Below are 50,338 nucleotides of genomic sequence, written 5' to 3'. Positions count from 1 at the left end.
CCATCCGCCGCCACTCCCACCTCGGACAGCAATCCCCGATCAACTACGAAAACAACATTCAAACCACGCCAGCTACGCTGGCGACAGCCGCATAAACCCGTGTCCAAGAACAGGGGTCAAGGCCCGGCGTTTCGGCCCGGATACCGCCCAGTCCCACCACTGCGTGCTGGTCCTACCGCTCGCGGCCGCTCCTACCACGGACCGCACCCAGCCACGACCGCGAGCGGCCGCAGCGAGGGTGAGCGGGCACCCGGACGCCTGGCAACCCGCCGAAACCCCCGCCACGCACAAGCGGCGGCAGCAAGCGTGAGTAGGCACCCGAACGCCTGGCAACCCGCCGAAACCCCCGCCACGCACAAGCGGCGGCAGCAAACGTGAGTGGACGCAGTGGTAGGTCCTGACGGAATTCGGCGCGCGGATACCGTCAGGACCTACCACTGCTGCTTTTACTCGCCGCGCAGGTCGACCGCGCTGGCGTGGGACGCTCCGATCGCGGCCGCCGCGGCGGAGAGGATCTCGGCGTCCATCGAGGAGTCGACGGTCAGCGTCATCAGCGCCTCGCCGCCGGCCTCCCGCCGGGCCACCTGCATGGCCCCGATGTTGACGCCGTGCTCGCCGAGCAGCGTTCCGATCGCGCCGACCACGCCCGGGCGGTCCGCGTACCGGAAGAAGAGCAGGACCCCGTCGACGCCGAGCTCGACGTCGAAGCCGTCCACCGCGGTGAGCCGGCGGATCTCCCGCGTGCCGGCCACGGTCACCGTGCCGGACACGCAGACCCGGCGGCCGTCCGGCAGCGCGCCACGGATGCTGACCAGGTTCTCGTGCTCGATGACCTCATCGGGCGTCGTGAGCTGCACCTCGACGCCTCGGTCGGCCGCGAGCTGGAGCGCGTTGACGTAGGTGACCCGCTCCTCGACGACCGACGCGAAGATGCCCTTGGCGGCGGCCAGCCGCAGCACCGAGACGTCGTGCGAGGCGATCTCGCCGCGTACCTCGACGGTGATCTCGGCCGCGACCCCGCCAGCCACCGCGGTGAACACCCGGCCCAGCTTCTCGGACAGCGCCAGCAGTGGGCGTACGTCCTCGTCGACGATGCCACCGGCCCGCACGTTGACCGCGTCGGGCACGAACTCGCCCTGCAACGCCAGCGCGACGCTGCGGGCCACCGACAGACCGGCCTTGTCCTGCGCCTCCACCGTCGAGGCGCCCAGATGCGGGGTGGCCACCACGTTGTCGAAGGCGAACAGCGGCGACGCGGTCGTCGGCTCCTTCACGTAGACGTCCACGCCGGCGCCCGCCACCCGGCCCTCGGCCAGCGCGTCGGCCAGCGCCTGCTCGTCGATCAGGCCGCCGCGGGCTGCGTTCACGATGCGTACGCCCGGCTTGACGGTGGCGAGCTCGCGCTCGCCGATCAGGCCGACCGTCTCCGGGGTCCGCGGCAGGTGCACCGAGATGAAATCGCTCTCCCGGAGGAGTTCGTCCAACCCGACCAGGCGTACGCCCAGCTGGGCGGCGCGGGCCGGCTGCACGTACGGGTCGTAGGCGATCAGCCGGGTGCCGAACGCCGCCATGCGCTGCGCGAACAGCACACCGATCCGGCCCAGCCCGACCACGCCGACGGTTTTGCCCTGTACCTCGACACCGGTGTATTTGGAGCGTTTCCACTCGCCCGCCTTCAGCGACGCGCTGGCGCTCGCGGTGTGCCGGGCGACCGCCAGCAGCAGGGCTACCGCCTGTTCGGCGGCGGAGACGATGTTCGAGGTCGGGGCGTTCACCACCATGACGCCCCGGGCGGTGGCCGCCGGTACGTCCACGTTGTCCAATCCGACGCCGGCCCGGGCCACGACCTTGAGCCCGGGGGCGGCCGCGATCGCCTCCGCGTCGATCTGGGTGGCGCTCCGCACGATCACCGCGTCCGCCCCGGCCAGGGCGGCCAGCAGGGCGGGACGGTCGGTGCCGTCGACATGGCGTACGTCGAAGTCCTGGGCGAGCACGTCGAGGGCGGCCGGGGCCAGCTCCTCGGCGATCAGTACGACCGGAGTAACCAAGGCGTCTCCATCCGTAATCGCCAGCATTTCCGGATGGTACGCATGACGGCGGTCACACCGATCGCCCAAATCGGAGTGACCGCCGTCACATAGCCGTAATCTGCGAGAAACGCAGGACACGCCCCACTCAGACGGGGATGCGTTCCCGCTGGATGGGAGGCTCCGCGGGGAGCCCGGCCGAGGCGAGCCCGTCGAGCTGACGGAAGGACTGCGCCTCGGCGTCCAGGGCGTCGTAGAGCAGGTCCAGTGCCAGGGTGTCGACCGGCGGGTAGGAACGCTCGCGCGGCGGCTCCTGCCCGACCTCCAGCGCGCCCTGCGAGACCATGAACTCCAGGATCGCCTGGCGTACCGACGGCGGCGTGATCTGCGAGTGGTAGAGCACGTTGAGCGCCTGCATGCGCATGCCCTGGACGTGCTCCTCGCCCTTGTTGTCGTGGAAGTGCGGGTTGCGCGTCTCGATCTGCAGCACCGGCACGGAACTCGCCATCACCTCCGGGTGGGCGCTCTCCAGGATGCCGCCGAACTGCTCGAACAGGTCGAGATACTCGTACGGCTCGACCGCGAACCCGCCGGCCAGCCGCAGCTTCATCCCGAGTTCCAGGCTCATCGCGTGCTCGCCGGCGTTGCCGGTGGCGATCACCTCGGTGCCGAAGTTGGAGAACTCGGCGACGAAGCGGTTGAGCCACTCGTTGGTGACCTCCGAGCTGCGGCCGCGGCGGCTGAAGAAGAGCCGGCCGTCGCGCAGCTTGGGCTTGGAGTGCCAGGAGATCCGGACCATCGCGTACGGCGAGCCGGCCAGATGCAGACCCGCGGCGTACGCCTTGCAGTACTCGTGGACCGACCCGGGCACGTAGTTGTCGGCGTCCACGTAGCCGACGTACTTACGACCGGTCATCGCCGCGAGGGCCATGCCGACCAGCATCGCCTCGCCCTTGCCGGCCCGGACCAGCCCGGAGTCGTCGATCAGCTCGTCCATGCCGGCCGCCTTGAACGCGGCCGCCACGCCGGGATCCCGCTGATGCACGGTGATCGCCGACCGACCGGCCAGCCGGCAGAACTGCTCGACCGTCTGCGCCTCGATCTCGTAGCGGTCGACCGGCCCGCGATCGCTGTTCGAGACGAGCACGATCAGGCAATCGTGCGGGATGCCGGAAAGCACCCCTTCGATGACGCTCCGGCTCTCGTTCATGCACGGGACGACGATCACCAATTGGGTCTCGACGGCGCGTAACGCGTCCGGCCCGACGATGCGGGAACCCGCCGAGATCCCGGGCCGACCGGCATCGGCCAGGGCGCCCGAGTCGAGCTCGATCACCCGTTGCAGCTCATGAATCCGGACCGCGCCGAAGCGCTCACTCCGGAAAGAATCAGCCAGTCGCATGTCGCGAGGCTAACTGACCAAAGCCACTCCGAAGAGCCTGATCAATCCACAATTTGGCAACACTGCTGAACAGGTAAGCAGCACGTAACAACGACGTTTCAGGTAATCGCTCGGTAACGCAAAGCGCCCGATCGGAGTGGGTCAGAAACCCCGATCGGGCGCTTTTACAACGTGAAGGTTCAGGCGGTTTCGGTGATCGGCCGGTCGACCCACGACATCATGTCGCGGAGCTTCTTTCCGGTCACCTCGATCGGGTGCTCGGCGCCTTCCTTGCGGAACTGCTGCAGGCGCGTGCCACCCGCCTCGTCGTCCGCGATGAGCGCCTTGGTGAACTCACCCGACTGGATCTCGGCGAGGATCTTCTTCATCTCCTGCTTGACCCCGGCGTTGATCACCCGCGGGCCGCTGACGTAGTCGCCGAACTCGGCGGTGTCCGACACGCTGTAGCGCATCCGGGAGATGCCGCCCTCGTACATCAGGTCCACGATCAGCTTGAGCTCGTGCAGGCACTCGAAGTACGCGATCTCCGGGGCGTACCCGGCCTCGGTCAGCACCTCGAAGCCGGTCTGCACCAGCGCCGCCGTGCCGCCGCAGAGCACTGCCTGCTCACCGAACAGGTCGGTCTCCGTCTCCTCCTTGAAGGTGGTCCGGATGACGCCCGCCCGGGCGCCACCGATCGCCTTCGCGTAGGACAGCGCGAGCGCCAGGCCCTCGCCGGTCGGGTCCTGCTCGACCGCGACCAGACACGGCACGCCCTTGCCGTCCACGTACTGACGGCGGACCAGGTGACCCGGGCCCTTCGGGGCGACCATCGCGACGGTCACGTCGGCCGGGGGCTTGATGAGCTCGAACCGGATGTTCAGGCCGTGCCCGAAGAACAGCGCCTTGCCGGCGGTCAGGTTCGGGGCGATCGACTCGGTGTAGATCTTGCGCTGCGCGGTGTCCGGCGCCAGCACCATGATCACGTCGGCCCACGCCGACGCCTCGGCCGGCGTCTGCACCTTGAGGCCCTGCTCCTCGGCCTTGGCCCGGCTCTTCGAGCCCTCCTTCAGGCCGACCACCACGTCGACGCCCGAGTCGCGCAGCGACAGCGAATGCGCGTGCCCCTGGCTGCCGTACCCGATCACGGCGACCTTACGGCCCTGGATGATCGACAGGTCGGCGTCGTCGTCGTAGAAAACTTCCGCGGTCATGGGAATCACTCTCGTCTTAGTCCGATTAAGGGCGGTGGCGGGGCAGGGACGGGCTTCCTGGCAGCTCTTACTAGGCGGCGCGGAGCGCCGGGCCGGTCGTGATGGAACGGGAACCGCGGCCGATGGCCACGAGGCCCGACTGGACCATCTCCTTGATGCCGTACGGCTCGAGGTCGCGCAGCAACGCGTCCAGCTTGTCGGGGTTCCCGGTGGCCTCGATCGTGAGGGTGTCCGGTGCGACGTCGATCACCTTCGCGCGGAAGAGCTCGACGGTTTCCAGCACCTGGGCCCGCTGCGCACGATCGGCGCGCACCTTGACCAGCAGGAGCTCGCGCTGGACCGACTGCTGCGGGTCCAGCTCGACGATCTTCAGGACGTTCACCAGCTTGTTGAGCTGCTTGGTCACCTGCTCCAGGGGTGAGGAGTCGGCGTTGACCACGATGGTGATGCGGCTGACTTCCGGGTTCTCCGTCTCGCCGACCGCCAGCGAATCGATGTTGAAGCCGCGCCGGGAGAACAGTCCGCTGACCCGGGCCAGCACACTCGGCTTGTTCTCCACCAGCACGGACAAGGTATGCATCGTCATGATCAGAGGTCGTCCTCTTCGAAGGTGGGGCGCACGTCCCGGGCGAACATGATCTCGTCGTTGCTGGTCCCGGCCGCGACCATCGGCCACACCATCGCGTCCTTGCCGACCGTGAAGTCGATGACCACCGGGGCGTCGTTGATCTCCATCGCCGCCTTGATGGTCTTGTCCACGTCGTCCTTGGACTCGCAGCGCAGCCCGATGCAGCCGAGCGCCTCGGCCAGCTTCACGAAGTCCGGGATGCGGTGCTTGTGGGTGCCCAGCTCGGTGTTGGAGTAGCGGCCCTGGTAGAACAGGGTCTGCCACTGCCGGACCATGCCCAGGTTGCCGTTGTTGATGACGGCGATCTTGACCGGGATGCCCTCCAGCGCACAGGTGGCGAGCTCCTGGTTGGTCATCTGGAAACAGCCGTCGCCGTCGATCGCCCAGACCGCGACGTCCGGCCGGCCGACCTTCGCGCCCATCGCCGCGGGCACCGCGTAACCCATGGTCCCGGCGCCGCCGGAGTTGAGCCAGGTGCCCGGGTTCTCGAACGAGATGAACTGCGAGGCCCACATCTGGTGCTGCCCGACGCCCGCGGTGTAGATGGCGTCCGGGCCGACCAGCTTGCCGATCCGTTCGATCACGTACTGCGGCGAGAGCGTGCCGTCGGTCGGCTCGTCGTACCCCAGGGGGTAGCGCTCCTGAAGGTCGTTCAGCGTCTTCCACCAGGCCGGGTAGGAGCCCGCGCCGGTGGCGTTGCCGGAGACCGCGGCGATCAGCTCATCGATCACGTGCCGGGCGTCGCCGACGATCGGGACGTCCGCGTGCCGGTTCTTGCCGATCTCGGCCGGGTCGATGTCGGCGTGCACGATCTTGGCGTCCGGCGCGAACGAGTCGAGCTTGCCGGTGACCCGGTCGTCGAAGCGGGCGCCCAGCACGACCAGAAGGTCGGACTTCTGCAGGGCGTACACCGCGGGGACCGTGCCGTGCATGCCGGGCATGCCCAGGTGTTGCGGGTGCGAGTCGGGGAACGAGCCCAGCGCCATCAGCGTGGTCACCACCGGCATGCCGGTCATCTCGGCCAGCTTGCGCAGCCCCTCGGTGGCGCCGGCCTTGAGCACGCCGCCGCCCACGTACAGGACGGGCCGCTTGGCGCCCGCGATCAGCCGGGCCGCCTCACGGATCTGCTTGCCGTGCGGGTGCAGCGTGGGGCGGTAGCCGGGCAGGTCCAGGGTAGGCGGCCAGGCGAACGTGGTCGGCGCCTGCTGCACGTCCTTGGGGATGTCCACCAGGACCGGGCCGGGCCGGCCGGTGGCCGCCAGGTGGAAGGCCTCGGCGACGATCCGCGGGATGTCGTCCGGCGACTGGATCAGGAAATTGTGCTTCGTGATCGGCAGCGTGATGCCCTGGATGTCCGCCTCCTGGAAGGCGTCCGTGCCGATCGCCGGGCGGGACACCTGGCCGGTGATCGCCACGATCGGCACCGAATCCATGTAGGCGTCCGCGATCGGCGTCACCAGGTTGGTCGCGCCCGGGCCGGAGGTGGCGATGCAGACGCCGACCCGGCCGGTGGCCTGCGCGTACCCGGTCGCCGCGTGGCCCGCGCCCTGCTCGTGCCGGACCAGGATGTGCCGGACCTTGGAGTCGTAGAGCGGGTCGTACGCGGGCAGGATCGTCCCGCCCGGAATGCCGAAGGCCACCTCGACGCCGAGGGCCTCCAGCGACCGGACGAGCGAGCCGGCGCCGGTGGTCGCAACCGGGCCGGTCACTACTGCGCCATGCTGTCCCGCGGCGGCTGCCACGGTCGCGGGGCTGGGTCGGTGGGCCAAGGTCTCGGGAGTGGGTGGTCTCGTCATCGCACAGGCCTTCGATTCGAAGTAGGTGATAGTGAGGTTCGTTCACGACGGTGGAGACCGCGTGCCTCAACTGGACCAACGTCTAACTCAAGGTAGGTCGTGAACGAACCTCATAGATCTGGGCAACAAAAAAGGCCCTGTGCAATCGCTGCACGGGACCTAGCGCACTGTCACCCATCAAGGGGGCGGGACAGTGCGCTCAACTAAGTACTCGGGACGACAAGCACATGCGGCTAACCCTGCCCCATCTCACGCGGTGAGTCAACTGATCCCACATTCTGATCACTCGATGGTGAATCGGGGCTCTGCTCGGTCGGCAGAAGCGCTCTGAGCTGCCGCATTCCCGGCCCGAGCATGATCACCTGGCTGCGTGCAGTCGCGCCGGGCGGGGGCCCGGTGCGGGGTGCGGGAGCCGGTTTCGGCGCTATGGGCGTACGCAGGGAGCGAAGTTGAGCCTCGAGATGCTCGGCGGGCACACCCCAGCCGAACAGCGAGCCCTGACCCAGCCGGCACCCGGCCTCCTCGACCAGAACCCGCTGCGCCGGCGTCTGGATGCCCTCGGCGAGCACCTCCAGCCCGAGCCGATGCCCCAGCCGCACCACCACGTCCACCAGAGGCGCGGCGGTCCCGGTGCGTGACTCCGGCTCGTTCACCAGCCGCTGGTCGATCTTCAGGATGTCCACCGGCAGCGTGCGCAGCTGACCCAGCGACGAATATCCGGCGCCGAAGTCGTCCAGCGCGATCCGCACCCCGGTCGCCCGCAGCTCGCCCAGGCGGCGGACCAGCTCCTCCACGTCGGTGGCCACCGCGTGCTCGGTCACCTCCAGCACCAGCCGCTGCGCCGGCACACCCAGCTCACCCAGCACGTCCGCCACCTGCGCCGGATAGTCCGCCGCGTGCAGCTCCTTGGGCGACAGGTTGACCGACACCCAGACGTCGTGCCCCTTGACCAGCCACTCCGCGAGCTGGATGCACGCCTGCCGCAGCACCCACTGGCCGAGGCGGTTGATCAGGCCGGACTCCTCGGCCACCGGGATGAACTCGTCCGGGCGGACGTTGCCGAGCGTCGGGTGGTGCCAGCGCAGCAGGGCCTCGGCGCCCACCGGCCGCATCGACGGCAGCGCCACCACCGGCTGGAAAACCAGGCGCAGCTGGTCCCGGTCGATCGCGTGGCGCAGCTCGTTCTCCAGCGTGCTCCGGCGGCGCAGCAGCTCGTCGTAGCGGACCTCGTACCGCTCCACCCTGTTCTTGCCGCGCTGCTTCGCATAGCGCAGGGCCAGGTCGGCGTCGCGCATCAGCTCGTTGACGTCGTCCGGCGCCGGATGTCCCGCCACGCCCACACTCGCCGACAGGAAGACCGAGCCGCTGTCCACCTCGTACGGCTCGCCCAGCACCGCCAGCAGCCGCTTCGCCGCCAGCATCGCCTCGTCGGCGGTGGCGTGCATCAGCACCGCGAACTCGTCGCCGCCCAGCCTCGCCGGCACGTCCCCGGCCAGCAGGTTGCGCCGCAGCCGCTCGCCCACCTCGACCAGCACCGCGTCGCCGACGTCGTGGCCGCGCATGTCGTTGACGTTCTTGAAGCCGTCCATGTCGATGCCGACCAGGAACTTGGACCGGCCCGCCGGGTCCGGCTCGCGCAGCGCCCGGACCAGCCCGCGGCGGTTGGCCAGCCCGGTCAGCGGATCGGTGTGCGCGAGCTCGCGGTAGTGCTCCTCGCTCTCCTTCAGCCGCAGCGTCCAGCGGCGGACGTCGGTGAGCGCGAGATATTGCCGGGTGACCAGCAGCAGGGTCATGACGCTGGCGGAGGTGAGGCCGGCCAGATCGATCGAACCGCCCCGGGCCACGTGGTAGAAGCAGGCAACCACGGTGCCCACCACCGGGACGAACGCGAACGCGGTGCCGCGCTGGGTCACGTCGCCGACGACCTGTACCGGGCGGTTCACCAGCAGCACCGCGCGAGCCACCACGATCAGGCCGAGCGGCAGCAGCAGGGCACCGCTCAACATCGCCGTGTTCCCGTGCGTGCAGATGCCGCTGGACAACAGCAGCGCGGCCACCGCCACCAGGCCGACACCCGCCGAGACGCGTACGGTGCCGACCCGCGGCCGATGCGCGTGCAGCGCGAGAACCACCGTGAGCCCGACGGCGAGCGCACCCACCGCCGCCGGGAGCAGCAGCGCGAGGCAGGCGGTCGGGGTGTGCTCGCCGAGCAGGCGCGTCGGGTGGGCGAGCAGGACCCAGCCGACGAACCACAGCGCGGCGGCGGCGATCCCGGCGTCGGCGAGGTTGCGCAGCAGGGTGCCACGGCGCTGGGCCGAGCCGGGCAGCAGCAGCGTGCCCGCCAACAGGGTGACCGTGCCGAGCGCCATGGCGACCGCGATCCCGGACGCGAGCCCCACCCGGTTGCCCTCGGCCGGGTCGTGCGGCGCGAGAATCGCGGTCAGCAGGCCGGCCAGCGCGGCGGCGGACACCACCGTGCCGCCGGCCGCCAGCACCACGTGGGCCCGCCGGGCGGCGCCGGTGTGCTTGCGCCCGGACCTTGCCAGCAGGGCGACAGCCGGGACCGCGACCAGGAGGCCGGCCAGCCCGGCCAGCTCCACGCCGGACGGTGAGTGCACGGGAACACTGTGCCGGATCATCGACCGTTTGGGGAGTCTGGGGTTTTTACGAACTCGCGTCCCGTGCTGTGGACCACACCTCCGTACGAGGGTGGCCGGTGGCAGACTGTAGGAATGCCTGAACTGCGCTCCCGGACCTCGACCCACGGTCGGACCATGGCCGGCGCGCGCGCTCTGTGGCGCGCCACCGGCATGACGGACGACGACTTCGGTAAGCCGATCGTGGCCATCGCCAACAGCTTCACCCAGTTCGTACCCGGGCATGTCCATCTCAAGGACATGGGCGGCCTGGTCGCCGACTCGATCGCCGCGGCCGGTGGGGTCGGGCGCGAGTTCAACACCATCGCGGTCGACGACGGCATCGCGATGGGCCACGGCGGCATGCTCTACTCGCTGCCCAGCCGCGAGCTGATCGCCGACGCGGTGGAGTACATGGTCAACGCGCACTGCGCCGACGCCCTGGTCTGCATCTCGAACTGCGACAAGATCACCCCCGGCATGCTGATCGCCGCCCTGCGGCTCAACATCCCGACGGTCTTCGTCTCCGGCGGCCCGATGGAGGCCGGCAAGACGATCGCCATCGAGGGCGTCGTGCACGAGAAACTCGACCTGGTCGACGCGATGAGCGCCAGCGCCAACGAGAGCGTCACCGACGCCCAGCTCGACACGATCGAGCGCTCGGCCTGCCCGACCTGCGGCTCCTGCTCCGGCATGTTCACCGCCAACTCGATGAACTGCCTCACCGAGGCGATCGGCCTGGCCCTGCCCGGCAACGGCTCGACGCTGGCCACGCACGCCGCCCGCAAGGCGCTGTTCGAGCGGGCCGGCTCGCTGATCGTGGACATCGCCAAGCAGTATTACGAGAACGACGACGAGTCGGTGCTGCCCCGCGCGATCGCCTCCCGCGACGCGTTCGAGAACGCCGTCGCCCTCGACGTGGCCATGGGCGGCTCCACCAACACGGTCCTGCACCTGCTGGCCGCCGCCCGCGAGGCGGAGCTCGACTTCAATGTCTCCGACATCGACGAGGTCTCGCGCCGGGTGCCCTGTTTGGCCAAGGTTGCGCCGAACAGCCCGAAGTACCACATGGAGGACGTGCACCGGGCCGGCGGCATCCCGGCGCTGCTCGGCGAACTCAACCGCGGCGGCGCGCTGCGCACCGACGTCCGCTCCGTGCACTCCCCCGACCTCGGCAGCTGGCTCGACGCGTGGGACATCCGCAGCGGCAAGGCCACCGACGAGGCGCTCGAGCTCTTCCACGCGGCCCCCGGCGGCGTCCGCACCACCCAGCCGTTCTCCACGCAGAACCGCTGGGCCTCGCTCGACACCGACGCGGTCGAGGGCTGCATCCGATCCGTCGACCACGCGTACACCGCGGACGGCGGCCTGGCCATCCTCTTCGGCAACCTGGCGCCCGAGGGCTGCGTCGTGAAGACCGCCGGGGTGGCCGAGGAACTGTGGAAGTTCTCCGGCCCGGCCCGCGTCTTCGAAAGCCAGGACGCGGCCGTCGACGGCATCCTCGGCAAGCAGGTTGTCGAGGGCGACGTGGTGGTCATCCGCTACGAGGGCCCGCGCGGCGGCCCCGGCATGCAGGAGATGCTCTACCCCACGTCGTTCCTGAAGGGCCGGGGCCTCGGCAAGGCATGCGCCCTGATCACCGACGGCCGTTTCTCCGGCGGCACGTCCGGCCTGTCGATCGGCCACGTGTCGCCCGAGGCGGCGTCCGGCGGCCTGATCGCCCTGGTCGAGACCGGCGACGAGATCACCATCGACATCCCCGGCCGCGGCATCACGCTCAACGTCTCCGACGACGACCTGGCCACCCGCCGGGCGGCGCAGGAGGCGCGGCCGCGGCCGTACAGCCCGGTCGACCGCCAGCGATCGGTGTCGGCGGCCCTGCGCGCCTACGCCTCGATGGCGACCAGCGCGAGCGACGGCGCCTACCGCAAGGTCCCGGAGTAACCGCAACCGTTCGGACGGCCCGGGCGCGCTATCAGCTGCCCGGGCCTTCCCATGCCCGCCCCAGAGCCGCGTCCACCGCAGCCCCCAGGGAAGGCACCACGGCTGCGTCGATATCGGTGAAGTGGGCGCGGGAATGCAGCGCCTCGTCGCCGCAGTGGTAGACCAGGCAGCGCATGCCGCACTCCCGGGCTGCTCGGGCGTCGTCGACGCTGTCGCCCACGAGCAGGACGCCGGCCGGCTCCAGACTCAGGCCCTCGAGGTGGCGGGCCAGGTGCGGCGCCTTGTGCGCCACATCCGGTCCGACGCTGCCGTCGACGCGGGCGAAGAACGGCGCGATGCCGGCGGCGGTCACCAGCGGCACCAGTTCCTCGTGCGGGCACATCGAGAGCAGCGACTGGGTTCCGCCGGCCGCCGCCCAGCGTTCCAGGGCGACCGCCGCGTCGGTCGTGAGGGTCACGGCCTCGCGGTGCCGGGCGTAGGCGACCCGGAAACACTCCCCGAGCCGGGCCTGTTCGGCAGGGCTCAGCGGTCGGCCCGCCAGCCGCTCATAGAACGGCGGGATCGGCTGGACGTGGTGGAGCTGGTAGTCGGCACGGGTGATCGGCGGCAGCCCGCACGTGTCGAACGCGTCGATGGTCGCCGCGATGAGGGCCCGGGAATCGCCGAGGATCGTGCCGTTCCAGTCCCAGACGATGTGCCGCACGGTCATCGGGGAGCCTCCGCCGGGGTGTGGTTCCGGGACACCGTGGTCATGGCCAGGACCGCCAGGAGGCCGGCCGCGGGTGCCAGCAGGAATCCGTACCGGAGATGTGTCTCGGTCAACGGGCCGGTCAGCGCCGCACCCAGCGCGCTGCCCACCGTGAACGCGGTCATGATCCAGGCGAAGGCCTCCACCGCCGTGCCCGTGGGCGCCAGCCGGTCCGCCGCGAGGAAGACGGCCGTGAGCAGCGGCGGCAGCGCCAGGCCGCTGATCGCCACCAGCACCGCGATCAGCGCCGGGCCGGGCGTGGTCAGCAGCGGCAGATACAGCACCGCGAACACGGCCGCCAGCATCGGCAGGCGGCGCACGTCGCCGGGCGAGGCGCGGGTGTAGAGCAGGCCGCCGACCAGGGCGCCGCCGGCCTGGGCGGCGAGCAGCCAGCCGGTCAGCGAGCGGTTGCCGGCGGCCTCCGCGTACCCGGTGAGTGCGACCGGCAGGCTGCCGACCGCCGCGCCCATGCACACGACACCGAGCACCATGATCGCGAACTGCCGGATCCGCAGCGGGCCGGCCCAGTGCCGGTGCGTCGCCACGCCGTGCCAGTCGCGGACGGCGGGCGCCGTGACGAACGCGGCCACGCCGGCGAGCTGGAGCGCGGCCGCGGCGAGCAGTCCCGCCGCCGGGCCGGCCAGCCCGACCGCCGCCAGGGTGATCAGTGGGCCGACCACGAAGATGACCTCCTGGACCGCGATGTCCAGGGTGTACGCCGCCGGGACCAGAGAGGGCGGGACCAACGCCGGCCACAGGGCTCGGAGGCAGGCCTCCAGCGGCGGGATGCCCAGACCGGCGATGGCCGCGCCCAGCAGGGTGACGGGGAGGCGGTGGCCGCCGTACGCGACAAGGACGAAGCCGAACGCGGAGAACAAGGCCGACGCCCACAGCACCGGCGGCTGCCTGCGGCGGTCGACCAGCCGGGCGAGCAACGGCGCGCCGACGGCTATCCCGGCGGTGAAGACGGCGACGACCAACCCGGCGAGCGCGAGGCTGTGTTGCTGGCGGGCGAAGATCAGCAGGGCCAGCGGCGCGGAGGCCAGCGGCAGGCGGCCGACCTGGCTGGCAGCGAGGACGAGGGGCACGTGCGGGGCGCGCAGAACAGCACGGATCCCGGAATCGGGCATGACAGAGCTCCCTGAGCGACAACGACAAAAGGCGGACCCGGGAGAGGGGGTCAGGGAGCGAAATCGCCGCGGTTGTGATCGTTGCCGTAGAGCGGCAGATCAGGGGTGACCCACTGGGCGTACGCGGCGGCGACGGCCTCGAGCGTAATCACGCCAACGACCATAGACCACATGACCCGCCGCCGGCGCCCCTTGGGCGCGCCCCCCAGCTCGCCCGTGCCCCCACAGACACACGGGACGCCCGGCGGCGGACCTCTGGCCCCGGCATCAGCTGCCCGGGGTGACTTACTGAACCGCGTAAGTAGATAGGACCGTAGGGTTCGGTTCGCCAAGTGTCAACCGCAGCCGCGTGTCACCTGTCTGCCAGGTTTTCCACGCGTAGTCGCTACGCTGCACGGAGTGGCTTAACCGGTAAAGTGATCATGACCTGTTACCGTCACGGCTGTCGAAGGGAGCAGGGTGAAACGGCCGACAATCGCGGACATCGCCTTGCGGGCGGGCGTCTCCAAAGGCGCGGTCTCGTACGCGCTCAACGGCCAGCCAGGAGTGTCCGAGGCCACCCGCGAACGGATCATCGCGATCGCCCGGGAGATCGGCTTCAACCCGAACAGCGCCGCGCGCGCCCTCTCCGGCGCCAAGGCGGCAGCTGTCGGGCTCACCCTCAGCCGGCCCGCCCGGATCCTCAGCGTCGAGCCGTTCTTCATGGGCCTGATCAGCGGGTTCGAGGCGGAGCTGGCGTCCCGGTCCTACGCGCTCACCCTCCAGTTGGTGGACTCGCCGGAGCAGGAGGTCGAGGTCTACCGGCGGTGGTGGGGCGAGCGGCGGGTCGACGGCGTGTTCGTCAGCGACCTGCGCGACGGTGACGTGCGCATCCCCGTACTCCAGGAATTGCAGTTGCCCGCGGTCGTGATCGGCGGGCCGGGCGAGACCGGCTCCATCACCCAGGTCTGGTCGGACGACGCCGGGGCGGTCGCCGAGGCGGTGCGCTACCTGTCGGCGCTCGGGCACCGGCGGATCGCCCGGGTCAGCGGCATGGCCGAGCTGCTGCACACCCGGGCGCGCGGGCAGGCGTTCGACGAGGTGTGCCGGACGCTCGGCTTCGAGTCGGCGGTCACCGTGGCGGCGGACTACACGGGCGAGGAAGGCGGGCGGGCCACCCGGCAGCTCCTGATGTCGGCGTCGCGGCCCACCGCGGTGATCTACGACAACGACGTCATGGCGGTGGCGGGGCTGTCGGTCGCCCAGGAGATGGGGCTTCGGGTGCCGGCCGACCTGTCGATCGTGGCCTGGGACGACTCGCCGTTGTGCCGGCTGGTGCACCCGCCGCTCACCGCCTTGAGCCGGGACATCGCGGATTACGGCGCCCAGGCCGCCCGGCAGTTGCTCGACGCGATCGCGGAGAAGCCGGTCGACGACATCGAGGCGGCGCCCGCTCGGCTGACACCGCGTGGGAGCACGGCGCCGCCGCCCGGTTGACGGTCGCTTCGCAAGATCAAAATCGTTTCGGCGCGGCCCCCGCCGCCACCCCCACCCCTGTGGGTGGGCCGGGAATGTAGCGCACGAATTCGACCTCCGGCCCAATTGTCCACAGGCGGCGCTCAGTGTGGAAGACGGACCGTGAAGGTGCTGCCCTCGCCCGCGACGCTGGTGGCGGTCAGGTCGCCGGCGTGCGCCTGGGCCAGGTTCCGGGCGATGGCCAGCCCGAGCCCACTCCCCCCGGTGGCGCGGCTGCGCGCCTTGTCGGCCCGCCAGAACCGGTCGAACACGTGCGGCAGGTCCTCCGGCGGGATCCCGGCGCCGGTGTCGGCCACCGAGATCACCAGCGCGCCGGGAACGACACCGGACGTCAGGGTGACCGTGCCCCCGGGTGGGGTGTGGCGTACGGCGTTGGAGACCAGGTTGCCCACCAGCTGGCGCAGGCGCACCGGATCCAGCACGGCCCGCGGGTCGGTTCCGGAGAGGGTCAGCCGCACACCCCCGCGCTCGGCGGCGCCCCGGTGGGCCTCGACCACCTGGCGCAGCAGGTCGTCCACGTAGACGTCGGAGAGGTTCAGCCGAAGGTCGCCGGCTTCCGCGGCGGCCAGGTCGCGCAGATCGTCGATGACGTGCTGGAGCAGGACCGCCTCCTCGGTCAGCAGGTCGAGCAGCTCGGGGTCGAGCGGGGCCAGGCCGTCCTGGGCGGCCTCCAGCCAGATCCGCATGTTGGTCAGCGGCGTCCGCAGCTCGTGGGCGACGTCGCTGACCATGGCGCGGCGCTGGCGTTCGCCGGCCTGGCGGCGGGCGGCCAGGTCGTTGAAAGCGGCGGCCAGGCGGCCGATCTCGTCGTCGCGGGCCACCGGCACCGGCGAGTCCAGGTCGAGCGGGCGCTGGGCGGCGGCGGTGAGCTCGCGCAGGGGGCGGACCAGCCGGCGTCCGGCAGCGACCGTGACCACGATGACGAGCAGCAGCACCAGGCCGGTGGCGCCGGCGACGTAGCCGAGGTTGCGGCCGGACAGGTCGAACGGGCCGCCGTCGACGGAGGCCGCGGGGCCGTCGAGGTAGAGGCGGGCGGCGGGCGCCACGTACGGCCGTAGTTGCTCGCGGCGGGCGGCGTCCACGCAGTCGCCTACCCGAGGGGCGTCGCCCTTGACCCGGTAGGTGAAGTCGAGGCCGAGATAGACGACCGCCCGGCCGCCCGGCCGGTTCACGCATTCGTTGACCGCCTTCTCGAGCTGCTCCAGTGCCCGTCTCTCGGTGGGCATCGGCCCGTCCTCCGGCTTGGTCAGGCACAGGTACCGGTAACCGCCGTCGACGTCGCCGGTGGCGGTCACCACGGTCCGGCCGGTCGGCGTGACCGTGAGCAGGGCGGCGATGCCGTAGTCCTCGAGGCAGCTCGCCCGGTCGCTGGCGATCTTGCGGGAGGCCTGCCGCTCGGTGGAGGAGAGCCGGTACGGCCCGGCGATGCGCGGGTCGATCTTGTCGTGGAGCGGATCCACCACCGCCGCCGGCCGCTCGGTCGGTATCCCGGCGTCTCCGGCGATCCGGCGCCCGGTCAGGTCAGTCAGCGTCGCCCGGCGGCCGGTCCCGGCGACCAGCGAGGCGAGCGTCTGCTCGACGCCGGTCCAGTCCTTGTGCGTCGCCGCGTACGCCAGCAGCCCGTCGTAGATCCGGCTCCCGTCGGCGAGCGACTGCCCCTGCTCCTGCCGGATGGCCTGGCTGGTGGTGCGTACGGCCAGCCAGGCGGTCGCGGCCACGGCGCCCAGCGCGATCAGCAGTGACGTGGCGAGCAGCCGCGTGACCAGGCTGTGCCGCAGCGACACCCTCATCGGTCGGTGGCCAGCTTGTATCCGACGCCGTGCACGGTGATCAGGTGCTGCGGCCGGGCGGGGTCGGCCTCGATCTTGCGGCGCAGGTTGAGCACGTGCATGTCGATGGTCCGGTCGGTCGGGTAGCTCTCCCAGCCCCGGGTGCGCTGCAGCAGCTGGCGGCGGGTGAAGACGCGTCCCGGCTCGGCGGCGAGCGTGGCGATGACCTCGAACTCGCCGCGCGTACACGAAATGGGCTGGTCGTGGAGACGCACCTCGCGCCGCACCGGGTCGACCGTCAGGTCACCGACCGTGAACGTGTCGTCGTGCGAGACCCGGACGGTTCGGCGCAGCAGGGCACGCACCCGGGCCATCAGCTCGCGTGGGCTGTACGGCTTGGTCAGGTAGTCGTCCGCGCCGAGGTCGAGCCCGAGCAGCAGGTCGTCCTCGCCGGAGCGGGCGGTCAGCATGAGGATCGGCAGGTCGTGCTCGGCGCGCAGCACGCGGCACACGTCGAGGCCGTCGACCTTCGGCATCATCAGGTCGAGGATCAGCAGGTCGGGGCGGTCGCGGCGGACCGCGTCGATGGCCGCGCGACCGTCCGGCACCACGCCCGCCTCGTAGCCCTCGGCCACCAGGTAGCGGCGTACGCCCTCGGCTTGGCGGGCGTCGTCCTCGGCGATCAGCACCCGGGTTCGCACCGCCCGACTATAGGCAGCTCACGCGCGTGCGCCGGAAATTCTGACAACGTCGATACATTCGCCTGACGGCGGTTTGAAGGCGGCGCTCCAGACTCTCCGGCCATGCCCATTCCGGTACGGATGACCGCCCTGCTCGCCTCCGTCGCGTGCGCCCTGACCGCTTGCGCGTCCACCGCCGAGAAGGAGCCGCCGAAGGTGGCGTCCTTCAAGAGCGAGGCGGCGGCCCCGTCACCATCGGCGGCGAACGGCCCGCCGGTGATCCGCGTCGACATGACCAACGCGGAGGAGGAGGCGCTGTTCAGCGTCTACCTGAAGTGCCTGCACGACAACGGCGTGCCGATGACGCAGCAGGCCGACGGCACCTGGATGTGGGCCGGCGCGGAGAGCAAGATCCAGTCCGACACGCCCAAGATCAAAAAGGCGTGCGACAACATGCTGCCGCAGCAGGCGCCGGAGAAGGCGGCGGCGACGAACCCATATTACGAGGAGGACAACGACAAGTTCTGGCAGTGCCTCAAGGACCACGGTGACGACGTGAACAAGGGCGCGGACGGCTGGTCGCCCGGCCCGAAGTGGGGCGAGTTCCCGAACGCCGAGGCGGTCACCGAGCAGTGCGAGGTGCGGTCGTTCAATGGCAAGAAGGGCTAGCCTGCTCGCCGTCGTCGTCCTGGTGCTGGCCGGGCTGGCCGTGGCGGGCTGGCGGTTCCTGCCGCCCCGGGTCACGGCGAAGGCCGAGCCGGAGGGACCGCCCGCCGCCACGGTGACGGTCGAGCGCGGCGACCTGTCCGACGTCCGCACGGTCTCCGGCGACCTCGGCTACGGCAGCAGCGCGACGATCAAGGGCGCTGGTACGGGAACGGTGACCTGGCTGCCCTCGCCCGGCGCGGTGGTGAAGCGCGGTCAGCCGCTGTACCGCCGCGACGACCGCCCGGTGCCGCTGTTCTACGGCACGACCCCGCTGTTCCGGCCACTGGACCGGGCGGACCTGACCGGCCGGGACGTGCGCGTCATCGTGGACAACCTCCGCGCCCTGGGCTACCGGACCGGCGACCAGCCGTACGCGGGAGACGGCGCGGGCGTCCTGACCGCGTCTTTGATCGACGCCGTCAAACGCTGGCAGCGCACGGCCGGTCTGACACCGACCGGAAAGCTCGCGCCCGGCGACGTCGCGATCCAGCGCGGGAAGGTCCGCGTGGCCGCACTGGCCGCCGCGGTGGGCGCCGAGGTCTCCGCCGACCTGATGTCGGTCACCGGCACCGCCAAGGTGGTGACCGTCCAGCTCGACGCGGCCAACACGGGGTCGGTGAAGCGCGGCGACCGGGTCACGGTGACCCTGCCGGACGGCGCCCGGGCGCCCGCGAAGGTCACCCGGGTCGGCACCGTCGCCCAGACACCCGACGACGGCGACGGCCCGCCCCGGACCGCGGTCACCGTGACCCTCGACGACGCGAAGAAGGCGGAGCGCCTGGACGCCGCGCCGGTGCAGGTCGACCTGGCCGGGCAGACCCGGGCGGACGTCCTGATCGTGCCGGTCGGCGCGCTGCTCGCGGTGCTGGAGGGCGGGTATGCCGTGCAACGCCCGGACGGCGGCCTGGTCCCGGTCGAGACCGGCCTCTTCGCCGACGGCCGGGTCGAGGTCAGCGGCGACGGCCTCGACGAGGGCATGACCGTGGTGACGACCTCATGACCGCGGTGCTGGCGGTCCGGGACGTGAGCATGCGGTACGCCGGCGGCGTCACCGCGCTGGACCGGGTGTCGCTGCGCATCGAACCGGGCGAACTGCTCGCCATCGTCGGCCCGTCCGGTTCCGGCAAGTCGACGCTGCTGCACGTGATGGGCACCCTGGACCGGCCCACCGAGGGAACGGTCGAGCTGGCCGGCGAGGACGTGGCTCGCCTCCGCGACCGCCGCCTGTCCCGGCTCCGCGGCCGCCGGCTGGGCTTCGTCTTCCAGCAGTTCCACCTGATCGACGGGCTGACCGCGGTGGAGAACGTGGCGACCGGCCTGTTCTACGCGGGCGTCGCGCGACGGCACCGGCGGGCCCGAGCCGTCGAGGCGCTCGGCCGGGTCGGCCTCGGTCATCGGCTCGCCCACCTGCCGCGGCAGCTGTCCGGCGGCGAGAAACAGCGGGTCGCGATCGCCCGCGCGCTGGTCAACGGCCCGGCGCTGGTGCTGGCCGACGAGCCGACCGGTGCGCTGGACAGCCGTACCGGGCAGGCCGTGATGGAGCTGCTGACGACGCTGAACCATGAGGGGGCCACGATCGCGGTGATCACGCACGACCGGGAGATCGCCGCCGCCCTGCCGCGCCGGGTCGAGCTGCACGACGGGCGCATCGTGCGGGACACCGCGTCGTGAGCCCGCTCGATCTGCTGTCGGTGGGACTGGTCGGGCTGCGTACCCGGAAGGCGCGCGCGGCGCTCTCGGCCCTGGGCATCGCGATCGGCGTCGCCACAATGGTCGTCGTCACCGGCGTGCCCGCGTCGAGCCGGGCCGCGCTGCTGGCCGAGATGGACAAGCTGGGCACCGGTCTGTTGCAGGCCACCGCGATGCCCGACCAGCAGCCGCCGGTGCTGCTCCCGGCGGAGTCGGTCGCGATGGTCCGGCGGATCGGCCCGGTCAGCGCCGCCACCGCGGTCGCCAACACCCACCAGCCGATCAGCCGCACCACCCGCAGCGGCGCATCGCCCGGCACCGCGGTCCTGGCCGCGCGGCCGGACCTGCTGGACGTGCTGGGCGGACGCGTCGGCTCGGGCCGGTTCCTCGACCGCGCCACGGAGAAGTTCCCCACCGTCGTGCTGGGCGCCGAGGCGGCGAGCCGGCTGGGGATCACGACGGTCTCCCACCATGAGCTGGTGGTGATCGCGGGGCGGCGGTTCGCGGTGATCGGCGTGCTCCGGCCGATCCCGCTGGCGCCGGAGATCGACCGCGCGGCGCTGGTCGGCTGGGACGCCGCCCGGGACCTGCTGCGCTTCGACGGCCACCCGACCGTCCTCTATGTCCAGGCGGACGACCAGGCGGTGGAGGACGTCCGCGCGGTGCTGGCGGCGACGATCCATCCGCGTACGCCGGGCCTGGTCCGGGTGAGCCGCCCGTCCGACGCGCTGGCGGCGAAACGGGCCACCGAGACGACGTTCTCCGCGCTGTTCCTCGGACTGGCCGGGGTGGCGCTGCTGGTCGGCGCGATCGGGGTGGCGAACACGATGGTGATCTCGGTGCTCGAACGACGCCGGGAGATCGGTCTGCGGCGGGCCCTGGGCGCGCACCGCGGGCAGATCCGCGCCCAGTTCCTCGCCGAGTCGGTGGCGCTGTCGATGCTCGGCGCGGTGGCGGGCACGGCACTGGGTGCGGCGGCCACCGTCGCGTACGCGGTACACCAGGCCTGGCCGCCGATCGTGCCACTGACCATGATGGGCGCCGCGATCGCCGGTTCCGTGGTGGTCGGTGTCCTCGCGGGCGGCTACCCGGCGATGCGCGCCGCCGGCCTCCCGCCCACCGAAGCCCTAGGTTTGTGAGGCCCGGTGTGATTCCAGGTACGCCTCGATGCGCTCCGCGGGCGCCGGGCGGGCCAGGGCGAACCCCTGGCCGTACAGGCATCCGGCCTCCCGGGCGCGGGTGATCTCCTCGTCGGACTCCAGTCCCTTGGCGACGATCTCCAGGCCGAGCCGCTTGCCCAGACTGACCACGACGCCCAGGACCGCCGCGCTGTTCGCCTCGGTCGGCGTGTTGACCAGGACACGGTCCAGTTTCAGCACGTCGACCGGGAGGCGCCGGAGGTGGGACAACGACGCGTGACCGGCGCCGAAGTCGTCCAGCGCCGCGCGTACGCCCAGCTTGCGAAGCCCGGCCAGAGCCGCCACGATCGCCGGGACGTCCTCGGCGATCCACGTCTCCGCCACCTCGACCACCAGCCGCTCCGGCGGCAGCTTGTGGCGGCGCAGGATCGTCTCGACCCGCCCGGTGAAACCGGTGAGCAGTTCCTTGGGCGAGACGTTGATCGACAGCCAGAAGTCGGTGTCCCCGGTCGACCAGGTGTCCAGCTGGTGACAGGCGGTGTCCAGCACCCACTCGTCGAGGTCGGCGGAGATGCCCACGGCCCGCGCGATCGGCAGCAGCTCGGCCGGCATGATCGTGCCCAGCTTCGGGTGCCGCCAGCGCAGCAGCGCCTCGACGCCCACCGGCAGCCGGTCCTTGAGGCTGACCACCGGCTGGTAGACGAGGTCGAGCTCGCCGTTGTCGGCGGCGTCGAGCAGCTGCTGTTCCAGGTCCATCCGCCGGTGCAGCTGGTCCTCGACGTCGGTGTCGTACCACTCGACCCGGTCCCGGCCCAGCTGGCGTGCGCGGCTGCGGGCCAGGTCGGCGTGCCGCATCACCTCGTCGGAGTCCTTGCCGCCGGTCAGTTCGGCCAGGCCGACGCTGGTGTGCAGGTCGACGATCGCGCCAGGCAGCTGGTAGGGCTCCACCAGCAGGGTCACGATGCGGGTGGCCAGGGCGTACGCCAGAACCGCGCCGTCCGCGGTCAGCACCGCGAACTCGTCGCCGCCCAGCCGCGCGGCCATGTCCTCGTCGCCGAGCAGGCCGCGGATCCGGCGGCCCACCTCGATCAGCACCGCGTCGCCGGTCGCCCGGCCCTTCGAGTCGTTGATCTCGGCCAGTCCGTGCAGGTCGATCACCAGCAGGGTGCCCTGCTGGCCCGGGCGGCGGCGGTACTCGAGCAGGTCACGCATCAGAGCGCGGCGGTTGGCCAGGCCGGTGAGCTGGTCGGTGTACGACATCCGGTGCAGCTTGCGCTCCAGCTGCCGCCGCTCGCCGACGTCCCGGACGTGCACCACCAGCGCGGCCACCTCGGGCACGGACCGCTGATCGGACACCGTGGACTCGGTGTCCCGCCAGATCTGGTGGCCGTCCTTGAGCCGCGCGGCGATCAGGGCGGGCGGCCCGTCCGCATGCTCGCCCTCCAGCACCGAACGGATCACCGACTGCGCCTCGGCCACGTCGTCGGGGTGGATCAGCGCCCGGAAGTTGCGGCCCACCACCTCGTGCTCGGCCAGCCCGAACAGCCGGGCGGCGGCCGGCGACTGCCAGGTCACCAACAGGTCCTCGTCGAGCACCAGGGTCAGGTCGGTGGCGCCGGCGACCAGCGAACGGAAGTGCGCCTCCTTCGTCTTGAGCTGGCCCGCGTACCGCCGGATGTCGCGGACCACGAGCAGCTCACGGAGGCTCAGGATGCCGACCATGGTGAGGCCGAGCCCGATCGCCACCGGGTCGAAGGTGCCGACGGTCAGCAGGTGGACGATCGCGGCCACCACGCCGATCGCGGCGGGCACGGCCAGCAGCGGGTAGCCGGTCAGGTACTGGTCGGGCTCGCGGGAGTCGCCGTACGCCGGCGGGGTCGTGCTGCGCCCGGAGCCGCCGTAGGCGACCAGCCCCAGCCCGCCGATCACCGGCAGCGCGAACAGCGGCACCAGCGGCCCGAGGTGTCCGAAGGAGAGCAGGTTGGCGACGACACACATGCCGATCTGCGCGACGACCGCCCCCGAGCCACAGATCAAGATCGCTTTCCGGTACGGCTTCGCCCGCACCACCGACACCGCGACGATCGCGACACCGGCCGCCGAGCACAGCGTCGACCCGAGCTCGGTCGGTGTCGAGTCGTGCATCGGGGTGATCAGCCAGGCCGCGAAGGCCAGGCTGATGCCCAGGCCCAGCCCGTCGAAGGCGCGCCGCAACCGGACCGGCATCGAGGCCGACTCGCCGGGCAGCAGCATCGACCCGAGGATGAAGAACAGCGCGCTCAGACCCTGACCGACCGTGACGAAGATCGTGACGCGCCCGCTGATCACCAGGGGCGCGGCGGCGGTGAGCCCGGCGCAGACCGCACCCAGCGCGACGAACCCGGCGCCCCGGCACTCGGCGAAGACCCCGCCGGCCGCCCGGTGCATCTGGAACGAGGTCCAGCCCAGGAGGCCGAACGCCCACAGTGCGGTGACGCCGACGCCGAGAGCCAGCGCGGGCAGCGGGGCGATCAGCCCGGCGACGCCGGCCAGCAGCACAAACGCGGAGGCGCCCGGCACGACGACGAAACGGGTCGATGGCACGGCGGTGGGTCTCCAGCACTGGGTCGAGTCAGGGGAGGGTGGCGCGAGAGGCGAGGTCAATCCACCCGCATCGGCTAACGCGCATCCCCCGATCAGGTTACGGGTCGGTCATCACCCCTTGCATGTTCGGATCGTCGGGTATGGACGGGCGCGGGTCAAACGCGAGACCCGGGTCTTGACCCTGTCGGGGGCAAATCCTGACCGAAACGGCGGGGGTGGGAGGATGAGTTCTGTGAGCCGCAAGCCTGTGCTGCGCGTACGCAGATCCGGCGCCCTGCTGGTCGCGAGCGTGATCGCACTGGTGGGCACGCTGCCGATCGCGGGCGCGCGCTGGGCGCTGTCGCCCATCCTGCTGATTCCCCTGGCCGTGTTCGTGTGGGCACTGCGTGCGGGCACCGACGTCTACCCCGACCGGCTGCGGGTCCGAGCCCTCTTCGGCTCGACCACGGTGAGCTGGGACGAGGTGGCCGAGCTGGCCCCCGACGAGCAGGGCCGGGTGTCCGCCCTGCTCGTCACCGGCAACGTCCTGCGCCTGAGTGGCGTGACCACGGCCAACCTGCCGGCCGTGCTGGCCGCGGCCGGCCAGGAGGTCAGTAATCCCCCGACACCTGATTGATCAGGTCCGCACCGGCGGCGTACCGGCGTAACTGGTCGCCGGCCAGCGCGTATCCCCGCGGCAGCATCCCGCGCACCGAACCGCCGACGTGCGGGGTGATGAAGACGTTCGGCAGCCGCCACAACGGGTGGTCGGGTGGCAGCGGCTCCGGGTCGGTCACGTCCAGGGCCGCCGAGATCCGGCCGGGCGTCACCTCGGTGAGCAGCGCGGCGGTGTCCACCACCGGGCCACGGGCGCCGTTGATCAGCACGGCGCCGTCCGGCATGGCGGCCAGGAACGCCGCATCGACCATGCCCCTCGTCTGCTCGGTGAGCGGCACGATCAGAACCACCACATCGGCGTCCGGGAGCAGCCGCGGCAGGTCCTCGACGCCGTGCACACGCTGGTCGCGGCGGGCGGTGCGGGCCACCCTGGTGATCGTCACGTCGAACGGGGCGAGGTGACGCTCGATCGCCGCGCCGATCGACCCGGCGCCGACGATCAGCACACGCGACCCGGTCAGCTCACGGGTCGGGGTCAGCCCGGCGTACGACCAGTCGCCGCGCTCCTGCGCGCGGGCGAACGCGGGGAACTCGCGCATCATGGCGATCGCCGCACCCACCACCCACTCGGCCATCGGCGAATCGTGCACACCCCGCCCGTCGCAGAGCGTGACCTGCGACGGCACCCGGCCGATCCACGCGTCGGCGCCCGCGGACAGCAACTGGATCACGCGCAGCCCGCCGAGCTTGGCCAGCAGGGCGGCGGCGTCCGGGCCGGCCAGGAACGGCGGCACCCAGAACTCCACGTCCGCCGGATCGGACGGCAGCGACTCGGCGTCCGTACACACCTCGACGACGGCGCCGGCCGGAAGCTCGCCGAGCAGGCCGCGCCCCTTCTCATGAGCGATCCACACCTTCACGGCCCCAACCCTACGGGTCACCGGCGGTAACCGCTCAGGCGCGCGGCTACGCTGGACCCCATGTCGCCTCGCGTCCGCAGCGTCGCCGTCGTGCTCGCCGCCACCATGGCCGTCACGTCGGCATGCGCGTTCGGGCCGCCCGACCCAGATGTCGCGGGCGAACCGCCCAACCTGCCCACGCCGTCGGCGCCGTCCGGTTCCGCCTCGCCCGGCTCCCCCGGCGGCGACGAGCAGGAGGTCGCCGTCACCGTGCTGGCCAAAGGTCTGGACGTGCCATGGGGCATGGCCTTCCTGCCGGACGGCGGCGCCCTGGTCACCGAGCGTGACACCCACCGGATCCTCCAGGTGGGCCCGGAGTCGGACGCCGACGGCCTCAAGGTGGCCGAGGTGCAGCGGCTGACCGAGCCGGTGAGCACCGGCGACGGCGGCCTGCTCGGCATCGCGGTGTCGCCGAAGTACGCCCAGGACAAGACGGTGTACGTCTACTACACCACCGCCAAGGACAACCGGGTCGGCAAGCTCCAGCTCGGCGGCAAGGTCACGCCCGTCCTCACCGGCCTCCCCCGCTCCGAGACGGCCAACGGCGGCCAGATCGCCTTCGGCCCCGACGGCTACCTCTACGTCGGCACGGCGGACGCCACCGAGGCCGGCACGCTGGCACAGAACCCGAAAAGCACCGGCGGCAAGATCCTCCGCATGACCGTGGCGGGCAAGCCCGCCCCCGGCAACCCGGTGAAGACGTCGCTGGTCTGGTCGTCCGGCCACCACAACGTGCTCGGCATGGCGTGGGACAGCGCCAAGCGGATGTACGCGAGCGAGACCGGCCAGATCACCAGCGGCGAGCTGAACGTGATCACCAAGGGCAAGAACTACGGCTGGCCCGCCGCGGACGGCGACTCGCCGAACGCCAAGTTCACCAACCCCCTGGTCACCTGGCCGGTCACTGACTCGTCCTGCGCCGGGGTCGCGGTGCTGGAACGCACCATCGCCACCGCCTGCCTGCTCGGCCAGCGGATCTGGATGGTCAGCACCACCGGCAACGGCACCCTGATCGGGCAGCCGCGGGACCTCCTCAAAGGCGAGTACGGCCGGCTGCGTGGCCTGGTCGCCGGCCCCGACGGCTCGCTCTGGGTGGCCACGTCGAACCAGGAACGCGGCGGCGAGCCGAAACCCGGTGACGACCGCATCATCCGGCTCGTCTTCACCGACGGCGGGGCCGGCCGCAGCTAGGGTCTTGGTTCTGATGCGCTCACTCTTGAACAGGTACGTGCGGCCTGCGCTGCGAAGCCGCTGGGCACACCGCATCCGTCTCGGCGCGACGATCACCCTGGTCAGCGTGGTGGGCACCGTGGTCGGCACGCTCCTGCTCGCACACTCCGAGGTGGGCGTCGGCCCGTTCCGCGCCGAGATGTCGGTGAGCCCGTCGTTCTCCGGCGGCACCGAGGTGGACATCCCACCGCTCGGGTCGCTGCACCTGGACAGCCATAAGGGTCCCATCCACCTCAAGGTCAACCTGGGCTCGCTCGACCAGGGACGCACCGAGGCGCTGATCGACGACCCGACGGCGATCAGCGCGGCCGGTCAGAGCGCGGTCGACGACGTCACCCAGGGCGTGATCAAGCTGGTGCTGCGCGCGCTCGGCGCGTCCGTGCTCACGTCGATGCTGCTGGCCGCCCTGGTTTTCCGCAGCACCCGGCGGATGGCCTGGTCCGGGGGGCTCGCCCTGGCGGTGACCGCGGGCAGCATGGGCCTGGCGGCGGGCACACTGCGGCCCGACTCGATCAGCGAACCGCGTTACGAGGGTCTGCTGGTCAACGCCCCCGCGGTGGTCGGTGACGCGCGGCGGATCGCGGACAACTACGGCCGGTACGCCGACCAGCTGGCCCAGATCGTCAGCAACGTGAGCCGCATCTACGCCACGGTGTCCAGCCTGCCGGTCTACGAGCCGGACGCCAACTCCACCCGCATTCTGCACGTCTCCGACCTGCACCTGAACCCGGCCTCGTGGGACATCATCCGCACCGTGGTGAAGCAGTTCGACATCGATGCCGTGGTGGACACCGGCGACATCGTCGACTGGGGTTCGACCACCGAGGACACGTACGTTTCGGAGATCGCCTCGATCGGCGCGCCGTACATCTACGTCCGCGGCAACCACGACTCGATCGCCACCGAGGCCGCGGTCCGCCGCCAGTCCAACGTGCGCGTCCTCGACGACACCGTCACCTCGGTCGGCGGCCTGACCATCGCGGGCATCGCCGACCCCGAGTTCACCCCCGACAAGAGCAACGACCCCGCGCCCGTCGTGGGCAACGCCGACGGCCCGTCGTCGTCCCCGCTGGTCCGCGCCGGCGAGCAGCTGGCCGCCACGATCGAGTCCCAGCCCGGCGGCGTCGACGTGGCCCTGGTCCACGATCCGGCGATGGCGCCGCCGCTGTCCGGCACGGTTCCCCTCGTCCTGGCCGGCCATCTGCACCGCCGCCAGGTGAGCATCCTGCCCAGGCCGGTCGTCCTGCCGCCCGGATCCGCCGCGCCCTCCGCACCGGCCACGCCCTCGGAGATCCAGGAGACCCGCCTGATGGTCGAGGGTTCAACGGGCGGCGCGGGCCTGCGCGGCCTGGAGGCGGAGGAGCCGACCCCGATCCAGATGTCCGTCCTGTACTTCGACGAACTGCACGAACTCAAGGCCTACGACGACATCCAGCTCGGCGGCACCGGCAAGTCCCAGGTGACCTTGGAGCGCAAGGTGATCGGCCAGGAGCCCGAGCCCACCACCAACCCGAGCGTCCACTCCGGCGTCACGCCGATCACCCCGTCCCGCTCCGGCCCCTGAAAACCCTTACGGCAAACCCTTTTCGGATACGCACGACGTTTGAACCCGGCGTGGCACACACGCCGGCCAGGCGATGGGTCACCGCCTCTGCCCACCCGCCGGGTGGGCCCGGTGGGTGGGCCCGGTGGGTCACCCACTGGCCGGGCCCGGTGGGTCACCGCCTCCGCCCACCCACCGGCCGGGCCGGGTAATTCCGCCGGTAGAGCGAGACCACCACCGTCACGCCCCATAACCCCGAACCGCCGAAGAACACGCACGTCAGCGCGCCCAGCACGCGCGGGAAGACATTGCCGCCGACGGTCAGCGCGGTCCACGGACCCAGCACGGTCAAGGCGAGCCCGACGACCGCCAGAGCGGACCCGGCCGCGATCACCACGGCCCACGCCCGCCGTTCGGCCAGGTCACCGTCCTCCAGCAGCCACAACGCGGGCAGCCCGATGGCGTTCACCGCCAGGACGAGACCGATCAGCGCCCACCACGGATGCCCGGTGAGCGCGGCGACCGGGGCGCCGATCAGGAAAAGGCCGCCGAGCACGAACCCGCCGGCCGACGATGCCGCAGGGAAGTCACCGGCCACCTCGATCAACAAGCCGAAGCCCTGGAACACCCCGGCGACGACCGCCAGACCGGCCCAGGCCACCACGTACCAGAGGACCGCGGGAACCGACAGCACCGCCGTCGCGATCCCGCCGAGCACGAACGCGCCTGCGATCCACCACAGCCAGCCGAAGTCGCCGTCGCGCGACTGGTCGCCCATGATCGGCCCGATGACGAGCGCCGCGAGAGCGAGCAGCAGCAGAACGACGAACACAGTGACGCGCACCGGGCCGTGGCCCGCACCCTGCTCCGCCGCCGCGACCACCCGAACCGCCCTTACTCGACGGGCGTCAATATAGGCGGTCCGGGCAAGTGGCCCACCTAACCGGAGGACCAGGCCGAAGCAGGCGCGGCCACGCAGCGGACGCGGTCACACGGCGGACGCGGTCACACGGCGGACGCGGTCACACGGCGGGCGCCGACAGTTAGGCGACGAAGATGCAGAACGGGTGGCCGGCCAGGTCCGCGAAGACGTAGAGCGGCTCGTCCTCGTCGCCGGTGCGGTCGAGCAGGATCGTCGCGCCCAGGGACTCGGCTCGGGCCCGCTGGCGCTGCAACTCCTCGACGGACGGCACCGTGAAGTCGACGTGCAACTGCATGGGGACGTCGGGCTTGGGCCAGGTCGGCGGCTTCATCTCTCTGTTGCGCTGGAAGGCGAGCTTGCGGGCGCCCACGTCGTCGACCAGGACCAGCCAGTCGGGGTCGTCGGAGGCGGCGGCGTCCGCGGGCGGCTCGTCACCCGGCCGGTATTGCAAGCCCAGCAGGTGGCGGTAGAACTCGGCCAGCTCACGGGCGTTCGGGGTGTCGAAGACGGTGTGCAGCATCTGCGGGTAGTCGACCACGATCGGTCATGTTTCCCGGCAGCCCGGGCCGGAAACCACCCGGGACAACCCGGAGGTGGGGCACCGGGGGTGACCCACCGCTCGGCCGGCGTGTGTGCCACGCCGGCCGTTCAGTCGCGCGTAGTCAAAGAACGGTTTCAGGAAAGACGCGCCAAGATCAGCTCGCGGACGGTCTTGGCATCCGCCTGGCCGCGCGTGGTCTTCATGACCGCGCCCACCAGCGCACCCGCCGCGGCGACCTTGCCGTCGCGGATCTTGGCGGCGACGTCGGGGTTGGCGGCGATGGCCTCGTCGACGGCGGCCTGCAGCGCGCCCGTGTCGGAGACCACGCCGAGGCCGCGGGCCGCCATCACGTCGGCCGGGTCACCCTCGCCGGCCACCACGCCCTCGAGCACCGCGCGGGCCAGCTTGTCGTTGAGCTTGCCCTCGTCGACCAGCGCCTGGAGCTGCGCGACCTGCGCCGGGGTCGCCCCGAGCGCGGACAGCTCGGTGCCGGTCTCGTTGGCGCGGCGGGCCAGCTCGCCCATCCACCACTTGCGCGCGCCCGCCGGTGAGGCGCCGGCGGCGATGGTCTCCTCGATCAGCTCGACCGCGCCGGCGTTGGCGATCGACTGCATGTCGAGCGCGCTGATGCCCCAGTCCTCGCCGAGCCGGGCCCGCTTGACGCTGGGTCGCTCCGGCAGGGCCGCCCGCAGCTCCTCGACCCACGCCGGGTCGGGCGCGATCGGCACCAGGTCGGGCTCGGGGAAGTAGCGGTAGTCGGTCGCCTCCTCCTTGGAACGACCGGTGCGGGTATCGCCGGTGTCCTCCTGGAAGTGCCGGGTCTCCTGGATGATGCGGACGCCGTTGTCGAGCAGGCCGGCCTGCCGGATGATCTCCGAGCGGACCGCGCGCTCCACCGACCGCAGCGAGTTGACGTTCTTGGTCTCGGTGCGGGTGCCCCACTCCGCGCCGGGCAGGTTGAGCGAGGTGTTCACGTCGCAGCGCAGCGAACCCTGCTCCATCCGGACGTCGGAGACGCCCAGCGAGCGGATGATGTCGCGCAGCTCGGTCACGTAGGCCCGGGCCACCTCGGGCGCCCGCGCGCCGATGCCCGGGACCGGCTTGGTGACGATCTCGACCAGCGGGATGCCGGCGCGGTTGTAGTCGACCAGCGACTCGGTGGCACCGTGGATCCGGCCGGTGGCGCCGCCGACGTGCAGCGTCTTGCCGGTGTCCTCCTCCAGGTGCACGCGCTCGATGCCGATCCGCACGGTCTCGCCGTCGATCTCGACGTCGACGTATCCGTCGGTGCACAGCGGCTCGTCGTACTGCGACGTCTGGAAGTTCTTGGGCATGTCCGGGTAGAAGTAGTTCTTCCGCGCCATCCGGCACCAGGCCGCGATGTCGCAGTTGAGCGCCAGGCCGATCCGGATGGTCGCCTCGATGCCGGCCCGGTTGGCGACCGGCAGCGCGCCGGGCAGGGCCAGGCAGACCGGGCACACCTGCGTGTTCGGCTCGGCGCCGAACTCGGTCGGGCAGCCGCAGAACATCTTCGTCCTGGTCCCCAGCTCGACGTGCGTCTCGAGGCCGATGACAGGCTCGTAACGGCTGATCGCGTCGTCGTAGGACGGCAGGGTCGTGGCGGTCATGGGGCAAGCCTAGTAGGCGGCACCGACAGTTTTTCCGCGGGTGGAAACTGCCCCCACAATTCAAGATCGTTTGGGTACGGTCTCCGCCATGCGCCGCGCCCCTCTCGTCCTGACTCTCGTGCTGACCGGTTGCACCACCCCAGCCCCCAGCTCGCCGGTCACCGTCACGCCCTCGTCCGCGCCGCCGGCGGTGGCCGCGGCCGACTACGCCACCTGGGACGCCGGGAGGTCGACGCCGGTGGCCGACAAGCTCTACCCCGAGCGCGGCAACCCGGTGCTCGACGTGCTGCACTACGACCTGGCACTGGCGTGGGCGCCCGCCACCAGGACCCTGACCGGCACCGCCACGCTGCGCATCCGCCCGACCACGGCGGCGCCCGAGATCATCCTGGACTTCACCGGCCTGACCGTCGACAAGATCACCATCGACGGCGCCGCCGCGCAGGGTTCGGTCGCCAAGGAGAAACTCATCGTCCCGGCCACGCTGGTCGCCGACCAGCCGGTCACGCTGGTCGTCGGCTACCACGGCACGCCCAGGACGGTGCCGATGCCGTCCCGTCGAGGCGACTCGAACGAGGGCCTGGGCATGCACGTCACCAAGGACGGCTCGCTCTGGACCATGCAGGAGCCGTGGGGCGCGCTCACCTGGTACCCGGCCAACGAGCACCCGTCCGACGAGGCGCTCTACGACATCGCGGTGACGGTGCCGAAGGGCTGGACCGGGGTGGCCAGCGGCACGCCGGGAAAGGTGACCGGCAACACGTTCACCTACTCCAGCGCCGACCCGGTCGCCAGCTACCTGGTGACGATGGCCGCCGGGAAGTACCGGAAGACCACGGCCAAGGGCCCGGACGGCGTCCCGCTCACCTACTGGACCCGGCCCGGGACCGACGACGACATGCTCACCGTGCTCAAGAAGTCGCCCGCCGCGCTGTCCTGGCTGGAGAAGCGGTTCGGTAAGTATCCGTTCCCGACCGGCGGTGTGCTGATGGTCGACTCGGTGTCCGGCATGGAGACCCAGCAGATGATCACCCTGGGCGGCAAGGTGTCCGGCAAGTGGACCGAGGAGCAGGCCACCGGGTACGAGAGCGTGCTGGTCCACGAGTACGCCCACCAGTGGTTCGGCGATTCGATCACCCCCACGACCTGGACGGATCTGTGGCTCAACGAGGGCTGGGCGACGTACGCCGAATATCTCTGGCAGCAGAGCCAGGAGGGTTTCAGCGACGCCGACCTCGAGCGTTTCCTCCGCGAGTCCGACGCCAAGCTGCGCAAGAAGGCCGGCCCGCCCGGCAAGCCGAACCCCGCCTACTTCGCCGAAAGCAACGTCTACATCTGCCCGGCGACGATGCTCAAGGAGTTGCACGACAAGCTCGGCGACAAGGCGTTCTTCGCCCTCGGCCGCGACTGGGTGCAGACCCAGCGCAACTCCCACCAGGACCGCGCCTCGTTCATCGCCTTCGTGAACTCCAAGACCGGCAAGGACTTCACCGGCCTCATCAACACCTGGCTCGACTCGAAGACCACACCCCGATGAAGTTCCTGTTCTTCTGGGGCCACCAGCCGGAACGCGACGGCAGCGCGGGCGCCGGTTGCCTGAGCCAATGGTGGCCGGCACCGTTCCCGGTCGAGGGCCGGGAGTTCGCCACCGCCGAGCACTACATGATGTGGCGCAAGGCGATGCTCTTCGATGATGCGTCGTCGGCCGCCCGGATCCTCGAGTCGCCGCATCCGCACGCCGCGAAGAAGCTCGGCGGCCGCGTGGCCGGCTTCGACGAGGAAGTCTGGAAAGAGCATCGCTTCGCCATCGTGGTGGCCGGCAACCTGGCGAAGTTCGGCGCCCACGAGGATCTCCGCGCGTTCCTGCTCGGCACCGGCGACCGCATCCTCGTCGAGGCCAGCCCGCTGGACCGGATCTGGGGCATCGGCATGTCGCGTGACGACCCGGACGCCACCGACCCGTCCCGGTGGCGCGGGCTCAACCTGCTGGGCGAGGCGTTGATGCGAGTGCGGGCAGAGCTGTCAAGCGGTGGCCGGTCAGCTCGGTTCCACGGGTAGCCCTCTGTTCCACGGGTAGCCACAGCTCGGTGGTCGCCGCGCTGAGGTCGGCGGCGCGGTCGAGCACCGCGACGAGAACATCACGGGGCCTCCCTTCGACGTCGACCCTGGCCGATGACGCCTTGGTCGCGCCCGACCGCTGGCGTCCGATGCGATCATCCGCACGCTGCCGGCCGGCGCGGCGGGCAGAATGGCGGTGTGGTCGTCTACATCCGGCACTGGCAGCGTGACCAACTCGGCGGGCTGTTCGCCTTCCATCTGGTGCGGCGCGACGAGGACGGCATCCTGTTGTGGGCGCCGGCCGGGACGCGCGGGTGGCTGTTCGACATGCCGGACGGGCGGAAACTGGCGGAGACGTCGCTGCGGGAGTGGTCGTCGGTGCCGCGGATGCCCGTCGCGACGAGCCTCGGGCACGGCGTGCTCAGCTGGCATCCGACCGGTCGCGACTATTCGATCCGCTGGTTCTTCCGTCCGGACGGGACGTTCTACGGCTGGTACGGCAACCTGGAGGCCCCCGCGGTGCTGGCCGGTGACTTCCTCGACACGGTCGACTGGGATCTCGACGTGGTGATCCGGCCGGACCGCGGCTGGTCGTGGAAGGACGAGGACGTGTTCGCCGCGCGTCTCGCCGAGCCGCCGGGCGCCTACTGGGTCGACGACGAGCAGCGGGTGCGCAAGGCCGGGCTGGAGGTCATCGCGCTCGCCGAGTCCGGGGGGTTCCCCTTCGACGGGACGTGGTGCGACTTCCGCCCGGACCCGGCGTGGCCTCCGCTTCCCCGGGACTTCCCGAGTGCGCAAGCGCCCCCGGAGGGTTCCCCGAGCGCGCACCCGCCGGAGGGTTTCCCGAGCGTGTGAGACAGGCCAGCAGGGCCACGAGGGCGGTGGCCGCGGCCGCGATCAGCAGGCCGTTGCGGGCGCCGCCACCGTCGATCGCCCAGCCCGCCGCGGACGTCGCGGCCGAGGAACCCGCGACGCTGGGCGTGTCGGTCCAGGCGTATGCCTGCGTCAGCACCGAACGGTCCACGAGCACCGACACGAGCACGTCGCTGACCGCGATGATCGCCGGGACGACGAGACCGGTCACCACCAGCCCGGCGCCGAGCAGCAGCGGTCCACCGGCGACGGCCACGAGCACGCCGCCGGAACACAGGATCACCGCCGGGACCCGGAGGCCGCCGCGCGGGCGCTGACGGCCGTACAGCCATCCGCCGGCCAGGCTCGCGCCGTTCGGCACCGCGAACAGGATCGCCGCGGCGTACGCGATGTGCCTCTCGGTCGTGAACGCGGTGACCGCGACCGTGATCGAACCGAAGAACACCCCGAGGGCGGCGTTGACCCCGGCCAGCGCCAGGAATCCGGGGCGGAGCAGCGCCGCGCCCGCCCGGCTCCCGGCGGCGGCGCGCACCGGCAACCGCCTCGGCCGTGTCCCCTCCATCAGCCGGAGAGGCGTGTCACCCGGGGTCGTCGGCGCCCGAGAGTGAACCGACCCGTGACATCGCCGGGGATCGTGGCGGGGACACTCGCCATCGATCGACCCCTGACGCAAGCATGCGGGACAACCGGCGGTGGGGCAAAGGGAATGACCCACCGCCTGGCCGGCGTGTGTGCCACGCCGGCTTTTCGTCGCGCGTACCCGAAAAGGTCTTAAAGAGCCGGCGGCGTGAACGTGCCGACGGCGGACTCGAGGGCGGCCGCCACCCGGTACATGCGGTCGTCGGCCATCGTCGGCGCCATCACCTGGAAGCCGACCGGCAGGCCCTCGGAGAGGCCGCACGGTACCGAGATCGCCGGGCCGCCGTAGAGGTTGGTCGGGATGGTGAAGAGGTCGGCGAGGTACATCTGGTAAGGGTCCGAGGTGCGCGAGCCGAACGGGAACGCCACGAACGGGGTGGTCGGCGACACCAGCACGTCGACCTGCTCGAAGGCGGACTCGAAGTCGCGGGTGATCAAGGTGCGGACCTTCTGCGCCTGGCCGTAGTAGGCGTCGTAGTAGCCGCTGGACAGCGCGTAGGTGCCCAGGATGATGCGGCGCTTCACCTCGGGGCCGAAGCCGGCCTCGCGGGTCAGCGACATGACCTCCTCGAGCGAGCGGTTGCCGTCGTCGCCGGTGCGCAGGCCGTACCGGACGCCGTCGAAGCGGGCCAGGTTGGACGAGCACTCGCTGGGGGCGATCAGGTAGTAGGCGGGCAGCGCGTACTGGAAGTGCGGGCAGGACACCTCGACGACCTCGGCGCCCAGCTTGACCAGGGCGTCCAGCGACTCGCGGAACGCGGCCAGCACACCCGGCTCGGAGCCGTCGCCGGCGAATTCCTTGACCAGGCCCAGCTTGACGCCGGTCAGGTCGCCCTCGCTGCCCCGCTTGGCGGCGGCGACGACGTCGGGCACCGGCTGCGCGATGGACGTCGAGTCGCGCGGGTCGTGGCCGGCGATCACCGAGTGCAGCAGCGCCGCGTCGGCCACGTTGCGGGCGCACGGGCCGGGGGTGTCCAGCGAGGACGAGAAGGCGATCAGCCCGTAGCGCGACGTGCCGCCGTAGGTGGGCTTGGCGCCGACCGTGCCGGTGACCGCGCCCGGCTGCCGGATCGAGCCACCGGTGTCGGTGCCGATCGCCAGCGGCGCCTCGTAGGCCGCCAGCGACGCCGCGCTGCCGCCGCCCGAGCCGCCGGGGATGCGCCCGAGATCCCACGGGTTGTTCGTGGGCCCGTAGGCGGAGTACTCGGTGGAGGAGCCCATGGCGAACTCGTCCATGTTCGTCTTGCCGAGCATCACAGTGCCCGCCGCGCGCAGCCGCTCGACGATCGTGGCGTCGTAGGGCGGCCGCCACCCCTCGAGGATCTTGGAGGCGGCGGTGGTCGGCACACCCTTGGTGGCCATCACGTCCTTGACGGCGATCGGCACACCCGCCAGCGGCGACGACTTGTCCCCCGCGTCGACCTCGGCGGCGGCGGCCAGCGCGCCCTCGCGATCGACGTGCAGGAACGCGTGCACCTGCGGGTCGACCGCCTCGATCCGGTCCAGGTGCGCGGTGGCGACCTCGACGGCGGAGACGTCCCCGCCCTTGATCAGGCCCGCGAGCTTGGTCGCGGTCATCCGGGTGAGATCACTCACGGCGGTCAGGCCTCCTCGTCCAGGATCCGGGGCACCCGGAAGCGGCCGTCGGCCTGATCCGGCGCGCCGGACAGCGCCTCGGCCTGGGTGAGGCTGGGCTGCACGACGTCGTCGCGGTACACGTTCGTCAACGGCACGGAGTGTGACGTGGGCGGAATGTCGTCGGCGGCCACGTCACCGATGCGCGCGACCGACTGCAGAATGACGTCCAGCTGCCCGGCGAACCGATCCAGCTCCTCCTCCGTCACGGCGAGCCGCGACAGACGGGCCAGGTGCGCGACCTCCTCGCGCGAGATGGCAGCCATGCTCGTCCTCCGGTGTTCGGCTTCGGGTTCCGCATTCGACAGGGGAAGTCTATTTCGCGCCGCCATCGCGTTTCCGCGCGGGGTTTCAAGATCAAGAGATGGATGTCGTGCCTGAGCGGGTGGTGCTGACCGTCGCTCACGCCGAGGCCGGGCCCACTCGGCCTGGCCGCTGGCGCGTCCAGAACGGCCGAGCGCACCCTTCATTCTCCGTGCGTGGTCACCCTCAAAGATCAACAGAGCCGAGCAGTTCCAGGAGGACGTCGGTGTTGGCCACGGCCGCCTGGAGGGCCTTGCGAGCCTCGCGCAGCCGGGTGGCCTGGGTGGCCAGCCGGCGGACGTCGCCCGACTCGACGGCGCCCCGGGTGGCGGCGCCGACCGCCAGCAGCACCTGCAACGCCTCGGCCGCCTGGGCGGTGGCCAGCGGGATCGGGTCGGCGCGGTTCTCCTGGGCGATCGCCGGGAGCTGGGCGGCGGCGCGGCGGACCTGCCACTGGATCAGCTCGGCGCGCCGGGCCGGGTTGTCGGTGCCCGCGTCGGCCGCCTCGAGCTGGCGTTGCCAGACGGCGTAGCGGGAGTCGCGGCTCAGCGGCAGCCGGTCGGCGGTCATCGCCTCGGCCTGCGCGGCGCCCAGCAGGGCCGAGGCCAGCCAGGCGCGGTAGGCGTCGGGGCCGCCCAGCTCGTCCATCGCGTCCAGATGATCGTCCTCGGTGCGCGCGATGCCGCCGACGCCCAGCACGCTGAGCACCGAGACCAGTCGCAGCACCGACGTCCGCACGTCATCCTGCTCGTCCAACCCATCCACGACCGAAGAAGGTACCCGGTCGGAATCTACGATGGCACGGGGTGGATCGGGCGGTAGCGGGACCACCAGGTCGCCAGCTCGGCTGCGGGCATCGGCCGGGCGTGGAACCAGCCCTGCGCGGCGTCGCATCCGGCCGCCGCCAGCGCGCGCCAGGTGCGCTCGTCCTCGACGCCCTCGGCCACGACCCGCAGACCCAGTGCGGCGGCCAGGGTGATGACCGAGCCGACGATCGCGGCGTCGCTGTGGTCGGTGGCCATCCCGAGGACGAACGAGCGGTCGATCTTGACCTCGGCGAGCGGCAACCGGCGCAGGTGCTGGAAGGACGAGTAGCCGGTGCCGAAGTCGTCCAGGCTGATCGCGACGCCCATCCGGTCGAGCTTGGTGATCGTGTTGAGGACGCGGTGCGGGTCAGCCATCAGGGCGCTCTCGGTGATCTCCAGCTGGAGCATCGCCGGCGCCACCGAGTAGGTCGCGAGCAGCGCGGCGATCCGCTCGGCGATGTCGCCGGCGTGCAGGTCACGGACGCTCACGTTGACCGAGGCCCGGATCGGGCGGCCGAGCGTCGCCCACACGCCCAGCTGGGCGATCACCTCGCGCAGCACCCGGCCGGTGAGCATCCGCATGACGGGCGTGTGCTCGGCCACCCGGATCAGTTCCTCGGGCCCGACCAGCCCGCGTTCCGGGTGGTGCCAGCGCAGCAGCGCCTCGACCCCGACGACCTCGCCGGTCGCGATGGCGATCTGCGGCTGGTAGAAGAGCGTGATGCCGTCGTCGCCGGTGTCCTCGCGCAGCGCGTGGCGCAGGTCGGCCAGCAGGGTCAGGCGGTCCGGCGAGTGGTGGGCGGCGTCGGGGCCGTAGACGACGATCTGGTCGCCGCGCTGCTTGGCGTCGTACATCGCCACCTCGGCCTGCCGGAGCAGCGCGGCGCCGTCGGATCCGCGTTCGTTCTGCACGGCGATGCCGATCGAGGCGCTGACGTCGACCGAGGTGCCGTCCAGCGCGAACGGCCGGCCCAGCGCCTCGGCGAGATGCGCGGCGATGCGGCGGGCCGCGGCCGGGCCGTCGACGCGGGTGGCGAGGACGGCGAACTCGTCGCCGCCGAGGCGGACGACCAGGTCGTGCGACGGGACGACCTCGGCGAGGCGGTGGGCCACCTCGACCAGCAGGCGGTCACCCAGGGCGTGCCCGAGGGCGTCGTTGACCGTACGGAACCGGTCGATGTCCAGGAGCAGCAACGCGAGCTGGCGTTCCGGGCGGTGCAGGCCACGCCCGAGTCCCCGTTCCACGACCGACGCCTGGAGGGCACGCCGGTTCGGCAGTCCGGTCAGCGCGTCGATGCGGCCGGCCCGCTCGAACTCCCCCGCCGATCGCACCATCCGATGGACGGCGAGCAGGGCCAGGAGCACCAGGGGTACGAGCGCCGGCCCGCCCGTGGCGGCCGCCAGCACGACCGGCCCGAGCAGCAGCAGTGCGGCCGTGGCGAAGAGCTCCACGTGGCGGACGCGCCGCGGGCCGGGTGCCGAGCGCCAGTGCGCCACGAACGCGGCGAGCCCGTACCGGGCGGCCATCCACGCGCCCGCCGCGCCCACGGTGACCAGCGCGTCGTCCCAGCCCGGTTCGGCGCCGGGGCGGAGCCCGCAGATCGCGGCGACGACGGCGGCCGCTCCCAGGGCGACGCCGTGCTGGACCATCAGGTGCACGGTCCGCCGCAGCGGTCGCCGCATCCGCGACCCGGCGATCGTCACCGCGACGATCTGGGCCGCCAGCGCGGGGACGATGCCCCAGGCGAGCGTGATCGCGAATGTGAAGCAGATCGACGGCAGGATGACCGAGCTGGCGCGGCGGTCGGCGACCACGTACGGCCGGGCGTCCACCGCGACGGCCAGCGCGGCCATCACCCAGTAGGCGGGCGGCAACCCGGTCAGACCGAAGGCCGCCCACAGCAACGCCTCGGCGACGGCGGCGACGGCCACCGCGCCCAGGATCGACCGGGTCCGGGAGCGCAGCCGCCACCGGGGCGCCGAGGATCCGCCGGAGGCGCCGGGCACCGCGCGGCGCAGGTGTGCGGTCCCCATGCGACCTCCACGATGGCGTCGAGCGACCGATGATCCTCACGATAGGCACGCGAGAACGTATCTACGCGAAACAGACTCGCCAGATATCAAATCGGAAAGGGACGCCCAACGTGCTAAGTGGAAGAATTCACTCGTCCGTGGCCATCTCGGCGACCGCGCGAGCGGCCTCCGGACCGTCGGACAGCAGCACCGCGAAACCGTCGTCGTCCAGCACCGGCACCTTCAGCTGCAACGCCTTGTCGTACTTGCTGCCGGGATTGTCGCCGACCACCACGAACGCCGTCTTCTTCGACACCGAACCGCTCACCTTGCCGCCGCGAGAGGTGACCGCCTCGGTCGCCGCGTCGCGCGAGTAGGACGCCAGCGTGCCGGTCACCACGAGGGTGAGCCCGGCCAGAGGTTTCGGCCCCTCGTCGGTCTGCGTGTCGCGCATGTGCACCCCGGCCTCGCGCCACTTGCGCACGATCTCGCGGTGCCAGTCGACGGTGAACCACTCGCGCAGGCTGACCGCGATCGTCGGCCCCACACCGTCGACGGCGGACAGCTGCTCGGCGCCCTCGTCTGACGAGATCGCCGTCTCGATGGCCTCCATCGACCCGAACTCGCGGGCCAGCGCCTGCGCGGCGGTCGGGCCGACATGCCGGATGGAGAGGGCGACCAGCACCCGCCACAGCGGGCGGCCCTTGACCTCCTCCAGGTTCTCCAGCAGCTTGGTCGCGTTGCTGCCCAGGCTGCCGTCCTTGTTGACGAAGAACGGCGAACGCTTCAGGTCGTCGGCGGTCAGCGCGAACAGGTCGCCCTCGTCGGCGATGATCTGCGCGTCGAGCAGCGCCTGAGCGGACTTGTAGCCGAGCACCTCGATGTCGAAGGCGCCTCGCCCGCCCAGGTGGAACACCCGCTCGCGCAACTGCGCCGGGCAGAGCCGGGTGTTGGGGCAACGGATGTCGATGTCGCTCTCCTTGGCGGGAGCGAGCGGGGTGCCGCAGGCCGGGCACTCGGACGGCATCACGAACTGGCGCGCGTCCTCCGGCCGCAGGTCGATCACCGGGCCGAGCACCTCGGGGATCACATCACCCGCCTTGCGCAGCACCACGGTGTCGCCGATCCAGACGCCCTTGCGCTCCACTTCGCGCGCGTTGTGCAGGGTGGCCAGGCCGACCGTGGAACCGGCCACCTTCACCGGCTCGAGCACCGCGAACGGGGTGACCCGGCCGGTCCGCCCGACATTGACCTGGATGTCGAGCAGCTTGGTGGTGACCTCCTCCGGCGGGTATTTGAAGGCGATCGCCCAGCGCGGCGCGCGGCTGGTGGAGCCGAGCCGCCCCTGGATGGAGACCGGGTCGACCTTGATCACCACGCCGTCGATCTCGTGCTCGACGTCGTGCCGGTGCTCGCGGTAGTAGTCGATGTACTCCCGGACGCCGGGCATGCCGTCGACCAGTTTCCACCGCTCACTGGTCGGCAGCCCCCACGACCTCAGCGCTTCGTAAGCATGAGACTGCGAATCGGGCGTGAAACCCTTTCGCGCGCCGATGCCGTGCACCACCATGCGCAGCCCGCGCGACGCGGTGATCCGCGGGTCCTTCTGCCGGAGGCTGCCCGCCGCCGCGTTGCGCGGGTTGGCGAACGGCGCCTTGCCCTGCTCGACCAGCGAGGCGTTGAGGTCGGCGAAGGCGGAGGCCGGGAAGTAGATCTCGCCGCGCACCTCGAGCAGCTCGGGCGGATCGTCGTCGGTCAGCCGCTCGGGGATCTCGCGGATGGTGCGGACGTTGGCGGTCACATCCTCGCCGGTCCGCCCGTCGCCCCGGGTCGCGCCGCGGACCAGCCGGCCCTTCTCGTACGTCAGGTTGATCGCCAGACCGTCGACCTTGAGCTCGCAGATGAACGGCACCGGCCCGCCCGCGTCCCGGACCGTGCGATCGGCCCACGCCTGCAGCTCGTCGAGGTCGAAGACGTTGTCCAGCGACATCATCCGCTCGGCGTGCTCGACCGCGGTGAAGAGCGTGGAGAACGTGCCGCCCACCCGCTGGGTCGGCGACTCCGGTGTGCGCAGCGAGGGGTATTTCTCCTCGATCGCCTCGAGCTCTTTCAGCTTCTCGTCGAACTCGGCGTCCGCGATGGTCGGCGAGTCCAGCACGTAGTACCGGTACTGATGACCGAGCAGCTCGTCGGCGAGCTCGGCATGGGCCGTGCTGACCTCGGCGGGCGGATCCTCGATCTCGTTGGGCACCGTCTGACCTCCGTGTTCGTGCTTGGAGGCCAATTTAGTACCCACCCCTGACAGTTTCGGAGGACCTACACCTCGGCCAACCGGCGACCGGCCTCGCGGCAGGCCGTCAGCACCGTGCGCACGTAGCGCGGCGAGGCCCCGGCCAGGCCACAGGCGGGCGTGACCACGACCTGCTCCGGCAGCCGGTCGAGCGGGAAGCCGAGGCGCGTCCACAGCGTGCGTACCCGATCGGCGATCTGCTTGCTGGTGACCTGCTTGTCGGTGATCTGGGCGGTCGACGACGCGGCGCCGGCGAACAGGCCGAGCCCCGCCTCCAGCGCCTCGCCCAGCGGGTCGAGGTCCTTCAGCAGCGACAGATCGAGCGCCACGGCCGCCGCACCGGCGTCCCGCAGCACCTGGAACGGCACGTCGGGCGCACACGAGTGCACCACCACCGGCACCCCGGCCGTCTCGACCACGCCGCGTAGCAGGGTCGCCGCGTCCGCGGGATCCACCGCCCGGTACGCGCTCAGCCCGCTCTCGGTCGGCACATGCCCGTCCAGCACCGCGTTGAGCGACGGCTCGTCCAGCTGGAGCAGCACCCGCGCCCGGGGCAGCCGCTTGCGCACCTCGTCGACGTGCCGCCGGAGACCCTCGGCCAGCGACCCGCCGAGATCGCGCACCGCACCGGGGTCGCGCAGCAGCCGCCCGCCGATCGGCAGGTCGACGCTCGCCGCGAGCGTCCACGGCCCGGCCGCCTGCAGCTTGATCGTCCCGGCGAAGCCGTCGGCCTGCTCGGTGAGCTGGTCGAGGTCGCGTTCCCGCAGGTCGGCGGTGAGCCGCTGATCACGGCCGGGGCGCGGGGCCACCTGCCAGCGGCCCACGTACAGCTGGACCGGGAACTCGGCGAGCAGGCCCGCGCCGCGGCCGATCATGTCGGCGCCCGGACCGCGCGCCGGCAGCTCGGCGAGGTGCGGCAGGTCGGGCAGTTCACCGAGGATCAGGCGCTGCGCCTCGGCGATGTCCGTGCCCGGCAGCGAGCCGAGCCCGGTGGCCGCGCCGGCCGGCCAGGGGAAATCAGGCATCGGAACCCGTCGACTCGATGGTCGCCGAACCCAGGACGATGTCGCCCGCGGCGTCGGAACGGTAGGCGACCAGCGCCTGGCCCGCGGCGATCCCGCGAGCCGGCGTACGCAGATGGGCGGTCAGCGTGTCGCCGTCGAACGTCACCACGCCGGGCACGACCTCGCCGTGCGCCCGCATCTGGATGTCGCACTCGACCGGGGTGCGGTCGGAGTGCCAGATCGGCCTGGTCGCGGTCACGGTGGACACCTCGAGCGCCGACCGCGGCCCGACCGTGATCGTGTTGGTCACCGGGGTGATCGACAGCACGTAGCGCGGCCGCCCGTCCGCCGCGGGCACGCGCAGGTCGAGACCCTTGCGCTGACCGATCGTGTACGCGTAAGCGCCGTCGTGCCGCCCGACGGTGGCCCCGGAGGCGGCGTCCACGATGTCGCCCGGCGCCTCGCCCAGCCGCTCGCGCAGGAACCCGCGGGTGTCGCCGTCGGCGATGAAGCAGATGTCGTGCGAGTCGGGCTTGTCCGCCACCGCCAGGTCACGGGACGCGGCCTCGGCGCGCACCTGCTCCTTGGTGGAGTCGCCGAGCGGGAAGATCGACCGGGACAGCTGCTCGCCGGTCAGCACCGCCAGCACGTACGACTGGTCCTTGGCCAGGTCGACGCTGCGCCGCAGCAGCCCGTCGGCGCCGAGCCGCGCGTGGTGGCCGGTCACCACCGCGTCGAAGCCCAGGGCGACCGCCCGGTCCAGCACCGCGGTGAACTTGATCTTCTCGTTGCAGCGCAGACAGGGATTGGGGGTACGCCCGGCCGCGTACTCCGCGACGAAGTCGTCCACCACATCCTCGTGGAACTGCTCGGCCATGTCCCAGACGTAGAACGGGATGCCGATCACATCGGCGGCGCGCCGCGCGTCCCGCGAGTCCTCCAGCGTGCAGCAGCCACGCGCGCCGGTGCGGAAGGTCTGCGGGTTACGGGAGAGCGCCAGATGGACGCCCGTGACATCGTGACCGGCGTCGGCCGCGCGGGCGGCCGCCACGGCGGAGTCCACCCCGCCCGACATCGCCGCAAGAACACGCATGAGATGAAGCGTAGCCGTGTCAACGCGGCACCCGCCTCACCGCCTCTGAGGGATGTGATGCAGGCGATGACGGCCGAGGACGCACCTCCGGCCACCTTCGAGGAGTACGCGGCGGCACGGGGCGCCGCGCTGCTCCGATTCGCGACGCTGCTGACCGGGGATCCGCACCGCGCGGAGGACCTGGTGCAGGACGCGCTGGCCAAGGCCTACCTGAGGTGGGAGCAGATACGCCGCAGAGACCAGCCCGACGTGTACGTACGCCGCATCCTGGCGAACGCCTCGCACAGCTGGTGGCGCCGGCGCAGCAGCCACGAGATGCCGACCGCGGCCCACCCGGACGGCCCCGGGTCACGGGATCCGGCGGACGGCGTGGCCGAGCGGGACATCATGCGGCGGCTGATCGCCCGGCTGCCGCAGCGGCAGCGCGTGGTGCTGGTGCTGCGCTACTACGAGGACCTCGACGACCGCACGATCGCGTCCATCCTCGGGTGCCGCGAGGGGACCGTCCGCACCCATGCCATGCGCGGCCTCCAGACGCTGCGCGACCGCTACCCCACCATCGACGGGAGTGACCTGCCGTGACCGACATCGAGGACAAGCTGCGCGACACCCTGCACGCCGACGCCGACCACGTGGTGGCTCCGGCCGATCTCCCCGAGCGGGCGGTGGCCCGGGCGGGCCGGATCCGGCGGCGCCGCCGGGCCTCCGTGGCCGCAGCCGGGGCGGCAGTCGCGGTGCTGGCCGTGGTGGCCACGGTCCCCGTGCTGCGCCCGCCGCCGCCGGCGCCACCCGCGCACACGGCCCCGGCGATCGGGACCGAACCGGACACCCTGCACTTCGACGTCGACGCGAGGGCGATGGGTGGCTCGGTCCAGTACGTGGCCTCCGGGCCCGGGTTCGAGTCCATCCTCGTCTACCGCAAGGGCCGCCGGGGCAACCCGGTGCCGGTCGTCCGGGTCTACCTCGCCACCAGCGCCGAGGCCATGACCAAGGCCCGGGGCGACGGGATGGGCGTGCCCGCGGAATTCTGGAAGACCGAACCGGGCACGACACAGGTGGTGACCGTCGCCGGGCGGAGCGGAGAGATCGAGCGCCAGATCCAGCAGCCCGGCCGCAGCTCCCAGTGGCTGATCCGCTGGGAGCCGATGCCCGGCGTGCTGGGTGTGCTCGTCTCGGCCGACGACGATCGGGCGGCCGCGATCGCTGCCGTCGACGCCGTACTCCTGGACCGGACCCGGCCATGTCTCCTGCAGTTCCGGTTCACCGAGCTGCCGCCGAGCTGGAAGCAGACTTCGTGCTACTTCGTCTTCTTGAGCGGCCCCCGCAAGAACCCGGCCACCACAGCGGAGTGGCAGGACGGTTCCGCCACCCTCCGGGTCAGGGCCGGCGTGAAACTGGGCTACACCGTGACCAAGCCCGACATGAAGGTCGAGGGCGCGGCCGGCCAGTGGCGCCAGCGCGACAAGACGGGCATCGGGATGCTGTCCGTCCCCGATATTCGTGGCGGACATCTCAGCATCGACGGCGTCACCCGGCCCATCACCGCCGAGCTGGCCCGGAACCTGGTCTACGCCGAGGATTGGAACGACCCGGAGACGTGGCCTCGCTGACGCGTGCGGGCGGGGTCGCCGGGCGTAGGCATAAGCTGTCGTGTTGATGGCCTACCTGGATCACGCGGCGACCACACCGATGCTTCCCGAGGCGCTCGACGCGTACGTCGCAGCGGCCCGGCAGGTCGGCAATGCGTCGTCCCTGCACGCCGCCGGCCGGGGCGCCCGCCGGCTGGTCGAGGAGTCCCGCGAGCGGGTGGCCGACGTGCTCGGCGCCCGCCCTTCCGAGGTCATCTTCACCAGCGGCGGGACCGAGAGCGACAACCTGGCGACCAAGGGCCTGTTCTGGGCCCGGCGCGCCGACGACCCGTCCCGGACCAGGGTGGTGGCCTCCGCGGTCGAGCACCACGCCGTGATGGACGCCGTCGACTGGCTGGGCTCGCACGAGGGCGCCGAGGTCACCTGGCTGCCGGTGGACGCGTTCGGCCGGGTGGACCCGGCGACGCTGATCGAGGCGCTCGGCGACGACGTGGCCGTGGTCAGCGTGCAGTGGGCGAACAACGAGGTCGGCACGATCCAGCCGATCACCGCGCTCGCGGCGGCGGCCGCGGCGGCCGGCGTCCCGTTCCACACCGACGCCGTACAGGCGGTCGGCCAGGTGCCGGTCGACTTCGCGGCGTCCGGCGCGTCGGCGCTCACCCTGACCGGCCACAAGCTGGGCGGCCCGATCGGGGTCGGCGCGCTGCTGCTCGGCCGCGACGTCGCCTGCACCCCGCTCCTGCACGGCGGCGGCCACGAGCGCGACGTGCGCTCCGGCACGCTGGACACGGCCGGCGTCGCCGCTTTCGCCGTCGCGGTGGAGACCGCGGTGAAGACCCAGGGCGAGTACGCGACCCGGATCAGCGCCCTCCGCGACGAGCTGGTGACCCGGGTCCACGAGGTGCTGCCGGACGCGATCCTCAACGGCGACCCGGCCGACCGCCTGGCGGGCAACGCCCACTTCTCCTTCCCCGGCTGCGAGGGCGACGCCCTCCTGCTGCTGCTCGACGCCAAGGGCATCTCCTGCTCCACCGGCTCGGCCTGCTCGGCGGGCGTGGCCCAGCCCTCCCACGTCCTGCTGGCGATGGGCGCCGACGACGACCGGGCCCGCTCGTCCCTGCGTTTCACCCTCGGCCACACCTCCACCGCCGACGATGTCGACGCCCTCCTAGCCGCCCTGCCCGGCGCCGTGGAGCGCTCCCGCCGAGCCACAGCCTGGAAGAGCCGATAGAAAAACGGCCCGGCGGGTGCCGGGCCGTCTCGATGAAGCGTGGTCACTTGCGCTTGCGGATCTCCTCGTCGGCCTGCGGGATCACCTTGAAGAGGTCGCCCACCACGCCGAAGTCGGCGAGTTCGAAGATCGGCGCCTCCGGGTCCTTGTTGACCGCGACGATCGTCTTCGAGGTCTGCATGCCGGCCCGGTGCTGGATCGCGCCGGAGATGCCCAGGGCGACGTAGAGCTGCGGGGACACCGTCTTGCCGGTCTGGCCGACCTGGAACTGGTGCGGGTAGTAGCCGGAGTCGACGGCCGCGCGGGAGGCACCGACCGCGCCGCCGAGCAGGTCGGCCATCTCCTCGACCAGCTTGAAGTTGTCCGCGTTGCCGACGCCGCGGCCGCCGGAGACCACGATGGAGGCCTCGCTGAGCTCGGGGCGTGAGCCCTTCTGCTCGGCGACCCGCTCGACGACCTTGGTCAGCTTGTCCTTCTCGCCCAGCTCGACGGTCAGCTGCTCGACCTGCGGCGACGCGGCGGACACCGCGGGGGTCACCGAGTTCGGCCGGATGGTGACGATCGGCAGGCCCTTGCTGACCTTGGCCTGCACGATGGTGGAGCCGGCGAAGACCACCTGGGTCGCGGTGCCGTCGGCGGCGAGCTCGACCGCGTCGGTGAGCAGGCCGTTGTCCAGCTTGACCGCGAGCCGGCCGGCGATCTCCTTGCCCTCCTGCGTGGAGCCGAGCAGGACGGCGGCGGGCTGGACCCGCTTGACCAGGTCGGCGAGTACGGTGGCCTTGGGGGCCACCAGGTAGCCGTCGATGTCCTCGCCCTCGGCGGCGTAGATCTTCGAGGCGCCGTACTCGCCCAGTTTCTCCGCGAAGGAGGCAGCCGCTCCGTCGCCGCCGAACACCACGGCCGACACCTCGCCCAGCGATCGGGCGATCGTCAGCATCTCGAGTGTGACCTTCTTGACGCCGGAAGCCTGCGTGGCCTCGACGACGACCAGAACCTCAGCCATGTCGGTTATCCCCCTACCCGCTCAGACGAACTTCTCGGACGCGAGGTACTCGACCAGCTGCTGGCCGCCCGTACCCTCGTCGGTGACCCTGGTGCCCGCGGACCGCGGCGGGCGCTTGGCGGACGAGACCACCTCGGAGGTCGCCCCGGCGAAGCCGACCTCGTCGGCGGAGACGCCCAGGTCGGCTAGCGACAGCGCCTGCACCGGCTTCTTCTTCGCGGCCATGATGCCCTTGAAGGACGGGTAACGCGGCTCGTTGATGGTGTCCCAGACGCTGACGACGGCTGGGGTGGCCGCGGAGACGACCTCGTAGCCCTCGTCGGTCTGCCGTTCGGCGGTGAGCGTGTCACCGTCAACGGTGAGCTTGCGGGCGCCGGTCAGCGCGGCCACGCCGAGGCGCTCGGCGAGCATGTGCGGCATGACCTGGACGCGGCCGTCGGTGGACTCGGCGCCGCAGATGATCAGGTCGGCGGAGAGTGTGCCGAGGGCGGCGGCGAGCACCTTGGACGTGGCGACGGCGCAGGAGCCGTGCAGCGCGGCGTCCTGGACGTGCACCGCCTTGTCCGGGCCCATGGATAGCGCCTTGCGGATGGACTCGGCGGCGGAATCCGGACCCATGGTCAGGATGGTCACCTCGCCGCCGTGCGCCTCCTTGATCTTGAGCGCCTCCTCGATGGCGTACTCGTCCATCTCGTTGATGATGTTTCCGGAGCCGCGCTCGACCGTGTTGTCCGCCGTGCTCAGCGAACGTTCGGCGCCGGAGTCGGGCACCTGCTTGACCAGTACGACGATGTTCATCGCGCTTCGACGACCCTCCTGTATTGACGCAGCCGGCACGGCAAGGTTACCCGCCAGTAGCTTTTGCAAGACGATGACCGAGAGTGACACACCTCACCCGTCCGGTCGAACTCGCACCTCATGCTCTATCACGACGATCATCCCGTCCGCCCGTAGGTGTGTGCCATCGCATCGATCCATCCGGAGGGAGTCTTATTCACCTGTGAGGTCGATAATCGGCACGTGATCCAGAGAGCGCGGCAGTGGTTCGACCCGGAACGGACGGAAGTGGTCGGCGAGCCACCCGACTACCGCTACTCGCTGGCCAACGAGCGGACCTTCCTGGCCTGGATCCGCACCGGTCTGGCGCTGATCGCCGGCGGCCTGGCCTGCGCGCAGTTCCTGCCGCCGCTGCCCATCGCCCACCTGCGCGAGGGCATCGCGATCCTGCTCCTGGTGCTCGGCGGGCTGGTCGCCCTGCGTGCGGTCGACCACTGGGCGCGGACCGAACGTGCCATGCGGCTCAAGGAAGACCTGCCCCGATCCCGGTTCCCGGCGATCCTGGCCATCGTGGTGGCGCTGGGCGCGGTGCTGCTGACCATCACCGTGTTGATCCGGGTGGTCAGGTGATCGACGCGAGCGCCTCGGCGGTGCGGACCCGGTTGGCTTGGCGGCGGACCGCGCTCACCGGCACCGCGGCGGGACTGCTCGCGTTGCGCCCGGCCTTCGCCGACCCCGGACCGCTGGAGCTGCTGGCGGCGAGCGGGGCGATGATCGGGTTCGCGGCTCTGGTCGGGCTCGCGTACCGCCGGGGTCGTGCTCTGCGGCGCAACCCGCCGCTCCCCGGCCGGCGCAGCGTGGTGGCCTGCGCGCTCGTCGCGGCGGCACTCGCTCTCATCGGTGGACTGGTTGTCACCCTCTGACCCATGCCGTTCCCAGGTTGGCGCGGCATCATTACGGGATGGTCCGGTTGTTCGTCTTCCTCGCCGCCGTGCAGCTCGTGCTCCTCGTGCTGGGGTTGATCAGCTGCCTCGCGGCCGATCGTGTGCGCAACCTGCCGCGCGCCCTCTGGGTGCTGATCCTGCTCCTCGTGCCGCTGCTGGGGCCGCTGGCCTACTTCGCCTGGGGACGACCGGCCGCCGCACAGGGCGGGGGTCCGCGCCGGCCCGCGCCGCCGTCCTCCCCGGACGACGACCCCGACTTCCTGCGCTCGATGGACTCCGAGCAGGCCCGGCGCGACCGCGAGCTCCTGGCCCAGTGGGAACAGGAGCTGCGCGACCGCGAGAGGGAGCAGCGGGACAGCGACAGGGAGCAGCGGGACCGCGAGCCTGAGGAGCACCGCAACGGCGAGGAGCAGGGCCCCAAGGCTTAGGGGTTGGATCAGGCCAGGTTGGACGACCGGGGGTAGGCGTCGGTCGGGTCGGTCAGCACGTTGACCAGGTACGGCACGTTCGCCGCGAAGGCGCGGTCCAGCGCCGCGCCGATCTCGCCCGGCTTCTCCACGGTCTCGCCGGCGCCGCCCAGCGCGCGGACCACGTCGTCGTAGCGCAGGCCCGGCTGCAGGTCGGCGGCCACGTCGTAGCCGTACATCGCCTGCATGGGGTGTTTCTCCAGACCCCAGATGCCGTTGTTGCCGACCACGATCACCACCGGCAGCTGCTGCCGGACCAGGGACTCCACGTCCATCAGCGAGAACCCGGCCGCGCCGTCGCCCATCAGCACGCAGATCTGCCGGTCGGGGTAGGTGACCCGGGCGCCCATCGCGTAACCCATGCCGGTGCCGAGGCAGCCGTACGGGCCGGGGTCCAGCCAGGTGCCGGGGCGCGCGGGCTCGAGATAACGACCGGCGTACGAGACGAAATCGCCACCGTCGCCGATGGTCACGGCGTCCGGGGCCAGCACCTTGCGCAGTTCGCCGTACACCCGGGCGGGTTTGATCGGGTCTGTCTCCGCACCCATCGCCTCGGCGTCGCGGGCCTTGCCGGCGTCCTCGGCCGCGCGCAGTCCCTCGATCCAG

At 71.5% G+C, this 50,338-nt stretch carries 43 protein-coding genes (1 of these 43 running past the window's edge); 18 read left to right on the top strand and 25 right to left on the bottom strand.

Going from position 1 to position 50,338, the window contains the following annotated elements; all coding sequences use genetic code 11:
• Positions 1–446 precede the first annotated feature (446 nt).
• The 6 genes from serA to QSK31_RS34990 all read right to left on the bottom strand — a co-directional run bounded on the left by serA (position 447) and on the right by QSK31_RS34990 (position 9,664).
• Positions 447–2,075 carry a phosphoglycerate dehydrogenase gene (gene serA / locus QSK31_RS35015; RefSeq protein WP_285688934.1) on the bottom strand — a complete coding sequence of 543 codons (1,629 nt, stop codon included), beginning with the start codon at positions 2,073–2,075 and terminating at the stop codon, positions 447–449.
• Between the two features lie 100 nt (positions 2,076–2,175).
• Entirely contained in the window at positions 2,176–3,429 is a 1,254-nt protein-coding gene (gene mpgS / locus QSK31_RS35010) for a mannosyl-3-phosphoglycerate synthase (RefSeq protein WP_285688933.1), read from the bottom strand.
• A gap of 179 nt (positions 3,430–3,608) precedes the next feature.
• Positions 3,609–4,622 (bottom strand): ketol-acid reductoisomerase, encoded by a 1,014-nt coding sequence (ilvC, locus tag QSK31_RS35005; RefSeq protein WP_285688932.1) that lies wholly within the window; start codon positions 4,620–4,622, stop codon positions 3,609–3,611.
• Positions 4,623–4,692: 70 nt separating this feature from the next.
• A complete protein-coding gene (gene ilvN / locus QSK31_RS35000; RefSeq protein WP_285688930.1) occupies positions 4,693–5,208 on the bottom strand; it encodes an acetolactate synthase small subunit in 516 nt (171 codons plus the stop codon).
• Between the two features lie 2 nt (positions 5,209–5,210).
• Positions 5,211–7,046, bottom strand: coding sequence for an acetolactate synthase large subunit (locus QSK31_RS34995; protein ID WP_285688928.1), 1,836 nt, complete (start codon positions 7,044–7,046; stop codon positions 5,211–5,213).
• Between the two features lie 233 nt (positions 7,047–7,279).
• Positions 7,280–9,664, bottom strand: coding sequence for a putative bifunctional diguanylate cyclase/phosphodiesterase (locus QSK31_RS34990; RefSeq protein WP_502873056.1), 2,385 nt, complete (start codon positions 9,662–9,664; stop codon positions 7,280–7,282).
• Positions 9,665–9,778: 114 nt separating this feature from the next.
• Here QSK31_RS34990 and ilvD point away from each other — a divergent pair, with 114 nt between their 5' ends.
• Positions 9,779–11,626, top strand: coding sequence for a dihydroxy-acid dehydratase (gene ilvD / locus QSK31_RS34985; RefSeq protein WP_285688924.1), 1,848 nt, complete (start codon positions 9,779–9,781; stop codon positions 11,624–11,626).
• Between the two features lie 31 nt (positions 11,627–11,657).
• Here ilvD and QSK31_RS34980 read toward each other — a convergent pair whose 3' ends face one another.
• Positions 11,658–12,335, bottom strand: coding sequence for an HAD family hydrolase (locus tag QSK31_RS34980; RefSeq protein ID WP_285688923.1), 678 nt, complete (start codon positions 12,333–12,335; stop codon positions 11,658–11,660).
• Complete coding sequence (locus QSK31_RS34975; RefSeq protein ID WP_285688922.1) at positions 12,332–13,504, bottom strand: MFS transporter; 1,173 nt, start codon at positions 13,502–13,504, stop codon at positions 12,332–12,334. The genes QSK31_RS34980 and QSK31_RS34975 overlap by 4 nt, the downstream gene beginning before the upstream one ends.
• Before the next feature lie 459 nt (positions 13,505–13,963).
• Between QSK31_RS34975 and QSK31_RS34970 the strand changes: the two genes are divergently transcribed.
• Complete coding sequence (locus QSK31_RS34970) at positions 13,964–14,980, top strand: LacI family DNA-binding transcriptional regulator (RefSeq protein WP_285688921.1); 1,017 nt, start codon at positions 13,964–13,966, stop codon at positions 14,978–14,980.
• Positions 14,981–15,102: 122 nt separating this feature from the next.
• Here QSK31_RS34970 and QSK31_RS34965 read toward each other — a convergent pair whose 3' ends face one another.
• Together QSK31_RS34965 and QSK31_RS34960 are read right to left on the bottom strand one after the other, a co-directional pair.
• Entirely contained in the window at positions 15,103–16,809 is a 1,707-nt protein-coding gene (locus tag QSK31_RS34965; protein WP_285688919.1) for a sensor histidine kinase, read from the bottom strand.
• Positions 16,806–17,489: a response regulator transcription factor gene (locus QSK31_RS34960; protein ID WP_285688918.1), complete on the bottom strand. Its 684-nt coding sequence runs from the start codon at positions 17,487–17,489 to the stop codon at positions 16,806–16,808. The genes QSK31_RS34965 and QSK31_RS34960 overlap by 4 nt, the downstream gene beginning before the upstream one ends.
• 102 nt (positions 17,490–17,591) lie before the next feature.
• Between QSK31_RS34960 and QSK31_RS34955 the strand changes: the two genes are divergently transcribed.
• From QSK31_RS34955 to QSK31_RS34940, 4 genes are read left to right on the top strand one after another with little or no spacing between them, the layout of a single operon-like run.
• Positions 17,592–18,137: a hypothetical protein gene (locus QSK31_RS34955; protein ID WP_285688916.1), complete on the top strand. Its 546-nt coding sequence runs from the start codon at positions 17,592–17,594 to the stop codon at positions 18,135–18,137.
• Positions 18,121–19,176: an efflux RND transporter periplasmic adaptor subunit gene (locus QSK31_RS34950; RefSeq protein ID WP_285688914.1), complete on the top strand. Its 1,056-nt coding sequence runs from the start codon at positions 18,121–18,123 to the stop codon at positions 19,174–19,176. The genes QSK31_RS34955 and QSK31_RS34950 overlap by 17 nt, the downstream gene beginning before the upstream one ends.
• On the top strand, positions 19,173–19,847 hold the full coding sequence (locus tag QSK31_RS34945) for an ABC transporter ATP-binding protein (protein ID WP_285688913.1): 675 nt from the start codon (positions 19,173–19,175) through the stop codon (positions 19,845–19,847). The genes QSK31_RS34950 and QSK31_RS34945 overlap by 4 nt, the downstream gene beginning before the upstream one ends.
• Positions 19,844–21,004 (top strand): ABC transporter permease, encoded by a 1,161-nt coding sequence (locus QSK31_RS34940; protein WP_285688912.1) that lies wholly within the window; start codon positions 19,844–19,846, stop codon positions 21,002–21,004. The genes QSK31_RS34945 and QSK31_RS34940 overlap by 4 nt, the downstream gene beginning before the upstream one ends.
• Here the strand turns inward: QSK31_RS34940 and QSK31_RS34935 are convergent.
• Positions 20,993–23,587 carry a putative bifunctional diguanylate cyclase/phosphodiesterase gene (locus tag QSK31_RS34935; protein ID WP_285688911.1) on the bottom strand — a complete coding sequence of 865 codons (2,595 nt, stop codon included), beginning with the start codon at positions 23,585–23,587 and terminating at the stop codon, positions 20,993–20,995. The genes QSK31_RS34940 and QSK31_RS34935 overlap by 12 nt on opposite strands.
• A 223-nt stretch (positions 23,588–23,810) precedes the next feature.
• Between QSK31_RS34935 and QSK31_RS34930 the strand changes: the two genes are divergently transcribed.
• Complete coding sequence (locus tag QSK31_RS34930) at positions 23,811–24,203, top strand: PH domain-containing protein (protein ID WP_285688909.1); 393 nt, start codon at positions 23,811–23,813, stop codon at positions 24,201–24,203.
• On the opposite strand, the gene QSK31_RS34925 is transcribed toward QSK31_RS34930, so the two are convergent.
• Positions 24,178–25,104, bottom strand: a complete 927-nt coding sequence (locus tag QSK31_RS34925; RefSeq protein WP_285688907.1) for a 2-hydroxyacid dehydrogenase — start codon at positions 25,102–25,104, stop codon at positions 24,178–24,180. The two genes, QSK31_RS34930 and QSK31_RS34925, sit on opposite strands and share 26 nt — an antisense overlap.
• A 60-nt stretch (positions 25,105–25,164) precedes the next feature.
• Here QSK31_RS34925 and QSK31_RS34920 point away from each other — a divergent pair, with 60 nt between their 5' ends.
• Positions 25,165–26,334 (top strand): PQQ-dependent sugar dehydrogenase, encoded by a 1,170-nt coding sequence (locus tag QSK31_RS34920; protein WP_285688906.1) that lies wholly within the window; start codon positions 25,165–25,167, stop codon positions 26,332–26,334.
• A gap of 13 nt (positions 26,335–26,347) precedes the next feature.
• A complete protein-coding gene (locus QSK31_RS34915) occupies positions 26,348–27,937 on the top strand; it encodes a metallophosphoesterase (RefSeq protein ID WP_285688904.1) in 1,590 nt (529 codons plus the stop codon).
• A 154-nt stretch (positions 27,938–28,091) separates the two neighbouring features.
• On the opposite strand, the gene QSK31_RS34910 is transcribed toward QSK31_RS34915, so the two are convergent.
• The 3 genes from QSK31_RS34910 to gatB all read right to left on the bottom strand — a co-directional run bounded on the left by QSK31_RS34910 (position 28,092) and on the right by gatB (position 31,007).
• Positions 28,092–28,760, bottom strand: a complete 669-nt coding sequence (locus tag QSK31_RS34910; protein WP_285688903.1) for a hypothetical protein — start codon at positions 28,758–28,760, stop codon at positions 28,092–28,094.
• A gap of 199 nt (positions 28,761–28,959) precedes the next feature.
• Entirely contained in the window at positions 28,960–29,376 is a 417-nt protein-coding gene (locus tag QSK31_RS34905; RefSeq protein ID WP_285688902.1) for a VOC family protein, read from the bottom strand.
• 137 nt (positions 29,377–29,513) lie between these two features.
• Positions 29,514–31,007, bottom strand: coding sequence for an Asp-tRNA(Asn)/Glu-tRNA(Gln) amidotransferase subunit GatB (gatB, locus tag QSK31_RS34900; RefSeq protein WP_285688901.1), 1,494 nt, complete (start codon positions 31,005–31,007; stop codon positions 29,514–29,516).
• Between the two features lie 88 nt (positions 31,008–31,095).
• Here gatB and QSK31_RS34895 point away from each other — a divergent pair, with 88 nt between their 5' ends.
• The 3 genes from QSK31_RS34895 (at position 31,096) to QSK31_RS34885 (ending at position 33,920) form a co-directional block, all read left to right on the top strand.
• The gene (locus tag QSK31_RS34895) at positions 31,096–32,544 is read left to right on the top strand and encodes a M1 family metallopeptidase (RefSeq protein WP_285688899.1); all 1,449 of its coding nucleotides are present in this window, start codon (positions 31,096–31,098) and stop codon (positions 32,542–32,544) included.
• Positions 32,541–33,065 (top strand): riboflavin biosynthesis intermediates N-glycosidase, encoded by a 525-nt coding sequence (ybiA, locus tag QSK31_RS34890; RefSeq protein ID WP_285688898.1) that lies wholly within the window; start codon positions 32,541–32,543, stop codon positions 33,063–33,065. The genes QSK31_RS34895 and ybiA overlap by 4 nt, the downstream gene beginning before the upstream one ends.
• Before the next feature lie 198 nt (positions 33,066–33,263).
• A complete protein-coding gene (locus QSK31_RS34885; protein ID WP_285688897.1) occupies positions 33,264–33,920 on the top strand; it encodes a ribonuclease FAU-1 family protein in 657 nt (218 codons plus the stop codon).
• Between the two features lie 789 nt (positions 33,921–34,709).
• Here QSK31_RS34885 and gatA read toward each other — a convergent pair.
• The 7 genes from gatA to mnmA all read right to left on the bottom strand — a co-directional run bounded on the left by gatA (position 34,710) and on the right by mnmA (position 43,721).
• The gene (gene gatA, locus QSK31_RS34880) at positions 34,710–36,173 is read right to left on the bottom strand and encodes an Asp-tRNA(Asn)/Glu-tRNA(Gln) amidotransferase subunit GatA (RefSeq protein ID WP_285688896.1); all 1,464 of its coding nucleotides are present in this window, start codon (positions 36,171–36,173) and stop codon (positions 34,710–34,712) included.
• Positions 36,174–36,178: 5 nt separating this feature from the next.
• A complete protein-coding gene (gene gatC / locus QSK31_RS34875; protein WP_285688895.1) occupies positions 36,179–36,478 on the bottom strand; it encodes an Asp-tRNA(Asn)/Glu-tRNA(Gln) amidotransferase subunit GatC in 300 nt (99 codons plus the stop codon).
• Between the two features lie 223 nt (positions 36,479–36,701).
• On the bottom strand, positions 36,702–37,280 hold the full coding sequence (locus QSK31_RS34870) for a DUF6245 family protein (RefSeq protein ID WP_285688894.1): 579 nt from the start codon (positions 37,278–37,280) through the stop codon (positions 36,702–36,704).
• A 26-nt stretch (positions 37,281–37,306) separates the two neighbouring features.
• A complete protein-coding gene (locus QSK31_RS34865) occupies positions 37,307–39,355 on the bottom strand; it encodes a putative bifunctional diguanylate cyclase/phosphodiesterase (RefSeq protein WP_285688893.1) in 2,049 nt (682 codons plus the stop codon).
• Positions 39,356–39,482: 127 nt separating this feature from the next.
• Positions 39,483–41,585 carry an NAD-dependent DNA ligase LigA gene (ligA, locus tag QSK31_RS34860; RefSeq protein WP_285688892.1) on the bottom strand — a complete coding sequence of 701 codons (2,103 nt, stop codon included), beginning with the start codon at positions 41,583–41,585 and terminating at the stop codon, positions 39,483–39,485.
• 65 nt (positions 41,586–41,650) lie between these two features.
• Complete coding sequence (locus QSK31_RS34855) at positions 41,651–42,649, bottom strand: uroporphyrinogen decarboxylase/cobalamine-independent methonine synthase family protein (RefSeq protein WP_285688891.1); 999 nt, start codon at positions 42,647–42,649, stop codon at positions 41,651–41,653.
• Positions 42,642–43,721, bottom strand: a complete 1,080-nt coding sequence (gene mnmA, locus QSK31_RS34850; RefSeq protein WP_285688890.1) for a tRNA 2-thiouridine(34) synthase MnmA — start codon at positions 43,719–43,721, stop codon at positions 42,642–42,644. Before mnmA ends, QSK31_RS34855 begins: the two co-directional genes overlap by 8 nt.
• A gap of 66 nt (positions 43,722–43,787) precedes the next feature.
• On the opposite strand from mnmA, the gene QSK31_RS34845 reads away from it, so the two are divergent.
• Genes QSK31_RS34845 through QSK31_RS34835 form a run of 3 tightly spaced genes read left to right on the top strand, consistent with a single transcriptional unit; the run spans position 43,788 to position 46,541 of the window.
• A complete protein-coding gene (locus tag QSK31_RS34845; protein WP_285688889.1) occupies positions 43,788–44,303 on the top strand; it encodes a SigE family RNA polymerase sigma factor in 516 nt (171 codons plus the stop codon).
• Positions 44,300–45,331, top strand: coding sequence for a hypothetical protein (locus tag QSK31_RS34840; RefSeq protein ID WP_285688888.1), 1,032 nt, complete (start codon positions 44,300–44,302; stop codon positions 45,329–45,331). The genes QSK31_RS34845 and QSK31_RS34840 overlap by 4 nt, the downstream gene beginning before the upstream one ends.
• Positions 45,332–45,377: 46 nt before the next feature.
• Positions 45,378–46,541, top strand: coding sequence for a cysteine desulfurase family protein (locus QSK31_RS34835; protein WP_285688886.1), 1,164 nt, complete (start codon positions 45,378–45,380; stop codon positions 46,539–46,541).
• A 43-nt stretch (positions 46,542–46,584) separates the two neighbouring features.
• On the opposite strand, the gene QSK31_RS34830 is transcribed toward QSK31_RS34835, so the two are convergent.
• Positions 46,585–47,544: an electron transfer flavoprotein subunit alpha/FixB family protein gene (locus tag QSK31_RS34830; protein ID WP_285688885.1), complete on the bottom strand. Its 960-nt coding sequence runs from the start codon at positions 47,542–47,544 to the stop codon at positions 46,585–46,587.
• 21 nt (positions 47,545–47,565) lie between these two features.
• Positions 47,566–48,342, bottom strand: a complete 777-nt coding sequence (locus QSK31_RS34825) for an electron transfer flavoprotein subunit beta/FixA family protein (protein WP_285688884.1) — start codon at positions 48,340–48,342, stop codon at positions 47,566–47,568.
• 222 nt (positions 48,343–48,564) lie between these two features.
• On the opposite strand from QSK31_RS34825, the gene QSK31_RS34820 reads away from it, so the two are divergent.
• Genes QSK31_RS34820 through QSK31_RS34810 form a run of 3 tightly spaced genes read left to right on the top strand, consistent with a single transcriptional unit; the run spans position 48,565 to position 49,693 of the window.
• Positions 48,565–48,951 carry a YidH family protein gene (locus QSK31_RS34820; RefSeq protein WP_285688883.1) on the top strand — a complete coding sequence of 129 codons (387 nt, stop codon included), beginning with the start codon at positions 48,565–48,567 and terminating at the stop codon, positions 48,949–48,951.
• Positions 48,948–49,244, top strand: a complete 297-nt coding sequence (locus QSK31_RS34815; protein ID WP_285688881.1) for a DUF202 domain-containing protein — start codon at positions 48,948–48,950, stop codon at positions 49,242–49,244. The genes QSK31_RS34820 and QSK31_RS34815 overlap by 4 nt, the downstream gene beginning before the upstream one ends.
• 38 nt (positions 49,245–49,282) lie before the next feature.
• Positions 49,283–49,693, top strand: a complete 411-nt coding sequence (locus QSK31_RS34810; protein WP_285688879.1) for a PLDc N-terminal domain-containing protein — start codon at positions 49,283–49,285, stop codon at positions 49,691–49,693.
• A gap of 8 nt (positions 49,694–49,701) precedes the next feature.
• On the opposite strand, the gene QSK31_RS34805 is transcribed toward QSK31_RS34810, so the two are convergent.
• Positions 49,702–50,338 carry the final stretch of an acetolactate synthase gene (locus tag QSK31_RS34805; RefSeq protein WP_285688878.1) on the bottom strand. It continues 974 nt past the right edge of the window, so only the last 637 of its 1,611 coding nucleotides appear in the window; its start codon lies off the right edge, out of view — the gene reads right to left on this strand; it ends in the stop codon at positions 49,702–49,704.

Origin of the sequence: Actinoplanes sp. NBRC 103695, assembly GCF_030269485.1 — a bacterium.
Lineage (GTDB): Bacteria > Actinomycetota > Actinomycetes > Mycobacteriales > Micromonosporaceae > Actinoplanes.
The sequence above is the reverse complement of the archived record's forward strand: the minus strand, read 5'-3'. Positions and strand labels throughout refer to the sequence as shown.

Excerpts from the sequence above, each read along its gene's own strand:
- ybiA (WP_285688898.1), top strand. The coding sequence starts at position 32,541 with ATGAAGTTCCTGTTCTTCTGGGGCCACCAGCCGGAACGCGACGGCAGC.
- mnmA (WP_285688890.1), bottom strand. The coding sequence starts at position 43,721 with ATGCGTGTTCTTGCGGCGATGTCGGGCGGGGTGGACTCCGCCGTGGCG.
- QSK31_RS34995 (WP_285688928.1), bottom strand. The coding sequence starts at position 7,046 with ATGACGAGACCACCCACTCCCGAGACCTTGGCCCACCGACCCAGCCCC.
- QSK31_RS34965 (WP_285688919.1), bottom strand. The coding sequence starts at position 16,809 with ATGAGGGTGTCGCTGCGGCACAGCCTGGTCACGCGGCTGCTCGCCACG.
- QSK31_RS34920 (WP_285688906.1), top strand. The coding sequence starts at position 25,165 with ATGTCGCCTCGCGTCCGCAGCGTCGCCGTCGTGCTCGCCGCCACCATG.
- QSK31_RS34810 (WP_285688879.1), top strand. The coding sequence starts at position 49,283 with ATGGTCCGGTTGTTCGTCTTCCTCGCCGCCGTGCAGCTCGTGCTCCTC.
- serA (WP_285688934.1), bottom strand. The coding sequence starts at position 2,075 with ATGCTGGCGATTACGGATGGAGACGCCTTGGTTACTCCGGTCGTACTG.
- QSK31_RS34980 (WP_285688923.1), bottom strand. The coding sequence starts at position 12,335 with ATGACCGTGCGGCACATCGTCTGGGACTGGAACGGCACGATCCTCGGC.
- QSK31_RS34950 (WP_285688914.1), top strand. The coding sequence starts at position 18,121 with ATGGCAAGAAGGGCTAGCCTGCTCGCCGTCGTCGTCCTGGTGCTGGCC.
- QSK31_RS34955 (WP_285688916.1), top strand. The coding sequence starts at position 17,592 with ATGCCCATTCCGGTACGGATGACCGCCCTGCTCGCCTCCGTCGCGTGC.
- QSK31_RS34845 (WP_285688889.1), top strand. The coding sequence starts at position 43,788 with ATGACGGCCGAGGACGCACCTCCGGCCACCTTCGAGGAGTACGCGGCG.
- QSK31_RS34895 (WP_285688899.1), top strand. The coding sequence starts at position 31,096 with ATGCGCCGCGCCCCTCTCGTCCTGACTCTCGTGCTGACCGGTTGCACC.
- gatB (WP_285688901.1), bottom strand. The coding sequence starts at position 31,007 with ATGACCGCCACGACCCTGCCGTCCTACGACGACGCGATCAGCCGTTAC.
- ilvC (WP_285688932.1), bottom strand. The coding sequence starts at position 4,622 with ATGACCGCGGAAGTTTTCTACGACGACGACGCCGACCTGTCGATCATC.
- QSK31_RS34830 (WP_285688885.1), bottom strand. The coding sequence starts at position 47,544 with ATGGCTGAGGTTCTGGTCGTCGTCGAGGCCACGCAGGCTTCCGGCGTC.
- QSK31_RS34835 (WP_285688886.1), top strand. The coding sequence starts at position 45,378 with ATGGCCTACCTGGATCACGCGGCGACCACACCGATGCTTCCCGAGGCG.
- mpgS (WP_285688933.1), bottom strand. The coding sequence starts at position 3,429 with ATGCGACTGGCTGATTCTTTCCGGAGTGAGCGCTTCGGCGCGGTCCGG.
- QSK31_RS34915 (WP_285688904.1), top strand. The coding sequence starts at position 26,348 with ATGCGCTCACTCTTGAACAGGTACGTGCGGCCTGCGCTGCGAAGCCGC.
- ilvD (WP_285688924.1), top strand. The coding sequence starts at position 9,779 with ATGCCTGAACTGCGCTCCCGGACCTCGACCCACGGTCGGACCATGGCC.
- QSK31_RS34945 (WP_285688913.1), top strand. The coding sequence starts at position 19,173 with ATGACCGCGGTGCTGGCGGTCCGGGACGTGAGCATGCGGTACGCCGGC.
- QSK31_RS34825 (WP_285688884.1), bottom strand. The coding sequence starts at position 48,342 with ATGAACATCGTCGTACTGGTCAAGCAGGTGCCCGACTCCGGCGCCGAA.
- QSK31_RS34975 (WP_285688922.1), bottom strand. The coding sequence starts at position 13,504 with ATGCCCGATTCCGGGATCCGTGCTGTTCTGCGCGCCCCGCACGTGCCC.
- QSK31_RS34930 (WP_285688909.1), top strand. The coding sequence starts at position 23,811 with ATGAGTTCTGTGAGCCGCAAGCCTGTGCTGCGCGTACGCAGATCCGGC.
- QSK31_RS34855 (WP_285688891.1), bottom strand. The coding sequence starts at position 42,649 with ATGCCTGATTTCCCCTGGCCGGCCGGCGCGGCCACCGGGCTCGGCTCG.
- ilvN (WP_285688930.1), bottom strand. The coding sequence starts at position 5,208 with ATGACGATGCATACCTTGTCCGTGCTGGTGGAGAACAAGCCGAGTGTG.
- QSK31_RS34865 (WP_285688893.1), bottom strand. The coding sequence starts at position 39,355 with ATGGGGACCGCACACCTGCGCCGCGCGGTGCCCGGCGCCTCCGGCGGA.
- gatC (WP_285688895.1), bottom strand. The coding sequence starts at position 36,478 with ATGGCTGCCATCTCGCGCGAGGAGGTCGCGCACCTGGCCCGTCTGTCG.